Annotated in this window: 53 protein-coding genes and 1 tRNA gene (1 of these 54 running past the window's edge); 37 read left to right on the top strand and 17 right to left on the bottom strand. The window is 70.4% G+C overall.

What is annotated here, in order from left to right:
- From ACLQ21_RS01395 to trxA, 3 genes are all read right to left on the bottom strand, one after another.
- Positions 1-1,784, bottom strand: partial view of a glycoside hydrolase family 65 protein gene (locus ACLQ21_RS01395; protein WP_425660709.1) — the 5' portion only. Its footprint begins 589 nt before the window's first position; only the first 1,784 of its 2,373 coding nucleotides appear in the window; the start codon lies at positions 1,782-1,784; its stop codon lies beyond the left edge, outside the window.
- On the bottom strand, positions 1,781-2,767 hold the full coding sequence (locus ACLQ21_RS01390) for a PfkB family carbohydrate kinase (protein WP_425660707.1): 987 nt from the start codon (positions 2,765-2,767) through the stop codon (positions 1,781-1,783). Before ACLQ21_RS01390 ends, ACLQ21_RS01395 begins: the two co-directional genes overlap by 4 nt.
- Before the next feature lie 204 nt (positions 2,768-2,971).
- A complete protein-coding gene (gene trxA, locus ACLQ21_RS01385) occupies positions 2,972-3,346 on the bottom strand; it encodes a thioredoxin (protein ID WP_425660705.1) in 375 nt (124 codons plus the stop codon).
- Between the two features lie 59 nt (positions 3,347-3,405).
- Between trxA and ACLQ21_RS01380 the strand changes: the two genes are divergently transcribed.
- Genes ACLQ21_RS01380 through ACLQ21_RS01370 form a run of 3 tightly spaced genes read left to right on the top strand, consistent with a single transcriptional unit; the run spans position 3,406 to position 5,497 of the window.
- Positions 3,406-3,567 (top strand): hypothetical protein, encoded by a 162-nt coding sequence (locus tag ACLQ21_RS01380; RefSeq protein ID WP_425660704.1) that lies wholly within the window; start codon positions 3,406-3,408, stop codon positions 3,565-3,567.
- Complete coding sequence (locus ACLQ21_RS01375; protein ID WP_425660702.1) at positions 3,567-5,225, top strand: FAD-dependent oxidoreductase; 1,659 nt, start codon at positions 3,567-3,569, stop codon at positions 5,223-5,225. The genes ACLQ21_RS01380 and ACLQ21_RS01375 overlap by 1 nt, the downstream gene beginning before the upstream one ends.
- Complete coding sequence (locus tag ACLQ21_RS01370) at positions 5,222-5,497, top strand: metal-sensitive transcriptional regulator (RefSeq protein ID WP_425660700.1); 276 nt, start codon at positions 5,222-5,224, stop codon at positions 5,495-5,497. The genes ACLQ21_RS01375 and ACLQ21_RS01370 overlap by 4 nt, the downstream gene beginning before the upstream one ends.
- A gap of 61 nt (positions 5,498-5,558) precedes the next feature.
- Here ACLQ21_RS01370 and ACLQ21_RS01365 read toward each other — a convergent pair whose 3' ends face one another.
- On the bottom strand, positions 5,559-6,212 hold the full coding sequence (locus tag ACLQ21_RS01365; protein WP_425660698.1) for an isochorismatase family protein: 654 nt from the start codon (positions 6,210-6,212) through the stop codon (positions 5,559-5,561).
- 129 nt (positions 6,213-6,341) lie between these two features.
- Here ACLQ21_RS01365 and ACLQ21_RS01360 point away from each other — a divergent pair, with 129 nt between their 5' ends.
- The 3 genes from ACLQ21_RS01360 to ACLQ21_RS01350 all read left to right on the top strand — a co-directional run bounded on the left by ACLQ21_RS01360 (position 6,342) and on the right by ACLQ21_RS01350 (position 8,704).
- A complete protein-coding gene (locus tag ACLQ21_RS01360) occupies positions 6,342-7,322 on the top strand; it encodes a GlxA family transcriptional regulator (RefSeq protein ID WP_425660696.1) in 981 nt (326 codons plus the stop codon).
- Between the two features lie 130 nt (positions 7,323-7,452).
- Entirely contained in the window at positions 7,453-7,779 is a 327-nt protein-coding gene (locus ACLQ21_RS01355) for a hypothetical protein (RefSeq protein ID WP_425660694.1), read from the top strand.
- 127 nt (positions 7,780-7,906) lie between these two features.
- Entirely contained in the window at positions 7,907-8,704 is a 798-nt protein-coding gene (locus ACLQ21_RS01350) for an MBL fold metallo-hydrolase (protein WP_425660692.1), read from the top strand.
- Here the strand turns inward: ACLQ21_RS01350 and ACLQ21_RS01345 are convergent.
- Complete coding sequence (locus ACLQ21_RS01345) at positions 8,694-9,716, bottom strand: zinc-dependent alcohol dehydrogenase family protein (RefSeq protein WP_425660690.1); 1,023 nt, start codon at positions 9,714-9,716, stop codon at positions 8,694-8,696. The two genes, ACLQ21_RS01350 and ACLQ21_RS01345, sit on opposite strands and share 11 nt — an antisense overlap.
- Before the next feature lie 121 nt (positions 9,717-9,837).
- On the opposite strand from ACLQ21_RS01345, the gene ACLQ21_RS01340 reads away from it, so the two are divergent.
- The 5 genes from ACLQ21_RS01340 to ACLQ21_RS01320 all read left to right on the top strand — a co-directional run bounded on the left by ACLQ21_RS01340 (position 9,838) and on the right by ACLQ21_RS01320 (position 13,370).
- Entirely contained in the window at positions 9,838-10,713 is an 876-nt protein-coding gene (locus ACLQ21_RS01340) for a helix-turn-helix domain-containing protein (RefSeq protein ID WP_425660688.1), read from the top strand.
- A 61-nt stretch (positions 10,714-10,774) separates the two neighbouring features.
- Positions 10,775-11,509, top strand: a complete 735-nt coding sequence (locus tag ACLQ21_RS01335) for an NYN domain-containing protein (protein ID WP_425660686.1) — start codon at positions 10,775-10,777, stop codon at positions 11,507-11,509.
- 6 nt (positions 11,510-11,515) lie between these two features.
- Complete coding sequence (locus tag ACLQ21_RS01330; RefSeq protein ID WP_425660685.1) at positions 11,516-12,154, top strand: haloacid dehalogenase-like hydrolase; 639 nt, start codon at positions 11,516-11,518, stop codon at positions 12,152-12,154.
- 110 nt (positions 12,155-12,264) lie between these two features.
- Complete coding sequence (locus ACLQ21_RS01325; protein WP_425660683.1) at positions 12,265-12,444, top strand: hypothetical protein; 180 nt, start codon at positions 12,265-12,267, stop codon at positions 12,442-12,444.
- Between the two features lie 203 nt (positions 12,445-12,647).
- Positions 12,648-13,370, top strand: a complete 723-nt coding sequence (locus ACLQ21_RS01320; protein ID WP_425660681.1) for a CPBP family intramembrane glutamic endopeptidase — start codon at positions 12,648-12,650, stop codon at positions 13,368-13,370.
- Between the two features lie 30 nt (positions 13,371-13,400).
- Here the strand turns inward: ACLQ21_RS01320 and ACLQ21_RS01315 are convergent, their stop codons facing one another.
- Complete coding sequence (locus ACLQ21_RS01315) at positions 13,401-13,868, bottom strand: MarR family winged helix-turn-helix transcriptional regulator (RefSeq protein WP_425660679.1); 468 nt, start codon at positions 13,866-13,868, stop codon at positions 13,401-13,403.
- 99 nt (positions 13,869-13,967) lie between these two features.
- Between ACLQ21_RS01315 and ACLQ21_RS01310 the strand changes: the two genes are divergently transcribed.
- The 3 genes from ACLQ21_RS01310 to ACLQ21_RS01300 all read left to right on the top strand — a co-directional run bounded on the left by ACLQ21_RS01310 (position 13,968) and on the right by ACLQ21_RS01300 (position 17,053).
- Positions 13,968-14,546, top strand: coding sequence for a hypothetical protein (locus ACLQ21_RS01310; RefSeq protein WP_425660677.1), 579 nt, complete (start codon positions 13,968-13,970; stop codon positions 14,544-14,546).
- 53 nt (positions 14,547-14,599) lie between these two features.
- Positions 14,600-14,845, top strand: coding sequence for a hypothetical protein (locus tag ACLQ21_RS01305; protein WP_425660675.1), 246 nt, complete (start codon positions 14,600-14,602; stop codon positions 14,843-14,845).
- A 489-nt stretch (positions 14,846-15,334) separates the two neighbouring features.
- Positions 15,335-17,053 carry a ribonuclease J gene (locus tag ACLQ21_RS01300; protein WP_425660673.1) on the top strand — a complete coding sequence of 573 codons (1,719 nt, stop codon included), beginning with the start codon at positions 15,335-15,337 and terminating at the stop codon, positions 17,051-17,053.
- Between the two features lie 43 nt (positions 17,054-17,096).
- On the opposite strand, the gene ACLQ21_RS01295 is transcribed toward ACLQ21_RS01300, so the two are convergent.
- The 5 genes from ACLQ21_RS01295 to ACLQ21_RS01275 all read right to left on the bottom strand — a co-directional run bounded on the left by ACLQ21_RS01295 (position 17,097) and on the right by ACLQ21_RS01275 (position 20,772).
- Complete coding sequence (locus ACLQ21_RS01295) at positions 17,097-17,684, bottom strand: GNAT family N-acetyltransferase (RefSeq protein ID WP_425660671.1); 588 nt, start codon at positions 17,682-17,684, stop codon at positions 17,097-17,099.
- A 63-nt stretch (positions 17,685-17,747) separates the two neighbouring features.
- Positions 17,748-18,731: an aldo/keto reductase gene (locus ACLQ21_RS01290; protein ID WP_425660669.1), complete on the bottom strand. Its 984-nt coding sequence runs from the start codon at positions 18,729-18,731 to the stop codon at positions 17,748-17,750.
- 87 nt (positions 18,732-18,818) lie between these two features.
- Positions 18,819-19,682, bottom strand: coding sequence for a hypothetical protein (locus ACLQ21_RS01285; RefSeq protein ID WP_425660667.1), 864 nt, complete (start codon positions 19,680-19,682; stop codon positions 18,819-18,821).
- Positions 19,679-20,314 carry a SatD family protein gene (locus ACLQ21_RS01280; protein ID WP_425660665.1) on the bottom strand — a complete coding sequence of 212 codons (636 nt, stop codon included), beginning with the start codon at positions 20,312-20,314 and terminating at the stop codon, positions 19,679-19,681. Before ACLQ21_RS01280 ends, ACLQ21_RS01285 begins: the two co-directional genes overlap by 4 nt.
- Before the next feature lie 104 nt (positions 20,315-20,418).
- Positions 20,419-20,772, bottom strand: a complete 354-nt coding sequence (locus ACLQ21_RS01275) for a hypothetical protein (RefSeq protein ID WP_425660663.1) — start codon at positions 20,770-20,772, stop codon at positions 20,419-20,421.
- Between the two features lie 163 nt (positions 20,773-20,935).
- On the opposite strand from ACLQ21_RS01275, the gene ACLQ21_RS01270 reads away from it, so the two are divergent.
- The 3 genes from ACLQ21_RS01270 to ACLQ21_RS01260 all read left to right on the top strand — a co-directional run bounded on the left by ACLQ21_RS01270 (position 20,936) and on the right by ACLQ21_RS01260 (position 23,856).
- Positions 20,936-21,373: a hypothetical protein gene (locus ACLQ21_RS01270; protein WP_425660661.1), complete on the top strand. Its 438-nt coding sequence runs from the start codon at positions 20,936-20,938 to the stop codon at positions 21,371-21,373.
- Positions 21,374-21,511: 138 nt separating this feature from the next.
- Positions 21,512-22,609 carry a DNA alkylation repair protein gene (locus tag ACLQ21_RS01265; RefSeq protein WP_425660659.1) on the top strand — a complete coding sequence of 366 codons (1,098 nt, stop codon included), beginning with the start codon at positions 21,512-21,514 and terminating at the stop codon, positions 22,607-22,609.
- Positions 22,610-22,686: 77 nt separating this feature from the next.
- Positions 22,687-23,856, top strand: coding sequence for a hypothetical protein (locus tag ACLQ21_RS01260; protein ID WP_425660657.1), 1,170 nt, complete (start codon positions 22,687-22,689; stop codon positions 23,854-23,856).
- A 358-nt stretch (positions 23,857-24,214) separates the two neighbouring features.
- Here the strand turns inward: ACLQ21_RS01260 and ACLQ21_RS01255 are convergent, their stop codons facing one another.
- The 3 genes from ACLQ21_RS01255 to ACLQ21_RS01245 form a co-directional block, all read right to left on the bottom strand.
- Positions 24,215-24,745 (bottom strand): hypothetical protein, encoded by a 531-nt coding sequence (locus ACLQ21_RS01255; protein WP_425660655.1) that lies wholly within the window; start codon positions 24,743-24,745, stop codon positions 24,215-24,217.
- Positions 24,746-24,757: 12 nt separating this feature from the next.
- Positions 24,758-25,507 carry an AfsR/SARP family transcriptional regulator gene (locus tag ACLQ21_RS01250; RefSeq protein ID WP_425661393.1) on the bottom strand — a complete coding sequence of 250 codons (750 nt, stop codon included), beginning with the start codon at positions 25,505-25,507 and terminating at the stop codon, positions 24,758-24,760.
- 116 nt (positions 25,508-25,623) lie between these two features.
- Positions 25,624-26,604, bottom strand: coding sequence for a hypothetical protein (locus tag ACLQ21_RS01245; protein WP_425660653.1), 981 nt, complete (start codon positions 26,602-26,604; stop codon positions 25,624-25,626).
- 115 nt (positions 26,605-26,719) lie between these two features.
- Here ACLQ21_RS01245 and ACLQ21_RS01240 point away from each other — a divergent pair, with 115 nt between their 5' ends.
- The 12 genes from ACLQ21_RS01240 to ACLQ21_RS01185 all read left to right on the top strand — a co-directional run bounded on the left by ACLQ21_RS01240 (position 26,720) and on the right by ACLQ21_RS01185 (position 41,551).
- Positions 26,720-27,337 (top strand): Pvc16 family protein, encoded by a 618-nt coding sequence (locus ACLQ21_RS01240; protein WP_425660651.1) that lies wholly within the window; start codon positions 26,720-26,722, stop codon positions 27,335-27,337.
- Complete coding sequence (locus ACLQ21_RS01235) at positions 27,334-28,146, top strand: hypothetical protein (RefSeq protein ID WP_425660649.1); 813 nt, start codon at positions 27,334-27,336, stop codon at positions 28,144-28,146. The genes ACLQ21_RS01240 and ACLQ21_RS01235 overlap by 4 nt, the downstream gene beginning before the upstream one ends.
- A 10-nt stretch (positions 28,147-28,156) precedes the next feature.
- Positions 28,157-30,028, top strand: a complete 1,872-nt coding sequence (locus ACLQ21_RS01230) for a phage tail sheath family protein (protein WP_425660647.1) — start codon at positions 28,157-28,159, stop codon at positions 30,026-30,028.
- Between the two features lie 29 nt (positions 30,029-30,057).
- Positions 30,058-30,513 carry a phage tail protein gene (locus ACLQ21_RS01225; RefSeq protein WP_425660645.1) on the top strand — a complete coding sequence of 152 codons (456 nt, stop codon included), beginning with the start codon at positions 30,058-30,060 and terminating at the stop codon, positions 30,511-30,513.
- Positions 30,513-32,528 (top strand): phage tail sheath family protein, encoded by a 2,016-nt coding sequence (locus ACLQ21_RS01220; protein ID WP_425660643.1) that lies wholly within the window; start codon positions 30,513-30,515, stop codon positions 32,526-32,528. Before ACLQ21_RS01225 ends, ACLQ21_RS01220 begins: the two co-directional genes overlap by 1 nt.
- Entirely contained in the window at positions 32,518-33,027 is a 510-nt protein-coding gene (locus ACLQ21_RS01215) for a phage tail protein (protein WP_425660641.1), read from the top strand. The genes ACLQ21_RS01220 and ACLQ21_RS01215 overlap by 11 nt, the downstream gene beginning before the upstream one ends.
- 2 nt (positions 33,028-33,029) lie before the next feature.
- Positions 33,030-34,253, top strand: coding sequence for a hypothetical protein (locus tag ACLQ21_RS01210; protein ID WP_425660639.1), 1,224 nt, complete (start codon positions 33,030-33,032; stop codon positions 34,251-34,253).
- A gap of 40 nt (positions 34,254-34,293) precedes the next feature.
- Entirely contained in the window at positions 34,294-34,476 is a 183-nt protein-coding gene (locus ACLQ21_RS01205) for a hypothetical protein (RefSeq protein WP_425660638.1), read from the top strand.
- Entirely contained in the window at positions 34,469-35,554 is a 1,086-nt protein-coding gene (locus ACLQ21_RS01200) for a phage late control D family protein (RefSeq protein ID WP_425660636.1), read from the top strand. Before ACLQ21_RS01205 ends, ACLQ21_RS01200 begins: the two co-directional genes overlap by 8 nt.
- Positions 35,554-36,225 carry a phage baseplate assembly protein V gene (locus ACLQ21_RS01195; protein WP_425660634.1) on the top strand — a complete coding sequence of 224 codons (672 nt, stop codon included), beginning with the start codon at positions 35,554-35,556 and terminating at the stop codon, positions 36,223-36,225. The genes ACLQ21_RS01200 and ACLQ21_RS01195 overlap by 1 nt, the downstream gene beginning before the upstream one ends.
- Positions 36,226-36,320: 95 nt before the next feature.
- Positions 36,321-37,841: a hypothetical protein gene (locus ACLQ21_RS01190; protein ID WP_425660632.1), complete on the top strand. Its 1,521-nt coding sequence runs from the start codon at positions 36,321-36,323 to the stop codon at positions 37,839-37,841.
- Positions 37,838-41,551, top strand: coding sequence for an eCIS core domain-containing protein (locus tag ACLQ21_RS01185; protein ID WP_425660630.1), 3,714 nt, complete (start codon positions 37,838-37,840; stop codon positions 41,549-41,551). The genes ACLQ21_RS01190 and ACLQ21_RS01185 overlap by 4 nt, the downstream gene beginning before the upstream one ends.
- A 328-nt stretch (positions 41,552-41,879) precedes the next feature.
- Here the strand turns inward: ACLQ21_RS01185 and ACLQ21_RS01180 are convergent, their stop codons facing one another.
- A complete protein-coding gene (locus ACLQ21_RS01180; protein WP_425660628.1) occupies positions 41,880-42,737 on the bottom strand; it encodes an eCIS core domain-containing protein in 858 nt (285 codons plus the stop codon).
- 296 nt (positions 42,738-43,033) lie between these two features.
- Between ACLQ21_RS01180 and ACLQ21_RS01175 the strand changes: the two genes are divergently transcribed.
- From ACLQ21_RS01175 to ACLQ21_RS01140, 8 genes are all read left to right on the top strand, one after another.
- The gene (locus ACLQ21_RS01175) at positions 43,034-43,450 is read left to right on the top strand and encodes a GPW/gp25 family protein (protein ID WP_425660626.1); all 417 of its coding nucleotides are present in this window, start codon (positions 43,034-43,036) and stop codon (positions 43,448-43,450) included.
- A gap of 7 nt (positions 43,451-43,457) precedes the next feature.
- A complete protein-coding gene (locus ACLQ21_RS01170) occupies positions 43,458-45,596 on the top strand; it encodes a putative baseplate assembly protein (protein WP_425660624.1) in 2,139 nt (712 codons plus the stop codon).
- Positions 45,596-47,731: a phage tail protein I gene (locus tag ACLQ21_RS01165; protein ID WP_425660622.1), complete on the top strand. Its 2,136-nt coding sequence runs from the start codon at positions 45,596-45,598 to the stop codon at positions 47,729-47,731. Before ACLQ21_RS01170 ends, ACLQ21_RS01165 begins: the two co-directional genes overlap by 1 nt.
- Positions 47,728-49,263: a hypothetical protein gene (locus ACLQ21_RS01160; RefSeq protein ID WP_425660620.1), complete on the top strand. Its 1,536-nt coding sequence runs from the start codon at positions 47,728-47,730 to the stop codon at positions 49,261-49,263. Before ACLQ21_RS01165 ends, ACLQ21_RS01160 begins: the two co-directional genes overlap by 4 nt.
- A complete protein-coding gene (locus ACLQ21_RS01155) occupies positions 49,256-51,238 on the top strand; it encodes an ATP-binding protein (protein ID WP_425660618.1) in 1,983 nt (660 codons plus the stop codon). The genes ACLQ21_RS01160 and ACLQ21_RS01155 overlap by 8 nt, the downstream gene beginning before the upstream one ends.
- On the top strand, positions 51,222-52,682 hold the full coding sequence (locus ACLQ21_RS01150; protein WP_425660616.1) for a hypothetical protein: 1,461 nt from the start codon (positions 51,222-51,224) through the stop codon (positions 52,680-52,682). The genes ACLQ21_RS01155 and ACLQ21_RS01150 overlap by 17 nt, the downstream gene beginning before the upstream one ends.
- Before the next feature lie 286 nt (positions 52,683-52,968).
- Positions 52,969-54,543: a hypothetical protein gene (locus ACLQ21_RS01145; RefSeq protein ID WP_425660615.1), complete on the top strand. Its 1,575-nt coding sequence runs from the start codon at positions 52,969-52,971 to the stop codon at positions 54,541-54,543.
- 45 nt (positions 54,544-54,588) lie between these two features.
- Positions 54,589-54,852 (top strand): hypothetical protein, encoded by a 264-nt coding sequence (locus ACLQ21_RS01140; protein ID WP_425660613.1) that lies wholly within the window; start codon positions 54,589-54,591, stop codon positions 54,850-54,852.
- Positions 54,853-55,065: 213 nt separating this feature from the next.
- Here ACLQ21_RS01140 and ACLQ21_RS01135 read toward each other — a convergent pair whose 3' ends face one another.
- Both ACLQ21_RS01135 and ACLQ21_RS01130 read right to left on the bottom strand, forming a co-directional pair.
- On the bottom strand, positions 55,066-55,770 hold the full coding sequence (locus ACLQ21_RS01135; RefSeq protein WP_425660611.1) for a CHAT domain-containing protein: 705 nt from the start codon (positions 55,768-55,770) through the stop codon (positions 55,066-55,068).
- 202 nt (positions 55,771-55,972) lie between these two features.
- A tRNA-Ala gene (locus ACLQ21_RS01130) sits at positions 55,973-56,048 on the bottom strand.
- Between the last annotated feature and the right edge of the window lie 145 nt (positions 56,049-56,193).

Below are 56,193 nucleotides of genomic sequence, written 5' to 3'. Positions count from 1 at the left end.
TGCTTCACGACCTGCTTGCGGTACAGATCGAAGTACGGGAAGTGGTCGTGGAGCGGGTACCGCTCCGCGGTTGTCGCGGCGAAGTCCCAGCGCGCGAGATCGGTCCAGCCGGCTGACGGCGAGTGCACCTGCCGCTCGTCGTCGAACGGCACGTGCATCGCGGCGGCTGCGGCGACCCATCCGCCCACCTCGTCGTCATGCACGGCGAGCGCCCGCGCGACATCGGGGTGCCGCCGCGCCGCCGCCGCCGCGCCCTCGAGGTTGAGCCGCGCCATCAGGTTGGTGAAGAGGTTGTCGTCGACGAGCGCCGAGTACTCGTCGGGCCCCGTCACGCCGTCGATGTGGAACCCGCCGTCCGCGTCGCGTCGGCCGACCGACATCCACAGCCGTGCCGTCTCGACGAGGATCTCGAGCCCGGCGTCCCGTTCGAAGGCGACGTCGCCGGTCGCCCGCACGTGGTGCAGCACCGCCGCCGCGATGTCGGCGTTGAGATGCAGCGCCGCGGTGCTCGCGGGCCAGTAGCCCGAGCACTCCCGCCCGTCGATCGTGCGCCACGCGAACGCCGCGCCGGCGAAGCCCAGTGTCCTCGCGCGCTCGCGAGCGCGGTCGAGGGTCGCATGGCGCCAGCGCAGCGCCTGCGCCGCCGCCTCAGGGGCGGTCGAGGTGAGCACCGGCAGCACGAACGCCTCGAAGTCCCAGAACGTGTGACCCTCGTAGCCCGCTCCCGTGAGCCCCTTGCCGGGCACCGAGCGCAGCTCGAGCCGGGCGCCGGCCTGGAAGACGTGGAAGAGCGCGAATCGCACCGCTTGCTGGAGCCGCGGGTCGCCCTCCACCTCGACGTCGGCGCACCCCCAGTAGTCGTCGAGGCGCGCGCGCTGCGCCGCTACCAGCGCCTCCCATCCGCCGCGCAGCGCATCCGCCACCGCCGCCTCGGCGCGATCGCGCAGCGCCGAGACCGAGAGCGACGCCGACCAGGCATGGCCGACGAGCTTCACGAGCTCGACCCGCTCACCCGGTGCGAGGCGGACGCGCACGGAGGTGCGTGCGAGGTCATCGGATGCCTCCGTCATCACCACGGGCGGGGTCGCGGTCGAGGCGGTGACGAGGTGGTCCATCGAGACGGCGATGCCGAGACCGCTGCCCCGCGTGCGGTGCACGAGGGTTGCCGCGGAGCCGAGGACGAATCCGCCGGCGCCGCGCAGCGCGCCGTCGAGCGCCTGCTGCACGCGCGGATCGGGGTGCGAGGTGGGCTGCGGCACGTCGCCGACGATCTCCGACTGGATCGTCACCACGACGGGTGCGTCGACGGCCTCGACCTCGTAGCGCACGCCCGCGACTGCTCGGTGCTCGAGGGAGACGAGCCTCGTGGAGGTCACGCGCACCTCCCGGCCGGCCACCGACGTCCACTCGACGTCACGATGGAGCGTCCCTCCCCGGAGGTCGAGCCGCTGCTCGTGCCGCTGCAGCACGCCGGTCCGGATGTCGAACGGCTCGTCGTCCACCAGCAGGCGGATGACCTGGCCGTTGGGCACGTTGACGGCGCTCTGGCCCACATCCGGGTAGCCGTAGCCATCCTCCGCGTAGGGCATCGGGTGCTCCTCGAACACGCCGTTCAGGTAGCTGCCCGGGATGCCGCACGGGTCGCCCTCGTCGAGGCCGCCGCGCCACCCGATGTTGCCGTTCGAGAGCGCGAACACCGATTCGCGATGCGCGAGCCCGGATGGGTCGAATCCCCGGACGCCGATGCTCCACGGTGCGACGTCGAAGGCGAACGGGCGCGTCACGCGCCGGCCCGGTCGCCGTGCGATGCACCGCCGTCGTCGGCAAGGGCGCCCAGCTCGGGGTGCCCGCCGAGCCGCTGCACGGTCGCTGCCGCGGCGTCCGCCGCGAGCCGACCGATCTCGCGCGGTGCCAAGCCGCGCGCGAGACCGGCGACGAGCCCCGCGACGAACGCGTCGCCCGCGCCTGTGGGATCGACCACCGGGGCGTCGCCGTGCGGGTAGAGCTGCGTGCCTCCGTCCCACACGAGCAGGTCGCCGACATCCGGCACGGAGAGCGCCACGAGCGTCGGACCCTTGGCCAGCAGCTCGCGCGCAGCGCGCTCAGCGTCGTCCACGCCGTCGATCTCGGCCCCCGTGAGGATGACCGCCTCCGCAGCGTCTGCGCGCACGACGGTCGCGAGCGACAGCAGCTCGTCGCGCGGGCCTCCCTCGGTCGCGCCGTCGAGCACGATGCGGGCGCCGCCGGCGTGCGCGGCTTTCGCGGCAGCGAGCAGCGCGTCGTCCGGCTGCTGCAGCTGCAGCACCACGACGGCGGCCGCTCTCAGCTCGTCCTCCACCGCCCGGATGTCGTCGGCGGCGAGCAGGGACTCCTCCGTCACGTGCTCGAGCAGCCGACGCTCGCCTTCGCCTGCGACGAGGTCGACCAGCAGCGCCGTGGTGCCGCGGCGAGCGACGTGGCGCACGTCGATGCCCGCGTCGCTCGCCTCGCGGAGAGCGGCCTCGCCGGCGGCATCGGCGCCGAGCACGGCGACCAGCACGGCTACGACGGAGGGCTCGAGCTGCCGCAGGCCGACCGCGATGTTCGCGCCCTTGCCGCCGAGCCGCTCGATCCGGCGATCGACAGTCGCGCTCGCTCCCGCCTCCGGGATCTCGTCGACGCGGAGCACGAGGTCGCGCGCCGCGTGCCCCACGACGACCACCGAGGCGGCCCCCCGCTCGTCGGTGGATGGCTCGCTCCGGGTTCGTGCATCACCTGCGTCTGGCATGGCTCGACCCTGCCCCATCCGCATCACCGTGCGCTGAGCGCGTGCGTGCCGTCGAGCCGGACCGTTTGGCCGCTCTCGCGCCGCCTCGACGCGCACATGCCCACAGCGCCGACTCGAGTGCGAGCGCGCTGACACTGACATCCGGGGCCGGCAGCCGCTGCTCTCAGAGCGACGGGCGGACGGCTGCGGCGGCACTCCGGACGCTCACGACGGGGTGCCCTGCTCCTGCTCCGCGAGCTGCGCCCGCACCGCGTCCATGTCGAGGCCGCGCACGGCCTCGACCAGCTGCTCGAGCTGCGGAGCGGCGAGCGCTCCGGGCTGCGAGAAGACGATGATGCCGTCGCGGAAGGCCATGAGCGTCGGGATCGACGTGATCCCGAAGGCGCCGGCGAGCTCCTGCTGGTCCTCCGTGTCGATCTTGCCGAACGCGATGTCCTCGTGGGTCTGGGAGGCCTGCTCGAAGACGGGCCCGAACATGCGGCACGGGCCGCACCACGCGGCCCAGAAGTCCAGCAGCACGATCTCGTTCTGCTCGATCGTCTGCGAGAGGGTGTCCTTGGTGATCTCCATGGTCGACATGGCACCAGCATATACCCCTGGGGGTATAGTGGGAACCCATCGACCGAGGAGGAACACGCATGTGCCGATCCGTCCGCTGCTCCGTGTGCGGCAAGACCACCTGGGCTGGCTGCGGCCAGCACGTCGACGAGGTGCGCCGCGGCGTGCCGGCCGCGCAGTGGTGCCCGGGGCATGACGAGGAGCGCCCACGCGGCTTCCTCGCACGGATGCTGGGGCGCTGATGCGCGTCGTCATCGTGGGCGGTGTCGCCGCGGGCATGTCCGCCGCGACCAGGCTCCGGCGCCTGGACGAGCACGCCGAGATCGTCGTGCTCGAGCGCGGCGAGCACGTCTCGTTCGCCAACTGCGGACTGCCGTACCACGTCGGCGGCGTGATCGAGTCGCGCGACGCGCTGCTGCTGCAGAGCCCCGAGGCGCTCCACTCGCGGTTCGGCATCGACGTGCGGACGCTCGCCGAGGCGGTTCGGATCGACCGAGCCTCCCGTGTCGTCGAGGTGCGCGACCTGCGCTCCGGGCAGCTGGAGTCGCTCCCGTACGACCGGCTCGTGCTCGCGACCGGAGCGGAGGGGCTCGAGCCGCTGCCGGGCGACGGCACGCCGGTGCGCGAGCTGCGCACGATCGATGACATGGACGCGATCATCCGGGTGCTCGACGCAGCACCCGCTGGCGCGCGCGTCGTCGTCGTGGGCGGCGGCTTCATCGGGCTCGAGGCGACCGAGAACCTGGTGCGGCGCGGGCAGTCGGTCATGCTCGTCACGCGCGGCGACCGGCCGATGACCAGGCTCGATCCCGAGCTGGCAGAGCACCTGTCGGACGCGTTGGGGCGGCACGGCGTCGATCTCCGGGTGCGCACGAGCGTGAGCGCCGTCGGCGAGGGCTCTGTGGAGCTCGACGACGGCACGACGGTCGCCGCCGCGCTCGTGGTCGACGCACGAGGGGTGCGCCCGTCAACCCGCCTCGCGGAGCTTGCAGGCCTCGCGCTCGGGCCGTCCGGCGGCGTGGCGACCGACGAGCAGCACCGCACGAGCGACCCCGCGATCTTGGCCGTCGGCGACGTCGCCGAGCAGCGCGACGCGATCGACGGCACCGCGTCCCTCATGGCGCTCGCGGGCCTCGCCAACCGTGGTGGGCGCGAGGCGGCAGACGCGATCGCCGGCCGCCCCGGCACGCGGCTCGCCGCGCTCGGGACTGCCATCGTGCAGGTCTTCGACCGCACGGCGGTCATGGTGGGCTGGAACGAGACCACGGCACGCGCCAGCGGCATCGAGCCGCGCGTCATCCACACGCATCCCAGCCACCACGCCGGCTACTACCCGGGTGCCGAGCAGATGTCGATGAAGCTCGTGGTCGACCCAGCCGACGACCGGATCCTCGGCGCCCAGATCGTGGGCGGCGACGGCGTCGACCGCCGCATCGACATCATCGCGGTCGCGATGCGCGTCGGGCTGCCCGCGTCCGCGCTCACCGGGCTCGAGCTCGCATACTCGCCGCAGTTCGGCGCCGCGAAGGATCCGGTCAACACGCTCGGGATGGTCGCCGAGAACCGCGCCAGCGGGCTCGCGACCGCCGTCCAGTGGCACGAGCTCGAGGCTGCCATGGACGCCGGCGCCACGCTGGTCGACGTGCGCACCTCGCCCGAACACGAGCGGTCCTCGATCCCGGGGGCCCTGAGCATCCCGCTCGACGAGCTGCGCGGGCGGCTCGACGAGCTCTCGGGTCGCGACGTCGTCGTGCACTGCCAGGTCGGCCAGCGCGGTCATGTCGCACAGCGCATCCTGGCGCAGCACGGCATCGCTGCGCGCAACCTCGATGGCGGCTGGCTGACCTGGCAGGCTGGTGATCGCGCTCGCACGCGCGCACTCGAGATGGAGCACGCATGATCCCCACAGCAGCAACTCCCGAGGCCCAGCGGCGCATCGCCAATCGCCTGAAGCGCGCGCAGGGGCAGCTCACCGCAGTCATCGCGGAGGTGGAGCGCGGCGGGGAGTGCCGCGATGTCGTCACGCAGCTCGCGGCAGTCTCCAAGGCACTCGATCGCGCAGGGTTCGCGATCGTGGCGAGCGCCATGGAGCACTGCGTCTCGGACGACGACGAGCAGGGTCGCGACGAGCGGTTGCTCGAGCTCGAGCGGCTCTTCCTCAGCCTCAGCTGACGCCCTACGCACGCAGCACGACGCCCGCGGCAACCGAGGGCGCCGCGCGCATCGTGGGTCTTCAGGCGGCGTGCGCGCTGCGCTGGGGGGCGCGCTGCGCACCGGCCACGGCCGAGCTGCCCAGGTCGCTCTTCGCGAGCGGCGCCTGCGCGTCGAGCGCGGCGACCCACTCGTCCGTCGTCGCGACAGCGGCATAGTTCGACGACAGCAGCGTGAGGAGCGTCGTGTGCACCGTCGTGGCGTCGACAAAGCCCGCGTCGTTCGCGAGGTTGATGGCGCCCGTCGCGTCGGAGAGCACCTCGGTCGTGAAGCCGAGGCCCTCGCCCTCGACGGCGGAGGCCAGCACGCAGTTGTTCGTCATGTAGCCCAGCAGCGTCACGGTGTCGACCTGCTGCGCCCGCAGCCACTCCGCGACATCCGTCTGCGCGTAGACCGAGCCGTACTGCTTCACGACCGACTTCCAGCCCTCCTGCGCACGGTCGGCGACCTCGGCGGGCAGCTGGAACCCATCCGCCTCGGGGTCGAACACGGGCGCACCGGCACCCATCGTGTGCTGCACCGCGACGACCGGGATGCCGGCGGCGTTCGCGGCGTCGATCGCCTTCGTGATCATCGGGAGCGACTCGGCGTGCGGCGGGTACTGGATCTCGAGCGGTCCGGCGAAGTAGTCGTTCTGGACGTCGATGATGACGAGGGCGCGGCGGGGTGCGGTCATGGGGTCCTCCTGAGATCCGGCGATACTGCGGGAACGGGCAGTCGTGCAAGCCTCCCGCGGTGCCGGAACGGACACCAGTGGCACGAGTGCCGCTCTACGATGGGATCAGGCCAAGGTGAGGAGCAGGGCGTGCGCATCGCGATCCACGCATTCGACGACATCACCATGTTCCATCTCGCGGTGCCCCAGATGGTGTTCGACGAGGTCGCGCGCCAAGGCATCGCCGACTGGGCGACCGCGGTCTTCGCTGAGCGCGCCGGCCGCGTGCGGACTCGCGAGGGCCTCGTGATCGGCGGCGTGCGGGGCCTGTCGGCGGTCGACGACGCCGACGTGGTGGTGCTGCCGTCGTGGCGTGACGACGGGGGCCCGTCGAGCGCCCCGCTCCGACGGGCGCTCGTGCGCGCCCATGAGCGCGGCGCCCTCATCGTGGGACTGTGCCTCGGCGCCATCCCGCTCGCGGACGCTGGGCTGCTCGCCGGGCGCCGAGCCGTCACGCACTGGCGGGCGTTCGACATGCTCGGCGGGCGCCACCCCGACGTCGAGCTCGACGCGACCGTGCTCTACATCGACCACGGCGATGTGCTCACCTCCGCCGGCACCGCCTCGGGGCTCGACGCGTGCCTCCACATCGTGCGCGCCCGGCTGGGTGCCGATGCCGCCAATCGGGTCGCGCGCAGCCTCGTGATCGCGCCCCATCGCGAGGGCGGCCAGGCGCAGTTCATCGAGCGGCCGCTGCCCGCGGACTCCGCCGATCCGATCGCTCCCGTGCTGCAGTGGGCGCTGCAGCACCTCGATGAGCCGCTGCCGATCGATCGGCTCGCGCGACGCGCGCGGCAGAGCCGGCGCACCTTCGTGCGCGCCTTCGGGGTCGCCACGGGCACGACGCCGGCCGCGTGGATCCGCGCGCAGCGGCTCGATGCCGCTCGTCGGATGCTCGAGACCACCGACGGCTCCATCGACGAGGTCGCGGCCCGATGCGGCTTCGGCAGCGCGATCACGATGCGCCAGGCCTTCGCGGCCGCCTTCGGAACGACGCCGTCGGCATACCGCCGTCGCTTCGACGCACGCACGACGGAAGCGGTCGTCGCCGAGGATCTCCCGCGCCGGTGATGGGCGATCGCGGCGGTCCACAGCGCGCGCTGAGCGGAGCCGAAGCCGGCGCTTCGGCTTCGGCCGACGCTGGCGCGACGCTCAGCAGCACGGCCCTCCGGCACCGGACCGCCCGACATATCGTCCGAGCATGCTCACCACCGAGAAGGCCCACGCCGCATGGGTGCCCGCGCTCGTCGCGTTCGCCGCGGCTGCGCTCGGCATCTGCTTCCTGCAGCTGACCGGACCCGCCTCCGCGGTCGACAGCCTCGGCGAGGCGCTGTGGATCACCGCGTGGGCGCTCGCCGTGTGCGCCGTCGGCGCGAGCGTTGTCGCGAGCGCGCTCCTCTGGCGGCGCGGCGGTGTGGCCACCCGCTCCGGGGCCGTGAGCATCGTCCTCGTCCTGGCGACGATCGCGACGCTCGCGCTCATCTGGCTGACGTTCCCGCCCTTCGGCGCAGGAGGCGGGGCCGCTTGAGCCCTGCGGCGAGGCCTCGCCCAGGCTCGACACCCATCGGCCGGTTGCCATCGGCCGGTTGCCATCGGCCGCCGACCGGTCGTACGGTCGCGTCGACCGGTCCGGCCTCGAGGGGAAGCATCTGCCGATGCTGAAGGACATCGCCGAGGGCGTGCTCGTGCACGAGAGCGAGTTCCTGCAGAGCAACGCCGTCGTCGTCCAGGGTGCCGACGGCGTGCTGCTCGTCGACCCCGGCATCACGAGCGACGAGCTGGTGACGATCGCCGACGACCTGCGAGCGCTCGGTGAGCCGGTCGTCGCGGGCTTCTCGACGCATCCGGACTGGGACCACGTGCTGTGGCACGCGGACCTCGGCGACGCGCCCCGCTTCGACACGGCCCGGTGCGCGGCCGCCATGCGAGCGCTGCTCGCGCACGACGACTGGCGAGACCGCGTCGCCGAGGGGCTCCCGCCGGAGCACGCCAGCGAGATCCCGATGGAGCGGCTCGGCCAGATCACCGGACTTCCGGACGGCACCGCGCGCATCCCGTGGGACGGCCCGGAGGTGCGCGTCCTCGAGCACCGGGCGCACGCCGACGGCCACGCGGCGCTGCTGCTCGAGGAGCACGGCGTCCTCATCGCCGGTGACATGCTCTCCGACATCCTCATGCCGTTCCTCGACCTCGAGGCCGCAGAACCGATCGAGGACTACCTCGACGCGCTGCGGCTCTTCGAGGGCATCGCCGATGCCGTGCGCGCGGTCGTTCCCGGGCACGGCTCGGTCGGCGACGCCGAGGCGCTTCAAGCACGGATCGACCTGGACCGCGCCTACGTCGAGGCCCTCCGCGACGGCCGCGAGCCCGACGACCCGCGCGTCGGCGCATCGGCGCCGCTCGAGTGGCTGCCCGACCTGCATCGCTGGCAGGTGGAGCGCCTCAGAGTGTGAGCAGCACCTTCGTGGCGCGGCGCGCGTCCATCGCCCGGTACCCCTCGGCGGCCTGCTCGAGCGGCAGTGTGAGGTCGAACACCTTGCCGGCGTCGATCTTCCGGTCCCAGATGAGCTGGATGAGCTCCGGCAGGAAGCGACGGACCGGCGCCGGCCCGCCATGCAGGTGGACGCTCGAGAAGAAGAGCTGCATCGCGTCGAGCTCGACGCCGTGCGTCACCCCGACGAAGCCGACGTGGCCGCCGGGACGTGCCGCTCCGACCGCCTGCTCCATCGACTGCTGCGTGCCGACCGCCTCGATCACCGAGTGCGCGCCGAGCCCGTCGGTGAGCTCCTTGATCCTCGCGATGCCCTCGTCACCCCGCTCCTCGACAATGTCGGTCGCGCCGAACTCGCGAGCCAGCGCCTGTCGGTCGGCGTGGCGCGACATGGCGATGATGCGCTCCGCGCCCAGCTGCTTCGCCGCGAGGATGCCGAGCAGGCCGACCGCCCCGTCACCGACGACGGCGACCGTCTTGCCGGGGCCGGCCTCGGCGGCGACGGCCGCGAACCATCCGGTGCCCAGCACGTCGGAGGCGGCGAGCAGCGACGGGATGAGGTCGGCGTCCGGCACGCCGGGCGTCTTCACGAGCGTGCCGTCGGCGAGCGGGATGCGCACGAGCTCCGACTGCGTGCCGACGCTGCCCATCATCACCTGGTGCACGCAGCGCGACGGGTAGCCGGCGCGGCAGATCTCGCAGGTGTTGTCGGAGGCGACGAACGAGCCGACGACGAAGTCGCCCACCCGGATGTCGCGCACCTCGGAACCAACTGCCTCGACGACGCCGACGTACTCGTGCCCCATCGCCGTCGGCCCGTGCAGCTGCTCGATGCCGCGCCACGGCCACAGGTCCGAACCGCAGATGCAGACTGCGGCGGGACGGATGACGGCGTCGGTCGGCTCGACGATGACGGCATCCGGCATCTCCTCGACGCGCACGTCGCCCGGGGCGTGCATGACCACTCCTCGCATGAGGTTCCTCTCTCTCGGTGACCTCGAGTCAACCGTCGGCGCGTGGCGGGTGGGAGTCCCTGGCGAAGGGTGTACCGGCAGGGCATCCCTCGCCGCTGGATCCGGTCCTACTGTGGCTGGCATGGACAACCGAGCCGAGGTGCGCGAGTTCCTCATGTCACGGCGGGCGCGGATCTCGCCCGCTGACGTCGGCATGCCGCCCGGCTCGAACCGACGCGTCGCGGGCCTCCGTCGCGCCGAGGTCGCGATGCTCGCCGGAGTCAGCGTCGAGTACTACGCAAAGCTCGAGCGTGGCGACATCGCGGGCGCCTCCGCGTCGGTGCTCGAGTCGCTGTCGAGCGCCCTGCGCCTCGACGAGGCGGAGCGGATGCACCTGCACGACCTCGCGCGCGCGGCCGACGGCATCCCCGCATCCGGCCGTGCCCGTCGGCGGGCGACCGGTCAGCAGCACGCGCGCGCGAGCCTCCAGCAGACGCTCGACGCCATCACGGGCGGGCCCGCGTTCGTGCGCGACCGCCGGCAGAACCTGCTGGCGACGAACGCGCTCGGCAGGGCGTTCTACTCCCCCGTCATCGGCGACGGGGGTCGCGCGCCGAACCTGGCGCGGTTCCAGTTCCTCGACCCGGCCTCGCGCGACTTCTATCCCGACTGGGAGCTGTTCGCCGAGATGTGCGTCGGCATCATGCGCGCCGAGGCCGGCCGGGATCCTCACGACCGCGTGCTGCAGGATCTCGTCGGCGAGCTCGCGACGCGCAGCGAGACGTTCAGTCGGCTCTGGACGGCGCACGACGTGCGCTCCCACGGCACCGGCTCGAAGCGCTTCCATCACCCCGTGGTGGGCGATGTCACGCTGGTGTACGAGGAGCTGGCGGTGACGGCGGACGACGGCCTCCGGCTCTTCATCTACACCGCAGAACCGGGCTCGCCGTCGGCCGAGCGTCTCCAGCTGCTGGCGAACTGGTCCGGCCAGGCGGTCGAGTCCGTGCGGGGGGACTGACCCAGTCGACGCTCGCTCAAGCGGTGCTCGATCGGGCTAGGACGACTGCCATGCTTGCGGCATGACGAAGCCTCAGGATCTTCTCGCCGTCCTCGTGGACGCCGACAACGTGGCGCCGAGCCGGATCGGTGCGGTCCTCACCGAGGTCGCGCGCTTCGGCACTGCGTCGGTCAAGCGCGTCTACGGCGACTGGACGCGGCCGAACCTGGGCAGCTGGAAGCCGGTGGCGAGCGAGCACGTCATCCAGCCGATGCAGCAGTTCGCCAACACGGCCGGCAAGAACGCGACCGACAGCGCGCTGATCATCGACGCCATGGACCTGCTGTACACGCGCCGGTTCGACGGCTTCTGCATCGTCTCCTCCGACAGCGACTTCACCAGGCTCGCCTCGCGCATCCGAGAGGAGGGCGTGACGGTGTACGGATTCGGCGAGCGGCAGACGCCGGCGGCGTTCAGGAACGGGTGCGACCAGTTCACGTATCTCGATGTGCTGGACGAGCCGGTCGCCGAGAGTCCTTCGGTGCCGCCGGCGAGGGTCGCAGCCGCGCACCTGCGCGGCGACAGCAAGCTCGTGTTGGGCCTCCGCTCCAGCATTGCGTCCGGCTCGGGCGACGACGGCTGGGCCGATCTCGCGGCAGTGGGCTCGCTCATGCGCAAGCAGCAGCCGGACTTCGACTCGCGCAACTGGGGCTACGCGAAGCTCTCCGACCTCGTGCGAGCGACGGAGCTCTTCGTCGTCGAGCCGCGGCCGACCGGCGGCATGCGGGTGCGCGGCAAGCGCAAGAACGGCGATTGAGTCCGCATGCCGGACGTCGTGCTCGACCTCGATGGCGTGCTGTCGACGCGCGACACGTTCGCCACGCTCCTCGTGGCAGCCGCTCGGCGCGCACCGCTGGGGAGCGTGCGGAGCGCCCCGGAGCTGGTGCGATGGGTGCGCGCGGGGCGCGACGTGCCGCGACACGCGGCGGCCTCACGCGAGGTGGCGAGGAGCCTGCTGCGGGGCATGACGGCTCCGTCGTACGACGCGCTGGCGAGCGCGGTGGGCGAACGGCTCGGCGCGGTCGCGGCTCGCCGCTCGATGGTCGAGGTCGCCGCTCGTCAGCGCGATGCCGGCGCGCACATCGTCGTCGCCACCGGGTCGGAGCACCGGCTCGCGGAGGCCTTCCTAGCCGCTGCTGGGGTGCAGCACGATCTGCTGCTCGCCTCCACGCTCCGTTGGACGCCCACGGGTCCCGTCTTCGACCGGCACATCCGCGGTGCTGGCAAGCTCGCGGCGCTCCGCGATGCTGGCATCGACATCGAGCGGCGCCGTTTCTGGACCGACTCGTTCGACGACTTCCCGACCGCGCAGGCCGCCGCCTCGGTGGTGCTGGTCGCGCCGTCGCGCTACTCGGCCGCCCGCTTCGGGGCGTCGGGGATCGCGACGGAGCTGCTGCGCTGAGCGCACGCCGAGTCAGCACGCGGATCGAGCGAACTCCCCCATCGGCCTCCCCAGTCAGATATGCTTAGTGCACGAACCATCGACGGGGAGCGATCCCCGAGGAGATCGACTTGAACATGCAGCCGACCGACGTCGCAACCGAGGTCAAGCAGTCCCGCCCTCGTGACCCGCAGAACTTCACCCGCGGAGACGTCCTCGCGTGGAAGGTGATCGCGTACACGTCCGGCGGGATCACGGTCGCCGCATGCGTGGCGGGCATCGTCGCTCTGGTCGCGATCGTCAGCTCCTGACACCACTCGAGCAGTCGCGTTCGGGTGACCGGGTCGCCCGAAACACGTCTTGACCTCGACCGGAGTCGGGGTCCACGGTGCTTCTCGAGTCCGGCGGACACGCCACCGGACCGGTCGAGAGGAGCACAATGTCCGCCCGCGCTGGTCAGCCATCGCATCGCGGCTCCTCGCCTAGAGAGAGCGCGGCACCGACCCGGCACCTCGTGGTGTTCGCGGCGACCGCGCTGGTCTCGGGCTGGGTCCTGCTCGGCGCGGCAGTGGCCTTCACGCTTCCGCTGCCCGTGTTCGTACTCGCGGTGAACTTCCTCGGTCTGCTGCTTCCCGCCATCCTGCTCACCTGGCGCGAGGGCGGATCGGCAGCGGTGCGCCGGCTGCTGCGTGATGCCGTCCGCCTGCCCTCGCCCTGGTGGTGGCTCCCGGTGGCGGCCGTCGGCATCCCTGCCGCAGCATGGGCCCTCTCTGCCGTGCTCGGCGGCGCGCAGACGCTGACTTCGACCGTGCTCGCTGGCTTCGGCATGCAGCTGCTGAGCAGCTGGCTCATCATCAACATCTGGGAGGAGACGGCGTGGACCGGCTACTTCCAGCGTCGGGCGATGGCTCGCTGGGGCACGGTCGGCGGCAGCGTGCTCACCGCACTGCTGTTCGCCGCCATCCACTTTCCCTTGGCGTTCGCCGGCGGGAGCATCCTGATCAACATCGTCGCGCTCGTGGCGGCTGGCGTCGGTCTGCGTCTGCTGATCGCCGGCGTCGACCGGTGGACCGGCGGCAGCATCCTCACCATCGGCCTGCTGCATGGATCCTTCAACGCGACCTCCGGCCTGATCGACCCGTCCTTCGACTCGGTGCGGCTGGGCGTCACCCTCGCCGCGGGCGTCGCCGCTGCCGTGATGCTGCGGCGGAGGCGCGATCACCGAATCGCAGCGTGAGCCGCCTCGACCCTGACGCGACTCGAGCCGTTACTGAGCTGACTGGCGATCCACGGCCGAGATCAGCCGGGTCATCAGCCGGTGGAGCTGCTCGAGCTCCTCACGATCGAGTCCCAGACGATCGGCCATCGTGCCCGGCACCGCCAGCGCCTGCTCGCGGAGCGCGACGCCTCGCGGTGTGAGCGTGATGTCGAGCGTGCGCACATCATCCGCTCGTCGCGCCCGCTCGACCAGCCCTGCGGCTTCGAGCCGCTTCACCAGCGGGGAGAGGGTCGCAGGCTCCAGCCGCAGCTGGTCGCTGAGCTGGCGGAGCGACAGCGGCCGGGACCCCCACAGCGCGAGCATCACGAGGTACTGCGGGTGCGAGAGGCCCAAGGGCTCGAGCACCGGGCGATAGGCGCCCACGACGCTCCGCGATGCGACCGACAGCGCGAAGCACACCTGCCGCTCGAGCGCGAGATCGTCTCGCTCGTCCACGTGCGTGTCGTCCAAGGCCATCCCGCAATTCTAGGCGTTCGCAAGGCGTCACCATGGGGCGCCCCACCAGTTCAGGTGCAGGGGTGCGCCGTTGGCCGTCGACGACATACGGTGACGGGCATGAGCGAGCGGACGTTGCGCGTGCTCATGCACGCACGAGTGACGCTCTCATGCGAGCTCGTCTTCGCCCGGCTCGAGAAGCGCACGCGACTGGAATCGATCGCCAGCGTGCTGCCTGAGCAGCTGGCCGCCGTCGCGCGCGCCGAGCTCGACGTGGAAGGCGACGCAGGTGCTCGCGCTGTGGGCCAGGAGCCGAGCGGGGAGCGCGAGCTGATGGAGGCGACCGACGCCGTCGCCGCGCGCATCCGAGCCGGCGTCGACGAAGTGCAGTGGCCGACACTGGAGGATGGATTCGACTTCATCTCCACGCCGGACGTCGCAGCAGCCGTCTACGGCTTCCTCGCCAGCTGCGTCGAACCGCTCGAGGACCTCGTGCTCCTGCACGCGCGTCGCGACCGTGATGCACGTACCGTGCGGCGCATCCTGTCGCCTCGTCCGTTCTTCGATCCGGACGCGTTCACCGCACTCGCGGGGCTGCTCAACCTCGTCTCTGCGGCGCAGACCGCGCTGGACGACGCGCAGCGCGCGTATGACGCAGCCGTGCGCGCTGACGCGAGCGAGCGCGAAACCGATACCTGAGAGTTGGCAGAAGGCGTCTACCCCGACGCACCGAACGCGACTACGGTGCCTGCATGAACGAGGCTCGATCAGCGGTCAGGACCTACACCGACGCCGACGTCGACACGATCCTCGCCGATCTCAACGCGCCCGTCCCAGGTCACGAGGACCTGCACGCGTGGTCCGACCGGTCCGGCATCCCGTGCAAGCGCGTCGTTGCCACCGCGGACCTCACCTACGTTCGGTTGGCTGGTCAGGACCGCGCGGGCGGCTACATCGTCCTGATGCTGCTCGACGGCACCTGGGAGCGGGTGATCTGAGGCCTACTGATCCATGAGCGGGTGCGGAGGGACTGCTCGATCCGGTTCATCCTCGGGCCGACCGGCGTACCACTCATGGAACTCAGAGCACTGTCCCACCTCATCGAACCGCAGGAACCAGATGTTGTCGCACGCGGCCGAAGCCGGCCCGCTCACGCATCGGCCCGCGGATGGCACGAATCCGATCCCGGCTGACCGATCCCATGCGGCGTTGGAGGCTCTCGTCGACGTGTCGATCGCCACTGTGGGCGGCGCCTCCGGCATGCACGGCGCATGCGCCTAGACTGGCCGAGGGAGAATGCCGCCAGGATCCGCCCTGTTCGGGACCGCGACGGTCGCCGCGGGTCACTGGCCGGTCGCTCCGCCCACGAACTGGGCGAGCGAGCCTCGCCCGTTCAACCTCCGCCCAATCGCGGAGTCCCGACTTCCGCCATGTGCGCTCGGAGCATCGCGCTCCCCCAGTGCACCACCACATCTTCGAAAGCACCCATGAGAAACACGAGAAGCTCGAGAACCACCAAGCCCGCACGCCACCACCTGGAGCTCCCCGCTCCGGCGCCACTCAAGAAGGGTGCGCTTCGGGTCACACCCCTTGGCGGACTCGGCGAGATCGGCCGCAACATGACGGTCTTCGAGCACGAGGGGAAGCTCCTCATCGTCGACTGCGGCGTGCTCTTCCCCGAGGAGAACCAGCCCGGCATCGACGTGATCCTGCCCGACTTCTCGGCGATCCGATCCCGGTTGGCCGACGTCGTGGGCATCGTCCTCACCCACGGCCACGAGGACCACATCGGCGGCGTGCCCTACCTGCTGCGCGAGCGCGCCGACATTCCCATCATCGCCTCGAAGCTGACGCTCGCGTTCATCACCGCGAAGCTCGAGGAGCACCGCATCAAGCCGAAGACGCGCCAGGTCGTCGAGGGCGATCGGATCGATGCCGGCCCCTTCGACCTCGAGTTCCTCGCCGTCAGCCACTCGATCCCCGACGGCCTCGCGGTCGCCATCCGCACGGCGGCTGGGCTCGTGCTCCATACCGGCGACTTCAAGATGGACCAGTTCCCGCTCGACAGGCGCACGACCGACCTCCCCGGATTCGCCCGGCTGGGCGACGAGGGCGTGGACCTGTTCCTCGTCGACTCGACGAACGCCGAAGTGCCCGGCTTCATGATCGCCGAGGAGGACCTGGCTCCCGCGATCGATCAGGTGTTCCGCACCGCGCCGCGGCGAATCGTCGTCTCGAGCTTCGCCAGCCATGTGCACCGCATCCAGCAGATCCTCGACGCCGCGGAGCGCCATGGCCGCAAGGTCGCCTTCGTCGGCCGGTCGATGGTCCGCAACATGGGCATCGCCGCCGACCTCGGCTACCTCCGCATCCCCGACGGCGTCGTCGTCGAGATGAAGACCCTCGAGAAGCTGCCGGCGACCGACATCGTCCTCATCTGCACCGGATCCCAGGGCGAGCCGATGGCGGCGCTGTCGCGCATGGCCAACAAGGACCACGTCATCGACATCGGCCCGGGCGACACCGTCCTGCTCGCCAGCTCGCTCATCCCGGGCAACGAGAACGCCATCTACCGCATCATCAACGCCTTCACGCGCTGGGGCGCGAACGTCGTGCACAAGGGCAACGCGAAGGTCCATGTCTCGGGTCACGCCAGCGCCGGGGAGCTCGCGTACTGCTACAACATCCTCCGACCGACCGCCGTGCTGCCCGTGCACGGCGAATGGCGCCACCTCACGGCCAACGCCGCGATCGCGATGCGGACCGGCATCGATGAGAAGCAGGTCTTCGTCATCGAGGACGGCGTCTCGATCGACCTCGTGGCCGGGCGCTCCCGCGTCAGCGGTCGTGTCGCCGCCGATCACATCCTCGTCGACGGCACGACGATGGGCGTCGCCACCGAGGCCGCGCTCACCGATCGCCGTGTGCTCGCCGAGGAGGGGGCCATCACCGTGCTCGCGATCATGGAGCACAGCTCGGGCAGGCTCACGGAGCCGCTGGAGTTCTTCAGCCGCGGCTTCGTCGAGGAGGCCGGCTGGGAGAAGACGGCGACCAAGGCGATCGAGGATGCGCTGCGGACCGCTTCCAACGCATCCTCGCGCGGCCGTGACGACGTCGAGACTCTGATCACGCGCACGCTGGGCCAGTGGCTGGCTCGTCGTCACCGTCGCAACCCGGTGATCACGACCATCGTCGTGGAGGAGTGAGCCGTCGCACCTGAGGCGCTGCGGCGACGACCGCTCCTGGGCGTCAGCCGCTGACTGCCGGCACCGTCTTCCGCATCACCGTCTTGCTCTTGCCGATGTGGCGCTCGAACGTGAACCCGGCCTGCTCGAACATGGCTCTCGTCCCGTTGTGGAGGAACGACGACGAGGTCCGCTTGCCTTCCGCGAGCTCGTTGGGGAACGAGACGACCTCGCCGCCGCCCGCTTGCGCGATCAGCTCGAGCGCGCCGTCCAGCGCCTCTCGTGCGACGCCTGAGCGGCGGTGGTCGCGATCGACGAAGAAGCACGTGATGCGCCAGGGCGCAGGCTTCGTCTCGCCCGCGTCGTACTGCTTGCGGTGGTAGATGTTCGGCAGCTCGAGCGGGTTGCCGTACTGACACCACGCGATGGCGTCGTCGCCGTCGAAGACGAGGGCCGCGTGCGCGACACCCTCGGCGATGAGCCGCTGCTTGAACGTCGGCCCGTCGTGCGCGTTCTTCACCGTCTGCTCGGTGTCGCCGTGGAAGTACGAGCAGTAGCACCCGCCCCAGACGCCGTTGTGCTTCTGTGCGAGCGCGAGCCACGCGGGGAAGGTGTCGGGCGTGAGCGGCTTAATGACGTGCGTCGTCGTCATCGCCCGCTCGCCCGCCCCAGGTGTCCGTCCACGGGCGCCACGGTACCGCGATGGCCGTGCTGGCTACCAGCGGTCTGCGACGTGCGGCGCGACGAGCTCTTCGTACACCGACTCGACGCCGGCGCGGACGCTCCGCGACAGCGGCGGCAGTGCGGCCGCAGCGGCATTGCTTCGCGCCTGCTCGACGGTCCGCGCTCCCGGGATCACGGTGCTGACGCCCGGCTGGTCGATGATCCACCGCAGCGCGAACTGCGCCATGGCCGCTCCCGCGGGCACGAGCGGTGCAAGCCGGCGGACGGCCTCGAGACCCGTATCGAACGGAACGCCTGAGAACGTCTCGCCGACGTCGAACGCCTCACCCTGCCGGTTGTAGGTGCGGTGGTCGTCCTCGGCGAAGGTCGTGCGCTCGTCGTACTTGCCCGACAGCAGACCGCTCGCGAGCGGCACCCGCACGATGATGCCGACGTTCGCTTCCACCGCTGCGGGCAGCACCGTCTCGAGTGGCGCGAGCCTGAGCATGTTGAGGATCAGCTGAACCGATCCGACGTTCGGGCGGGCGATCGCGGCGAGCGCCTCCGCACGCGTCTCCACGCTGACGCCGTAGCCGGCGACGCGCCCCTCGTCGACGAGCACGTCGAGCGCGTCGAACACCGCGTCGCTCTCGTAGACGGCGCTCGGCGGGCAGTGGAGCTGCACGAGGTCGAGGCGTTCGACTCCGAGGTTCTCGCGGGAGCGGTCCGTCCATGCCCGCAGGTTCTCGAGCGTGTAGTTCTCAGGCACCTGCGGCATCCGCCGACCGGCCTTCGTCGCCACCACGAGGTCACCGTCGCCGAGCTCACGCAGGAACGTGCCGATGAACCGCTCGCTTCGCCCGTCGCCATAGACGTCGGCGGTGTCGAAGAAGCGCACGCCCGCCTCGTACGCCGCGCGCAGCACGGCGAGCGCGTCCTCCTCGCGAACCTCGCCCCAGTCGGCGCCCAGCTGCCAGGTGCCGAGGCCGATCACCGATACGCGGTGCCCCGTCCGTCCGAGCGTGCGCTGCTCCATGGCATCCCTCTTCCTTCGACCCGTGCGTCGATCGTCATCAGTATGGGCCTAGCGCCCGGAGGCACACTGGCTGCGGGGCAGCCGAGGTCAACCCGGACGAACGACGACGGTCAACACAGCGAGGCTCGCAAGGAGGAAGCTGCAGAGCGTCCCGACGAGGAACTCCTCGGCCTTCGTCCCTCCTGCACGATCCGCGGAGATCTCGGGGAACCTGACGACGCCCTTCGCGGCCACGAGTCCCGCGATCACCACCGGCATGCCCGCGAGCAGCGAGGCGAACACGAGCGCCCGCTCGAGCGGCCCGACGATGCGGCCGCCGCGGAACCCGCTGCTGACGTTCACGGAATCGGGCTTGCGCACCACCGCGAGCTCCCGGCCCCGCCTGAGCAGCTGCCACGACTCCTGCTCGGCCGGCGCGGGAGCGTCGCGCTCGTCGGTGCCGCGGGCCGCGCTGACCACCGCTCGCACGAGCGCGTTGCTCGTCGGACCGAGGAAGAGCAGCGCCGCGGCGGCGATGACGAGGACGCTCGGCGAGATCGTCGTCGCGAGCTGCCCCTCGGCAAGCAGCCGCGCCACCGGAGACCGCTCGGAGACGCCGGAGGTGTCGAGCAGCACCGCGAGTGCGATCGCGACGATCGTCAGCGCGAAGCCGGTCGTCGCGGCAAGTCGTGACCGAGATGCCAAGAGGGCCGATGCGGCGGCCGCGATCGCGACCGCTCCCGCCGCCGAAGCCCACGGCATGCCGGTCGCGAGCACGAACGCCACCGCCGATATGAGCCACGCGGCGCAGATCGCGACCCAGTCCTTCGCGGACAGCGGCGCGGACGCTGCCGCGGATCCCGCCGTGGCGACCGCCGACCCGTCATCAGACCGATGCGCGGACGCGAGCATCCGCATCCCCAGAACCAGATGTCCGGCTCCCATCACGAACATGATGGCTGCTGCAGTCATGACCGCTCCTCGTCGAGCTGCCGCAGCATCTCGACGAGCGACGCAGCACCGGACCTGTGCCAGCTCTGGGAGACGGCGGACTGGCGGATGCCCTCGGTCTCGGCCGTGCGCGCTTGCGGCACGTCCTCGAGGCCGGCGAGCGCGATCCGCTTGTCGCGAGCCCGCATCCCACCGAGGATGTGGTCGCGCAGCAGCAGCAGCCCACGGATGGCCTTCTCCTCGGCCCCTCCGTCGTGGACGAATCCCGTCCTGGCGCGACTGCGACCGGATCGCTGCGCCTGCCTCACATGATCGATGGCCGCTCGAGCGTTCCACCAGGCACTGCCGTCCCTGATCGGGGCAGGTCCGCTCGCATCCACGATCCGGTCATCGCCGACGCCGACGCCGAAGCGCAGCTCCAGCCCTTCGGGCAACGAAAGGCACACGATGGTCGTCGAGCGGATGGCCTGAGCGGAGCTTCGGAAGATGGACTGGAACTCGTCGCCGACCGTCGCGTAGGCCGGCGTTGCTGGACGAACTCGCTCTTCTGCGCGCCGGAACGCCTGGAGCACCTGCTCCTGCGCCGCATCTCTGTCTGCGAGCGCTCGAGATGCGATGATGTCGGCGATCATCGCGACAGACTCGCGTGCCATGCGATCAGCGTACAACTGATATGTGCTGATCATCAGCCATGGACTTATATACGCCGAGTATCACTCTCGTGAGGCGGGGCGCGGGACGGGCGTGCGTTGCGGCATCACCGACCCTCAAGCGGCACAGGCGATGTCCTCGCGGGCAGCAGCGGAATGTCCTGCATCGAGTCCGGCGTGAACGGCACGCGCTTGCGCCATTCGCTGAAGTAGGCATGGGCCATGGCCAGCTGCTTCCAGGGCCCCCGGTCGCCGAAGGCGGTGAGCACGTCGTCGAGGGTGGCTTCGTCGGTCACGGTCGCGATCGCCACCTCGCTGACGGTCGCCGAATCGAGCCCGGGATACATCTTCGCCGTGTCCTCGGGCGGCTCCCCATTGGCCCGGAAGTACTCCTGCCGCCAGAGATCGAACGGCCCCCCGATCTGGCAGCCACTCACGTCGTCGACCCAGTACTTCGCCACTGCCGCTCCTCGCTGTAGAGCCCGGGCGGCTCTCTTGGCACGAGTCTGCGTCGCCCCACTGACACGGGTCGCACGGCCCACGAAGGCCACTCATCCGCTGGGATGAGCCCGATCCATCGCGCGAGCGACGCGGTGCAGCAACGGCCCACGGTCGAATGTAGGCATGAAGCAACGTCACACTCCCACCACCGCGCTGGCGGCGGCCGCACTCGCTGTCGCGACCCTGACCGGCTGCACGAGCATCACCGACGTCGTCGAGCAGGTGCACAGCGAGTCGTTCGACACCCGCGCCGACGCCGCGACCGGATGGGTCGGCGTGCCGATGCCTGACTGGCTGCCCGGCGACGCCACCGACATCCGCACGACCGCGACGACCAACGAGAGCAACGCGGTCATCGCGTACAGCGGGGGCGACCCGAGCGGGTGCTCGGAAGGGACACGCTCCACCTTGCCCTTCGACGGGCGCTACGGCGGCTTCGCGGATGCCGGCGAGCTCCCCGAGGAAGTGCTCCGGTGCGGACCGTACGAGGTGCACGCGACGTCTGAAGGATGGCTGGCGTGGTTCAACGCCACTGAAGTCGGGCAGACGCCCGTCTCCTGAGCGGTTCGGTCGGAAGAGCCTCGACGGGTCGCCACCATCACGACAACGACCCGGCCGCGATCGACGAAGCCGCATGATGGTGGAGGTGCGAGGACCCGTCCGGCACCGACGCGGATCGGAGGTCGGCACATGGGCGTGATGGACGAATTGCTCGATGCCGCTGTCGTCGCACGACTCGGGCGTGTGCTCTGTCAGCTGGGCGTTGAGCCCGACAACGTCAGGCACGCGTCGCGCGCGGTCGACGGCCGGAAGCTCCGACGGCGGGTCGATGTCGTGCGGGATGCGCTGCTCACCGACCTCCCGTCCGACTACGACGGGACGGCCGCGATCGTGCGCGCCGCATTCGAGGACGAGTCGTTCACCGGCTGGATGCTGTGGCCCGTCTCCGAGGCCGTCGTCGCCCGCGCTCTCGCCTCGGGACACGATCGCGACTTCGACGACGCCATGGACGTGCTGGCCCTGCTCACGACTCGATTCACCAGCGAGTTCGCGATCCGCGCCATGCTCGACGCGCGCCTCGCGCGGGCGCTCGAGATCGCGAGGCGATGGACGGGCGACGACGACGCGAATGTCCGACGCCTCGCGAGCGAAGGCACCCGCCCGCACATGCAGTGGGGCAAGGGGGTGCCCGCCCTGCGCCGACAGCCCGGCATCACGAGGCCGATCGTCGACGCGCTCTACCGCGACGAGGCCGAGCTCGTCCGTCGCTCCGTCGCCAACCACGTCAACGACCTGAGCCGTGACGACCCTGATCTCGCGGCGGAGATCGTGGCGGGCTGGCTGGAGCAGCCCGATGGGAACAGCCCGCGCGTCGCGCGGCACGCGCTCCGGACGCTCGTCAAGCAAGGCCATCCGAAGGCTCTCGAGCTCCTGGGCTACACCGGCGCGCAGTTCGACGTGGATGGACCAGTCATCGTCCCGCGGGAGGTCCCGCTGGGTGGTGCGGTCCACTTCACCGCGCGCATCACCAACACCGGGCCTGAGACCGCACGGGCGGTGATCGACTTCGTGCTGCACTTCCAGAAGCTCCGCGGCTCCCTCGCCCCGAAGGTCTTCAAGATCGCCACGCGCACGATCGCACCGGGCGAGACCGTCGACATCGCGAAGTCCTACTCCTTCCGGCCCAGGACGACCCGCACGTTCCATCTCGGCGAGCACGTGATCGAACTGCAGGTCAACGGGCGCGCATCTGGGCGTGCCGCTTTCCGGCTCGTCGCGCTCGAGGAGATGCCGTGAACGACAGAGCCTCCGATAGCCTGCTGGCGCCTCGTGCGATCGCCGACGGACCACGCCCTAGCACCACGGAGCAACCGATGACGTTGGTCGAGCAGCGCCCGCCGTTTCGACCTCGACGCCCGCGTCAGCGCACGGCTCGCACCGCGATCATCATTGCCGGCGCGCTCGCCGGCGCGCTCGCGCTCACCGCGTGCGTCGGACATCCGCAGCTCCAGCTGCACACCTACCCGAGCCCGGCGCCTGTCGTGCCGGCGACCCCCACGGCAGTCGCACTGCCGCTGCCCGATGCCGAGGCGGTCGCGCTCGCAGACCGCATGTTCCTCACCGCAGACAGCCGCACGATGTTCTACGAGACCCAGCCGACGCTCGCGGACGCCGAGGAGATCGAGACGGCGTGCGCCGATGCGAGAGATGCGGATGCAGACGACCGGTTCACGGGCGGATGCTTCATCGGTACCCGGCACCGCGACGCGGATCGCATCTTCATCTTCCGCCCGGGTGACGAGCGGCTCGTGGAGTCGATGGTCACCGTCGCGGCGCACGAGCTGCTCCATGCCGCCTACGCGCGGCTCAGCACGCTGGAGCGGGCGACAGTGGACGACCTCGTCGCGGAGGCCGCAGCCCGCGTGCCCGCCGACGACCCGGTGCACGAGCAGATCGAGTGGTCGACCCGCGGTGACGCGACGCAGCGCGCCACCGAGCAGTTCGCCTACCTGGGCTCCCAGGTCGCGCTGCCAAGCGGCTTCCCGGCTCAGCTCGAGGACGTCTACGCGCGGTTCTTCACCGACCGCACGGCGCTGGTCGATACGCACCGCCGCGCCATCACCGTCGTCCAGGACACGATCGCAGCTGCGGATGCGGCCTTCGCAAGCGCTGCGGCGCAGGAGTCGCAGAACGCACACGATCGCGCGCAGCTCGACGCCGATCGGCGTGGCTACGAGACCGCGCTCGCGACGTACAGCACCGATGTGGAGCGGTTCAACGCCATGCCGGTCGAGGAGCGGTCGCGCTGGCAGGCCACGCTGCAGCCCGCCGGCGCCGAGCCCGTCACGATGAGCTGGGAGGCATCGCTGACCTACCGGCACGACGAGCTCGAGCGATTCCGCAGCGATCTCGAAGCACGCGCCCCCACGCTGTCTGGGGCGGAGGCGACCGCCGCAGGCCTGCGCGCGGATGCGGAGCAGCGTCACGCCGACGCGATCGCCCTCGTGCGCGCAGCCAACCCGAACGCCGTCATCCAGGAGTGACGTCCGACCGCGCGATGCGAATGCGAGCACAGCGTGGGAACCCCTCCCACCGCTGCCTCCTCTGATGCCCGTCCCGCCATCCAGCGTCGACGCGCTGCCGGGCGTGTACGGCTGACGCGCGACAGGGCGTGGTCGAGCGGTGATGCCTGTCGCTCGCTACTTCGTTGATGGTGATCGACGGCGCGCGGGGGCCCGTGCCCGCTGCATGCGCGAGCGATCGGGGCTCACAATGCGCTTCGCGCGGCTCATCGAGGAAGGGGACGCGGTCTGCGTTCGCTCATCCTGATGGGCAGCATGCCGAGCTCGGCTCCGTGAGCCCAGTCCGCCTCCGCCACCCCGCCGAGCCGCCCGCTCGCGCTCAGTGGCGGTCGATCTTCGCGAGGCGGGCGAGCCAATGATTCTCGATCCGACGCTGCATCCAACGTGTCGTGTCCACTTCAGACTCGGAGGTCGCAGGGGCCCGAGCGTACCGCTGCATCGCTTCTTGAAGCTGCACGCGCTTCTGCTCGTCCCGGAGCTCCGCTGCGTCGCCGTCGAACAGCCATTCGGCCATCGAGTCCATGTTCGCGATCTCGTGCGCCTGTCCCCTGTTCCCGCCGTGCATCAGCAGATAGAGGAGCTGCGCGTAGACCAGCGCATCGATGGCGGACCGGTACCGATGCCAACGACCGGCTCGTCCGCCCTTCACCGCCGCTCCCCTCAGGACGTGCAGCGCCGCGATGCCCGCGGTCCGGTGCTGCGACCCACCTACCAGGTGCGACAGCGCGGACATGACCAGCTCGTCCTCCCGCTGGGTCCGGCTGGTGGACGTGGTGACGACCACGGTCGCGATCACCCCAACGAGCGCTCCGGTTAGGCCGATCAATGGCGCGGTGAGAAGCGGATCCACCGGTGACGGCTCTCACATGGCCCGAGGCAGTACGGACGCCTGCAGCCACACCTGGAATGCACGGCTCGGCTCCACGCCGAGCTCCCGGCGAGCGATGTCGCGGTAGCGCACGAACGTGCGCCGCGCTTCGATGCAGTTGCCCTCCGCGAAGTGAGCTTCGGCGAGCACACGATGAGCACTCTCCCTGAGTGGCTCGACGGCCACGGCGCTCATCGCCGCGTCGATCGCCTCCCCGTAGCGCTCGGAGGCGCGAAGCACCCGACTCAGGACCTCGAGCGCGTGCAGCATCCGTTGGCGGATCCGCTCCCGCTCGAAGATGACCCACTCGTCATACCAACCCGGCAGCAGTTCCGCGACCGTGGTGGTCCACTCCGGTACGTGCATGTCGATCTCGGTCGCGGTCCCAGCGATGAGCCTGTCTGCCCACTCGCAGAGGGCATCAAGATCGGTGATCGTCCGCTCGCGCAGGAAGACGCTCATCTTGTCGGACTCAAGGACGTCGATGCCGGAGCCTCGCAGCCGCCAGAGTGCCGACCGGAGATTGCCCGACGCGCGATCGTCGGAACCATCCGGCCAGAGTGATCCGGCCGCGTGCCGACGATCGACTCGGCCCCGCTGCAGAGCGACGAACGCCAGCAGGCGTTTGCAGCCTTCGGGAACGACGTAGAGCCGGCCGTCCTGCCACACGGAAGGATTGCCGAGCAGGACGACCACGTCTGCGGATGCCTGGTGAGGTTCCGTAAATGCGACGCTCGTGACCATCACCGGACCCCTCCTACCATCATGCCGGAGACTTCACCGGTACGGACAGTAGAGAACTTGCGTCACGAGGACGTCACCGCTGCGGCATAAATCCGTCGCGGTCGGCATTGCAGCATTTAGTCGCCCGCCGACTCGACCTGGCCGTGGTGCTTGCCACAACCGCAGTCGTCCGGGTGCTCCTCCTCCAGTCCTTCTGGCTGGTCGATGCCGCAGGGCTTGTCGGAGCTGCAGAGCCGGTCGTAGACCACGAGGATCTCCGCCACGGGACCGCCGATGAGCGCCCGGCACCACTCCTGCTCGGACTCCTTCGCGCAGGCCCGCATCGCCTGGACGGCGATCAGCAGCGAGACCGCATCGACGCCTGCTGACCACGTGTTCAGCGCATGGCAAAGGCAGTCGACATATGCGGTCGTGTCGTCGAACCCGTTCCAGACATGTGCCAGCTTCCGCTTGGCGATGAGCGCCGACGCGTACTGCTTCTTGAGGTCGACCTTCGCTGCATCGTCGGCGAGGGCCGCCTGGATCGCGTCGAGGTCTCTCTTGACGTCGTCAACGCGCGCTGACAGGGCCGCCGGCTCACCGGCGAGCGTCTCGAAGCATGCCTTCGCCTTGGCGATCTCATCCTTGTAGCGCTCGATGCGGCGCCCGAGCTTGCGGTCGCCGTTCTCACCTTCAGGCGGTGGCTCGTGATCGAACTGCACGTCGCGAGCGCAGCATCCCCCCGGCCCCTCGCAGCAGTCGAGCTGTACGCAGACCTCCGCGAACGCGTCATCGAGACAGCGCACGACGCGGTCCTGCTCGATGAGGCACTTGATGCTCGCCATCAGGTGCTTGACCTGGTGCTTCATGTCCTGCACCTTGAGAACGGCCTCGTGCCGCTTCTCGCGATAGCCGACCCGCGCTTGATCGTACGTCTTCTTAGCGTCGTCCAGTGCCTGCTCGTGCCCCTTCGAGTACTCGAGCTGGGCGGTGAGACCCTTGTCCCGGCATCGGCGCTGGTCGATCGTCGACGACGCGTCGCAGCCTCCCGCCGGTGGAGACGGACGACAGTCGCGCTGCTCGTCGGAATCAGGCTTGACCAGACCTTCGGTGTTCATGGGTGCTCCCTTCGGCTGACGGCACACCGAGTCTCGGCATGGTGCTGTCACGGAGCCGTCGCGGAGCACCGGCCCTGCGACGCCGTGGTGACGCCCTCGCCCGCACGATGACGGCATGGCGGGTTTCCAGGCGCTCGAAGCGGCGGGGCTGAGCATCGTCGCGTTGCTCAACCGGCGCTTCGCCGAGCGCGACGGAGGCGCCGGGCTCGCCGCCATGCTCGCGAACACGAGCCAGCTCAAGACCATGGCCCTCAACAACGGCCAGCTCATCCAGCAGCCGTCCATCTCGGTCTTCTGCTACCGCGTGAGCGTCGACCATGAGACCCGCCCGGGTTGGTCCGCGGTCGCAAACCGCGACGGCGTTCCGCGCATCCCGCTCCGTCTCCATCTCCTCATCGGCGCATTCGCAGCGTCCGTCGAGGAGGAGCTGCTGTGGCTGGGGCTCACCGCCCAGATCCTCGAGGGCGAGAGCATCCTGACCGGGCCCCTTCTGCTGCCGGTCACGCTCCCGGCCGGCGGGACGGTGAATCCGTGGCGCTCGGGCGACATGATCCAAGTCGTCACAGACGATCTCGCGGTCGACTCCATGAGCGAGGCGTTCCAGTCCCTCAACACCGACTACCGTCTGCAGCTGCCCTACGTCGTGCGCGTCATCTGCATCGACGGCGCGCCTGAGCGAGTGGGCGGACCGGTCGCCACGGTGGCCGCTCGAGCTGACCGGATGCCCGCATGAGCCCCGACACGATCGAGACGAGCGTCGGCACGATGCCGGTGCTCCACCGACTCGCGCTGGGAGTGCTGCTGCGCGACGCCGTCGACGACTCGACCGCGCGGGGCCGGCTGCGCGTCGGGTGGGAGGCGACCGGCCGTCTCCTCCCGCACCGATCCAGCGCAGATTGGCCCTGCATCGACCTCGAGCCCGTCGGAGGAGCCCGGTTCCGACTCCGGGCGACCCCGCGCCGCCCCCAGCAGCTGACGCTGCGGATCGACGACCCGAGCCGGCGGTATGTTCCCCGCCGGCTCGGAGTCACCCTGTGGTCGAATGCGGAGCTGAGCGACCCCGTGCCCGCGAACGCGATCGCGACCGCTTCGCGCACCGTGCCCGTGTGGCTTTTCCCGGGCGCGGCGTACCCGCTACCGCGCGGCAGCACGGCGATCCGCGGGCGCGTCGTCCGCCAGGGCAGGGCAGTGCCCTGGGCGCGCGTGCGCGCGCTCGGCACCACCGGCGCGACCTTGGGAACCTCCCACGGCGACGATCGCGGGGAGTTCCTGCTGCACATCACGGACCTCGCGCAGAACCCGGTGCAGAGCACGGTCGGTGCTCGCCTGCTCGTACGCGGACCGGTCGGGACGCCGGCGCTCCCGCCCGTCGAGACCGCGATCCGTCCCGCGAACCCGCCCGGCCCCGGCGACCTCGACAACGCCCTCCTGCGCGGCGCCGCGCCGCCCGTCGGTCACCTGCCGAGCACCCTGCCACCGCCGCTGTTCACCGTCGACGTCGGCCAGGAGCAGGTCGTCGGCGACATCCCGTTCGACCTGTGAGGAGATCCCCGTGCCCGAGTACCTGACCCCAGGCGTCTACGTCGAGGAGACGAGCTTCCGCTCGCGCTCGATCGAGGGCGTCGCGACGTCCACCCTAGGGATGACGGGCCTCACGCGCTACGGCCCGGTGCCCTACTTCCTCACGCCTCCCGGCTGGGGCTCGCCGCTCGTCATGGTGCCGAGCCCCACGCTCGTCACCAGCTTCACGGAGTTCGAGCGCGCGTTCGGAGGGCTGGCCGACGTCGGCAACGACGCGCTGCCGGATCGGCGGAACTACCTCGCGTATGCCGCGCGCGCGTACTTCGCGAACGGGGGACGGCGGCTCTACGTGGCCAGGGCGTTCCCATTCGCGAAGGATGCGGGTGGCCTGGTCACGCTCGCGGGCAACTTCTCGGCTCTTCCCGTCGGCCCGCCGCCGGGGGCGACGTTCCGATCGCGATGGCCGGGCGCCGCGGGCGCCGAGTTCGCCATCCAGGTGAGCTTCCAGCGGAGCAAGAACATCCTCGTGGGCACTGACCTGAAGGGCGTCCAGCCGGGAGCCGCCGTGGAAGCCTTCCCGAGCGCCGCGGCGATCCCGAAGGACGGCGCGGGCGACGTCTCGCCCACCGCCGCCAACGTCTCGATCGTCGGCCGTGCGGCAGACGGCTCACTCGGCCTGCTCGACGCGGGCGGCAACGTCGTGGCGCCCGGCGGCGGCGCACTGACCCATCTCACCGTGACGGTGCAGGTCCGGTGGGGCGGCCAGCGGCTCGACGCCTATCCGGGGCTCGAGCTCGGAAGCGCCCATCCCCGTTCGATCGCGAACGTCCTGCAGGCGGAGGATCCAGCCGACGAGCTCTCGCTCGTCTGGTTCGACACCGGGAGCACGCCGCCGGCGTCGCTGCCGATCGGGCCGCTGATCGACGGGCTCAAGGCCCTCTCGGAGTGGACAATGATGACCGGCGCGACGGAAGGGGACGTCGTCCGACCTGCGGACATCGAAGGCGAAGAGACGGATCCCGACGACCCGAAGCGCGCGGCATACGGACTCGGGGCGCTCGCCGAGCAGGAGGACATCGCGATCGTCGCCCTCCCGGATGCCGTCCGCTTCTCGCTCGCCGATCAGATCACCGTGACCAACAGCCTGATCAGCCACTGCGAGGCTCCGCGCGCATACCGCATCGCCATCGTCGACCCCCCGAAGGACAGCTCGATCTCGCAGGTCCGGGCGTTCCGGTCGCAGTTCGACACCACGTACGCGGCGCTGTACTACCCCTGGATGGACATCCTCGATCCGACGGCCCGTCCTGACCCCGGAGCTCCGCAGCCGATCGTCCAGCTTCCACCGAGCGGCTTCACCGCCGGCATCTACGCCCGCAGCGACATCGCACGCGGCGTGCACAAGGCGCCGGCGAACGAGGTCGTCCTCGGCATCACCGGATTCCGACAGAACGTGACCTTCGATCGGCAGTCGGTGCTCAATCCCGAAGGCATCAACGCGCTGCGCTTCTTTGAGGGTCGGGCGAACCGGGTCTGGGGCGCGCGGACGATGAGCTCGGACCCCGAGTGGAAGTACGTCAACGTGCGGAGGCTGTTCCTCTTCCTCGAGCACTCCATCGAACGCTCCACCCAGTGGGCAGTCTTCGAACCCAACAACGAGCGACTCTGGGCGTCCGTCCGGCAATCCGTGGAGGACTTCCTCGTCACGGTGTGGCGCACGGGCGCCCTGATGGGCACGAAGCCCGAAGATGCGTTCTTCGTGCGCTGCGACCGCACGACGATGACCCAGAACGACCTCGACAACGGTCGGATGATCTGCCTCATCGGTGTGGCGCCCACCTACCCGGCGGAGTTCGTCATCTTCCGCATCGGGCAGTGGACCGCCGACTCCCAGCAGAGCTGACGGACGACGACGCGAAAGGCAGGTGACCCATGGCAACGCGCGACAACCCGTACGGCGCCTTCAACTTCATCGTGAAGCTGGGCGACCAAGGGGGTGAAGACCAGATCGTCGGTGGATTCTCCGACCTGAGCGGGCTCGGCAACGAGATCAAGTACTCCGAGTACCGAAACGGGAACGACCCTGAGAACCACGTGCGCAAGGTCCCGAACATCAACTCGACGGATGACGTGACGCTCAAGCGCGGACTCATCGGTGATCCACGGCTCTTCACCTGGCTGAAGGCGCAGCGAGAGGGCACGCTCGACCCGCGGACCGTCACGATCACGCTCATGGACGAAGGGCGGCGAGACGTCTGCTCCTGGACGCTGCGCCGCGCGCAGCCGAAGAAGTGGGTCGGTCCCACGCTCGCCGGCAAGGGCGGCGGCGAAGTGGCGATGGAGGAGCTGCACCTCGTCGCCGAGCGGATCGACTTCGCGTCGCTGTGATGCTGACGATCACCGCTCGCACGCCGGGGCATCCGGGGGTGTTCATCGCGCCCCCGCGGCCGACGCCGGCTCTGCGGCCGGAGCGGCTCGACATCACGGGTTTCGTCGGCGTCGCGCTGCGCGGGCCCGTCGACGAGCCCGTGCGGATCGAGCGGTGGTCGGAGTACGAGCGCCTGTTCGGCGGATTCGAACCGGCGCCCGGGGGTCCGCTCCGGATGCTGCCATATGCCGTGTCGACGTTCTTCCGGCAAGGCGGGCAGGTGGCGTACGTCGTCCGAGTCGCGCCCCACGGCGTCGACGGCGCCACGGGGCTCGACGCGACGACCCGGATCCGGCTGAACCTGTCGGGCGACGAAGGGGATCCCCTGCTCGCTGCTGCAGACGAGGGCGAGTGGGCGAATCGACTCGTCGTGACGCTGCTCTACCGCGTGGACCAGCGGGTGACGGCGGAGGTCGTCGACGACGGCGCCCTCCTGCTCCCGCCCGGCACCCAGGTTCCGGTGGGGTCGCTCCTGCGTGTGAGCGCGCCCGGCACCGACGTCGAGGCGTCGATGCGTTGGGTCGGATCCGTCGACGAGCGGCTTCCGCGCGGCTCACCGCAACAGGCGCGGCTGACCGATCCCCTGCCGCTGGCGTCCGGGACGCGGGTGCGGGTGGAGACGGTGACCGGCGCCCTCCAGATTGATGACCGTTCGCGACCGAATGCCGGCGGCGAGCTCATCGCAGGGTTGGGGCTCCGGCCCGAGCACCCGCGATGGATCCAGCGGCTGCTGGCCCAGGGAGGGGCTGCGCGCAGCGGACAGGATGCCGCGCCACCCCGGCACCTCGTCACGCCGATCGGCGACTGGGCGAACGCAGACTTCACGCCTGGACCGGCCCTCGCTCCCGTCGACGGGAAGCAAGCCGGCGCAGGCTGGGACCGATCTCACCTCATCGACGAACGATCGTTCTTCGACCCCGGCTTCGTCGACTTCCACACGATCGACGAAGATCTGGCCCCCGGCGATGCGAACCCTCACATCGGCGTGGATCGCATCGCGCGCGTCCGCGAGATCGGGCTGCTGTGCGTGCCGGACATCGCGTGGACCGAGTACGCCCCGGCATCCGAGCCTCCCACGCATCGCCCCCTGCGACCGCTCCCCTGCCGTTGCCGAACCTGCGCACCGGAGGAACCGGAGCCGACCTTCCACGTCGTCGGCACCACGGGCGGCGGGCTCGACCCGCGGAATGCGGGCGATCTGCGCAAGCTCGCCGACCGCCAGGAACGCGTCGTCGAGCTCGCTCGCGCCTGCGGACGCTTCGTCGCTCTCCTCGATGTGCCCGACCGCCTCTCCCTCGCGCAGATCGCCGAGTGGCGATCACGCTTCGACTCGAGCCACGCCGCCGCGTATCACCCCTGGCTCTCCGTCGCGGATCCTGGAGACGGTCACGCCGTGCCCATCCCGCCATCCTCCTTCGCCGCAGGCATCATCGCGTCGCGCGAGCTCCGTCTGGGCCTTCCGTGGGGGCCGGCGAACGAGCTCGCGTCTGCGGCCGTGCGAGCGGAAGCGGCGGTGACGGATGCCGCGCACGACCGGCTCCACGAATTGGGGATCAACGTCTACCGCGTGGAGCGGGACGGGTTCCGGCTGACAGCCGCGCGAACCCTCTCGACGGACCCCGACTACCGGCAGCTGTCGGTCCGCCGCCTCATGACGATGCTGTGCCTGACGCTGCAGCGGCAGTGCGCCGATCTCGCCTTCGAGCCGAACACGCCCGAGCTCCGAGAGCGCCTCCGGCAGATGATCACGACGCTGCTGCGCGGTCTCGCGCGGCAAGGCGCGTTCGCCGGGCGCACGGAGGCGGACTCGTTCTTCGTGCGCTGCGGCGACGACGTCAACCCGCCCTCCTCGCAAGCGCTCGGCCGCCTCGTCGCCGAGATCGGCGTCGCGCCCGCGGTGCCGCTCGAATACATCCTCGTTCGGATCGCCCGCGATCCCGACGGCTCCCTCACGGTGGTGCCCGATGGCCGATGAGTATCTCCTCCCGGCCTTCGCCTTCCAGGTCACCCTGAGCCGGGCGACGGATCGCCCCGCCTCCCGCCAGGATGCCAACCCCGCCGTCATCGGCGGCGTGACGGCCGGCTTCGCGGAGTGCACCGGGCTCGAGCTCGAGGCCGACATCAAGGAACACCTCGAGGGCGGGCGGAACGACGGCATCATCCGACGCGTGGGACGGGTGAAGCTGTCGCCGATCGTGCTGAAGCGCGGGATGTTCTCGGCCGATCCGACCTCACGCGCCAATGCCGACCTCTGGATGTGGCTCACCCGCATGGTCAGCGGCGAGTTCCCCGTCACGCGCTACAACGGTCGGATCGAGATCCTCGCCCGAGCGAGCGAGACGCCCCTTGCCACCTGGACGTTCGATCGGGGCCTTCCGCAGAAGGTCACCGGCCCGAGCCTCAACGCAAAGACAGGCGAGATCGGGATCGAAGAGCTCCACATCGTCCATGAGGGACTTCGGATGGAGGCGTGAGGATGACCAAGCTCGAGCCCGCGGTGCTCACGCGGCTGAAGGACGGGCCCGCCTCGGGCAAGAAGGGCCCGTCGACATACGTCGTCGACGAGCGCGGCGAGAAGCCTGAGTTCGAGGTCCAGTTCAACCCGACGAGCCTGAAGATCTCACGATCGAACAACATCGACAAGGGCGGCTCGACGACGAACACGCAGAAGCGCCAGGCGTTCTCGGCGCAGCCGGCGACCCTCTCGTTCGATCTCGAGTTCGACACCGCCGAAGAAGCGGACTCCAGCGGGAAGCCCAAGGACGTGCGGGAGTACACCCGCATCGTGCGTCAGTTCACCGAGCCGACGCGCGAGAAGCCCAAGGACCCGCCTCCCGCGATCCGGTTCCAATGGGGCTCCTTCATGTTCCAGGGGATCGTGACGCAGCTCACCGAGGATCTCGACTACTTCGCCCCGGACGGCACTCCCCTTCGCGCCAAGGTGTCGGTCACGATCACGGAGCAGAGACCGGAGTGGGATGCCAAAGCGGTCGGCAGCGGCGCACGCGACGCCGCGAGGGCCGCTCGGCCTGAACGAACGTCCAACGGCGGGACCGGAGCCCCGAGCGCACCGTCCGGCAACGGCCCGGGGACACCGCCGTCGCCGAATCCGCTCTCGACAGCGCTGGCACAGGCCGGCGAGAGCGTGCAACAGCTCCTCACCCGGCTGAATGCAGATCCCGCCACGTGGCGGTCCGCGATGGCGGGGCTCGACAGTCCCCTCTCGCTCAGCGCCGGGACGCAGGTCCAGCTCGGCGCGACGGCATCCGCATCCGCGGGCCTCGGAGCCGTTAACGGTGTCGACGCCGGGGCCGGCCTCTCGGCGTCGGCGGGATTCAGCGCGGGCGCAGCCGTCACGGCATCCGGAGGCGTGGATGCCGGCACCGCCCGCGCCGCGCTCGGCATCGACGCGAGCGCGAGCGCGAGCCTGGGCCGCGGCGGGACGGCCGAGGCCGCAGCCGGGTTCGTGCTGGCCGAGGCGGGGGGAATCGCCCGGGCGAGCGCCCGCGCCGGCGCCGATGCCGCGTTCGCTGCGCAGGCGAGCGCGCGGGCATCCTTCGAGGTCCCTGCCGTGAGTGCGTCGGCACAGGCGCATGCTCGCGCATCCGCGGCGGCCGACACGCGCAGCCTCACCTACGGGCGGGGTGTGCCCCTCCGCGCCCGCGTCTCCGGTGACGCTGCGGCGACGCTCGGGGAGTGAGACTGCGGACACCACTGCCGGAGAGGTGACTGCGATGTCTGTGCATGTCGGCGAGATCCGCACCGAACTCGCGGCGACGCGCGGATCATCCCCCGACGCGCCGGATGCCGCCGGCGAAGGCGTCCCGCCGTACCCGGGCATCCGCGAGGACGAATGGCGCGGCATCCAGTCGCACGTCCTTCGGCTGCGCGACCGTGTCTGCGCGGAGGGATTCGATGACTGAGGCGCTGCTCGCGCTCGCGTCGCCGGTGTTCACCGTCGCGCGAGCGGCCGTCGGCGCGCTCGCCCGGGATTGCGTGCGGCTCGTGATCGACGAGGGGGTCGAGGGGCTCCGCACCCTCGAAGCGCAGTTCGTCGCGAGCGGGATCGGGGCACCCGGCCCGCCAGGGCCCATGCTCCACGTCGACGGCAGCGAGTTCGACTTCGGGACCGAGATCGAGGTCGCGCTCGGCGGCGAAGGCAACCAGCACGTCGCGTTCGACGGAGCGGTCTCCGGCATCGAGGTCGTGCTCGGAGACAGCGAGCCGCCTCGGGTCGTCCTGCTCGCGGAGGATCGTCTCATGCGGCTGCGGATGACGCGCCGGATGCGCACCTACACGGACGTGACGGATGCCGACGTCGTGCGCCAGATCGCACAGGAGCACGCCCTGGATGCGGACATCGCCGCCGACGGACCGCGCTACGACGTTCTCCAGCAGGTGAATCAGAGCGACCTAGCGTTCCTGCGGGAGCGCGCGCGGCTGCTGCAGACCGACATCTGGTGCCACGGGCGGACGATCCACCTGAGCGAGCGCCCGTCACGACGCGGCGCGAAGATCACGCTCACCCACGGCGCCGACCTCCTGAGCTGCCGCATCTCGGCGGATCTCGCCCATCAGCGCACGGATGTCGCGGTGAGCGGATACGACGCGCGAGCCAAAGCCGTGATCGACGAGCGCGCCGGATCGAGCACGATCGAGGCCGAGGCATCCCGGGGCCGCACCGGGCCGGAGGTGCTCGAGCGGGCGCTGGGCAGCAGTGCCAGCATCCGTGTCCGGGACGTCCCGCTGACGACCGCCGAAGCCTCCGCGTGGGCGCGAGCGGAGATGCTCCGCCGCGCACGGCGCTTCGTGACCGCCCGTGGTCTCACGAGGGGCACGCCCGAGCTCACGGTCGGGAGCCAGTTGCGCCTTGAGCTGGTCAGCGCCCCGTTCGACGGCGACGGCTACTACGTCACGCGCGTGACGCACACCTACGACAACGTCCGCGGGCTCCGGACCTCCTTCGAGGCGGAGCGCGCGACCCTGAACGAGGCGGCGTGATGGGACTGCCCGAGCATGCAGACGGGCAAGGCGCCCGGTTCTTCGGCGTCTATCCGGCACTCGTCACGAAGATCACCGACGATCCCGCACGTCTGGGTCGCGTGCAGGTGAAGTACCCGTCGCTCGGCACCGACGGCGACCGGGACGTGCGGGGCTGGGCGACGCTGTGCTCGCCGTACGCCGATAAGGATCAGGGCCTGCAGATCATGCCCGAGGTCGACAGCGAGGTCATCGTCGCGTTCGAGGCCGGCGACTTCCGCCGCGGTTACATCGTCGGGGCCGCGTGGAATGGCAAGGCGGGCCAGCCCGAGTCGCCTGCTGCACCGAACAACATTCGGCTGCTGCGGACGCGCGAGGACAGCCGCCTGGAGTTCGACGACACCGCAGGGTCGCCGAAGATAAGCCTGACGACCAAGAGCGGCCACGAGGTGATCCTCGATGAGGGCCGACAGGAGATCACGATCACGCACATCAACGGGTGCACAATCAGCCTGAACGCAGCGGGTGGCATCGACATCACGGCCAACAGCGTCGTGAAGGTGACAGCCCCATCACTCACTGTGAACGCACCGACGTCGACGTTCAGCGGGATCGTGAGCTGTCAGACGCTCGTCGCGAGCGTCGCGGTCTCGTCGCCGATGTATAGCCCGGGAGTGGGGAACATCTGGTGAGCGGCGCCGGCTTCGTCATGCGCTCTCCCTGGTACCACCGGGTCAGGGAGAACATCGATCTGCGATCGCCGCTCGCGCGACGACCGCGAATCCAGATGTACGACAGCTCCGATTTCGTGGAGCGGCTGCTCACGGATCCGGCCGACAGCCTCGTGTTCGGCGAGGATGACGTCTGGACGTACCCCGTCCCCGTGACGCCCCATGTGACGGATGACACGCGGCTCCGCCTCGCGACCTCGAGGCTCGTCACGACGAACCTCCGCAAGCTCTATCAGCCGCTGCACGAGCGGTTCTACGTCGTCGTCGTCGAGGTGTTGTGCGACGTACCCGGCCTGCCCCGCGCCGGGTACCACGACGAGATCACCGTCGGCTTCCGCATGCGTCGGCTGCACACGTCGCTCACGAGGAAGGGACGTCCGGCTCGACGCGTGGCCGCGAAGCTGGTCGCGGACCTCGCCAAGGAGCAGGGTCTCGGGGTGTCCGTCCCCGCGAGCTCCGACGTCCGCGACGTGTGGTGGGCGAACGAAGCGTGGCGACGAAAGTTCAAGGAGGACAACGCGGCTGATCTCGCCGACATCGAGTGCCACACCGACGTGCAGCAATGGCTCCTGTCCCCCAAGGGCGGCCGGTGGCGGACGATCTGCGACGATCTCGATGCCGTGCGCGAGGATGAGCACGAGGAGATCATCCGGATGACGCGGCTGCCCGTTCGCGGGAAGGATGCCGAGTGCGCCGAGGATGCCGGGCCCAAGGGTCCCGAGTCCCGCTCGCTGTGGTTCGGGGTCATCCCCACGTATTCGGGCGAGCACTGGCTCGCGCCGCAGCCGGGAGGTCGGGAGCCCCTGATCGAGCGGAAGCTCGACGACCACGCCATCTACGAGATCGAGTGCGTCGTCGAGGAGGCCCGCGAGGGATGCCCGCCCCTCACCTGGGTTAGCGCCCCGACTGAGCCGTTCCGTCTGGCGGATCCGATGGATCCGGCTGGCACCAAGAACCGCACGGTGACGATCACCCTGCCCGACTTCCGCCGCCTCGCGGCACGGGCAGGCGAGAAGCAAGGACCCGGTGGGGTTCGCATCGTGACACCGCCCGACTCGCAGATGAAGTTCAACCCGTTCGACGGGGTGCCGAAACCCGGTCAGGGACGGATCGGAGCGGGCGCCGCCGTCTGCACGTTCGCGATCGAGCTCTTCTTCATCGTCGCGTTCTTCCTGTTCCTCATGTTCCTGCCGATCGTCGTCCTGCTCTTCCAGCTCTGGTGGATGCTCGCGCTGCGCTTCTGCATCCCGCCGAGGGTGGGGTTCGCAGCGGTCGCGGACTTCCTCGCGACAGGCAAAGTCATGGCCGACGTCGGCGCGGACCCCTCGCTCGCCGCGGAGCTGAACATCGCGCTGGGCCTCGACTTGACCGAGGTGCCGCCCGTCCCAGGCAACAAGGACTGGGCGACCGAGCTCGCGAGCGCGAAGGATCCCGGCAACAACCTCGTCTTCAACGACTCGAACATGTCGCACGCCCTCGTCGTCGGCACGGATCCAACGGATACTGTGCAGCCCGCGGCGCTCCCGGTCGAGGTGAGCCCGGATGATCCGCTGTGCCGGGTCCCGGCCCCGCGATGAGCATCGCGCCGAGCGCCGACGCCGCCGTGCGTGCGCAACGCATCAGCACTTCTGCCGAGCCGCCGGGTGATGCGCGGCGGTCGCGCGCGACACGGGATGACGGGCCGTCGCATGGGCCCGCCGAGCGAGCCGCGACATCCATCGCCGACGAGCTCGCTCGCGTCGTGCCGGCGCTCGAGTCCGCACCCGTGGCGACAGGATCGGCGGGCGGCGGCGCGCCCGCCGCCCCGTCCGAATCGCGCGGATCGATGGCGCCGCTTGCGGACGGTCACGTGCCCGCACACATTGCCTCGGTCGTGGCAGGCGGCGGCGCTCCACTGCCGGTCAGCGTACGAGCCCCGTATGAAGTCGCACTCGGCGTGCCGCTGACCCACGTACGCGTACACACCGGCTCGGCGGCAGAGCGGTCGGCGCGGCGGATCGGCGCCGACGCGTACACGGCGGGGTCGCACATCGTCTTCGGCGCCGACCGTTGGGATCCTTCCGGAGGCGCGGGCCGGAACCTCCTAGGACACGAGCTGGTGCACACGCTGCAGTCGCCGCCGCGCGTAAGGCGCCGGCCAGACCCAAAGGCCGCCGCCCAGCTTCCCGACCCGGTCGCCGCAACCGGGGCGCTGCCCGGATACGGCTTCTTCCCCGCTGGTCCCGACTTCACGGGGATGCCGGGCCTCGCGGATGTCCGCAGAGTTCTCGTGGACACGGCTGCGGCCGAGGCGGCGACTCTCGACGCGAGCACCGTGCGGGAGCATGTCGCCGCCGGCGGCGACATGCCGTACTACGCGTTCGCGCACCCGACGCTCGGCGTCATCGCGCGCGCAGGCACCGCCCTCGCCGGGCACGAAGGCAGCGGGCGACGAGCCTTCTACGGCGTGTACGTGTTCGCCGATGAGTCGGAGGCCCTTCGGCTACGCCCCGTCGGGGGCACCGGAGAGCACCGGTCGCCCGTGGGCCTCGTCGGCGAGATGGCGGACGTCCCCGTACTGGGGTACGCCGAACTGCAGGCGCGGCTGTCACTCCTGGATCGGAGGCTCGCGGCGATGGACGAGCGCTACGCCAAGAGCGCGAGTCCACTCGTCATAGCGATCGCCGTCGCGCGCAAACAGGTCACCGACCGACAGCGAAGCCTCGTTTCCGACCGGGACACCGCGCTGCGCGTGCAGACGGCGCTCGAGCTCATCGACTGGATCGACCAGGACCTTGCGTTGATGGACCGCCACCGCGAGCAGCTGCTCAAGGAGAACAAGCCAGTTCGAGCCCTCGACTCGCTTTACGCCGACTACGCCGCCGTGCTGCAGCGACTGCTGGACGCGAAGGCGATGGACGAATTCGAGCGGACTCAGAAGCAGGCCGAGCGGCTGCCAGCGCGCGAAGCAATCGACACGCTGCGCAAGGCCGGGCGCTTCACGCTTCCCGGGGGCGACCTGCTCCCCGATTCCGAAGTGATCGAGGCGTGGGCCGATGATCTGCGCGCGCGCGTCGACGCGGTCTATGACCGCCGCGATCGAGGAACGGACGTCTTCTGCGAAGCCGCCTTCCTTGAGCTGGCTATCCGCGGTTTGCAGCTCTACACGCAACGCCTCGCCATCTGGGTGCAGTTCTTCAATGCGCGACCGGGCGTGCTCGACACGCCCCTGGTCGGCGCGATGAATCGGCTTCGCGACCGAGTGCACGCGATCAAGGACGCATACGACACCGGCGACGTCAACCTCCTGCGCCAGCGCGTCGAGTCGATGGAGAAGGATCCCGCGATAGCGGACTTCTACCGCGCCCTCCCGGCCGCGATGCAGGTGACACAGCTCATCGCGCGCGTCGGGATCACCGCCCTCGCGGCTCTCGCCTCAGGCGGCGTCGGAGGCCTCCTGGCTCGCGGCACCATGACCGCGGCGCGAGGATTGACCCTGCGCACCGCGGCCGCCTTCGTCGGCCGGGCAGCCCTCGAAGCCGTCGTATTCACGGGTGTGAACGCGGCCGCGTCAGCGGCGTTCCTCGGCGACCAGGTGAGCCTCGGGAGTCTCCTGCGGGACTTCGCGTGGAATCTCGGGCTGTTCATGGTCCTGAAGGGTGTCGGCGGCGCGACGGGCCGGGCCGTGCGGGCGCTCGAGATCGAGGCCCTAGCGATGCCGGTCAACGTCTCGGTGAGCTTCCCGTTCGCACACGGCTGGGGAATCCTGCGGTTCCGTGTCGAGAACAACCGCTGGCCGACGACGGAGGAACTCGACCGCATGACGGCAGAGTCGCTCGTGATGCTCGGGGCCATCGCCGTCGGGTCCGCCGGGGTTCAGCGCTGGGTCAAAGCGCACGCGAAGTCGAAGAGCCTGAGCCTCATTCGCGCCGAGTACGGATGGCGGCTCGATGCTCTCGAGTCGATACGCGCCGACCTCGGCGCCAAGATCCGCGCAGCCGAGGTCGCCGGGAAGGGCAACGACGCTGCCGAGTTGCAGAAGGCCAAGGATGCCGCGGCCACGCTCGAGGCATCATTCCGCGAGGTGCTCGAGCGTGCGATCAAGGACAAGCGCCTCGACATGAAGGCGCTGCGGGCCGAGTTGAACGCGATGCGCGAGCAGGCGCCGGACATCGCGGCACGCCTCATCGAAGACGTGCTTGGCGTCCCGACGGACGCGCAGGTGCGCCGCGCCGCGCCCGCGAGCTACACGTACGGCTATGGAAAGACCTCCGCTGTCGAGGATGCCCTCGCGGCGAGCGGCTACAAGGTCACCAAGGCCGCTGGCAAGGGCGGTCTCAAGACCATCACGGCGACAGCGCCCGACAGGCCCGTCCTGACCTTCCAAGAGCGCAGCGCGGCGCTTGACTTCGACACGGGACTCTTCGACGTGCGCAAGCTCATGATCGACCTCAGGGTGACCACCCCCGCGGCGCAGAAGATGATATGGCGGATCCTGCAGAGCGCAGGCATGAGCCAGGACCCGGTCAGCGCAGTCGGCAAGGCGCGAGCACGCATCAAGGAACTCCTCCGCAAGGCTGAAAAGAGCGCCAACGAGACGGATGCCATGCTCGCCGCGATGCACGAGCGGGGCATGCTCGGCTCAGGTGCAAAGCCCGAGCTGCTCAAAGCCGGGCAATCGCTGCGGGACGCGGGGGTGCTGAAGTCCGCGGAGTGGGCGGATGCGCGCGACGTCGCCAATCAGCGCGGCGTCGTCGGCGAGTGGCTCGCCCGCGAGGCTGTCCCTGCAGCCGCGGGTGAGAGCGTGCTGCGCCGTGTCACGGTCACAGGAGACCTCTTCGAAGATGCGGCGGGAAAGGTGCCGGTGAAGGATGCCGCGGGCGCGGCTCGCGTCGGCACGACCGTCGCCGAGACCGACCTGCTATACGTGAGATCTACTGCTGGCGGGTTCGAAGCCGAGACCGTGATCAACGTCAAGGCGAGCGGCGAGAAGGGCATGGCAGCCTCGGCGAAGCAGCAGAATGCGAACTTCGAAGCCGTCCTGCGCGCCAAGCCCGGCGACATCATCGCGATCGCTTCAGGCAAGACGGTGCGGTTCGCCCGCGTTACGGCGATCACGGCACTGGACGGCACGACGGCGGTGGACCTCACGGGCAGACTGAAGCCAGCCGGCACGCTTCGTCTCGAGACGGTCGGCCCCGCGAAGTCGAGCGGCTTCACTCGACAGCTCTCGCAGGGCAAGAGCACACTGACCGAGCTCACTGAGCTGCTCGCGGAGATGGCCCTCATCGAGGCTGGGCTCTACTGATGACCACCAGCACTGGGCGGCCTAAGGGTCACGGCCCCCTTGTATGCCTGCCTCCACCTTCATGAGCCCAATCACGCGGTGGTGGTTCAGGTGCTGACCGCGTGCTCGTCGTGCTTCTGGCTCACCGCTCCATGGCGTCCCGCCGGTGGCGAATCGGCCCCATCACTGCGCGGGGTGGGTCCGCACCGCGGAGCTTAGACGCGCTCGCCTGCATCGTCGGCCGACAACGCTGCACCGTCATATGGCCGTCGCCCGGCGAAGGAGCAGGAGACGTGACGTCCATGTCGGATGTGACACTGCCCGACGTCGAGAGGTGCTGGCGGCCCCTCTACGGCCCCTTGTACGACACCTTCACCTTGGTCAGCCCGATGACGCTGTGGTAGTTCAGCTGCTTGATGGCGTCCTCGTTGTTCCAGTCGACGTGGACGCAGCCGTGCGAAGTGACGTCGAGCGGGCCCGCATGGAGAGCTTCGCCTTTGTTGTAGAACACGGCGAAGCTCATGTTCGCGGCGCGGAAGCCCGACGAATCCTTCTTCGTGTACCGGCTGTTCGGACCCTCCCTGTCCGACCACTTGAAGTCGACGCCGGGGGTACCCGAAGCGCTGCCGCTGTTGTAGCCGAAGCCCTCGATGCGATGGACGGTGAAGGAGCCGGGATCCGACTTCATACCTGCCGACCCGCCCGAGATCGACAGCACGAATCCCGGCAGCTTCACCGCATTGGCGTAGTAGCTCACGGTGGCGGTTCCCGTCGAGAACACTGCGCCATCGACGTCGGTCTGGCTTCCCGTGAACTCGACCTCGACGAGCTGGATCCAGGGCTTCGTCTCCCTGTCGGCCTTGGGATCGAACGGCCGCTCGACGAGCGCCTTCGTGTCGCGCTCACCGTAGGCGAACGAGCCTCGCGGGCGATAGCGCTGCACGAGGCTGGAGGCCCCCGCGCCGGAGCCGGCGACGACGTGCGCGAGCTCGTGCGCCAGGAGGTGCCGCCGGTAGGGCGTCGCCGGCCTCGACCCTCCCAGCACCACGTGCCTACCGACGCTGTAGGCGGCGGCGTCCACATCGCGTGCAGACTGCGCGGCCGCAGCTCCATCGTGGATGCGGACGCCGCCCAGGCTCGCGCCGAATCGCGACTCCCACTCGAGGCGTTCCACGGAGGCGAGCGGGCGACCGGGCTCGCGCACCACGTCATGGACGGATGCCGGGGCCGTCTCGCTCGCGGGCGATGGAACGCCGCTGATCGACCGCGCCAGTCCGCCGGCTTCGACCGCGCCGCCGGCCTCGTGCGCCGCGCGCTCCGCGGCTCCCTCGCGGTCATCGAGCAGGAGGGAGGAACGGGTCGCGGGGCGATGCTGCACCCGCACGGAGCTGCGAGGCATGCAGTCAGGCTAGACCGGTCGCGTCGCCCCGGCAATGGCCGACGCCACCCATCCCCCACGCGCCCCGCGACGCGCCCGTGACGCCCGCGCGCCACGATCGAGCCATGGTCGACGTGGTGGATCAGTGGACGGGCACCGGCATCCGGCTCCCGTTCCTCCCCGAGGCCGAAGAGCGCACCGAGAAGCCTACTGAGCGCAAGCTCTGGTGGCTCGGCGGGATGGATCTGATCCGGCAGTCGGTGACGACGATCCTCGACACCGAGCCGGGTGAGCGGATCATGCTGCCCGGGTTCGGGTGCGGGCTCCGGCGGTACCTCATGGCCCCGAACAACCTCACGACCCGCACGGCGATGGCAGCCGACATCCGCTCGGCCCTCGAGACCTGGGAGCCGCGCATCCAGCTCAGCGAGGTCACCGTCACCGAGGGCGAGGACCCGTACCTCGTATGGGTCGACATCGCGTACGTCCGGCGGGCCGATCTGCGGCCCGACAACCTCGTCTACCCCTTCTACCTGAGGTGAGACGCCGATGGCACTGATCGGGCCAATCCTCGACAACCGCACGCAGGATCAGCTGCGCGAGGAGCTCGTGCGCCGCATCCCGGCGTACTCGCCCGAGTGGACGAACCACAACGAGAGCGATCCGGGGATCGTCCTGCTTGAGCTGTTCGCACACCTGGGCGAGTCGCTCCTGTACCGCTTCAACCAGATTCCCGAGACCACGCGGATCGAGTTCCTGCGTCTCCTCGGCGTGCAGCCGCGCCCCGCACGGCCGGCGAGCGTTCTGCTCTCCGCCGTCACCGAGGAGCCGGCCGGGGTCCAGGTGCTCAAGGAGTCTCCCACGAGCGCGGGCAGGGTGTCGTTCCAGACGCTCGACGAGCTGTACGTCTGGCCGCTCGAAGCCATCGCTGCGGGCAAGACTTCGACCGACGAGGGCGCGGACGACAGCAAGGCCGACGCAGTGAGCCGGGTCGCGCTGCAGCAGGGCGAGCAGGCCGCGTTCTATCGCACCGCGCTCACGTCGCTCGACCCGAACGCCCCCGAGGCGCAGACGATCGATGTGAGCAAGCAGATGGATGCCGCGCTGTGGGTCGCGCTCCTGGCACGCGAGACGACGGACACTGCGGCGCTGGCTGGGAAGACGCTCTTCCTCGGGATCGCCTTCGACGAGCGATTCGAGACACCGCCGGTGCTCGAGAAGCTGGAGCAGCGCGAGAGGAACCAGTTCCGCGCGGGTGCGCTGACGGAGGATCCTCCCGCGACCCTCTGGGAGCTGTGGTCGGGGCCGGGTTCCGCACTGGTTCCGATCGCCGTGCTGGGCGACACGACGCACGGGATGGTCACGACCGGTGTCGTGAGACTGGAGCTCCCCGTCCTGCCGCGACTGCGCAGCCTCGGCGACGGCGGCAAGGACAGCCCGCCGCCCATCGACGACGAGGAGATCCGCGACAAGGTCGTCGCCTGGCTCCGGGTGTCCCGGCCAGCTTCGAACGACATCGGCGACGCGATCGATCGCGTGCGGTGGGTCGGCGCGAACTGCGTCACCGCCGAGCAGTCAATCACGCCTCCTCCCGAGCTGCTCGGCACCGGAACGGGAGACTTCGATCAGCGGTTCGCGCTCACTCACCCGCACGTACTGCCGGAGACGGTCCGACTCCAGGTGGAGGAGTCCGACGGCTGGACCGAGTGGATCGAGGTCGAGAACTTCGCTCGCAGCAGGATCGACGACCGCCATTTCGCCGTCGACCACGAGCACGGCGCGGTCGTCTTCGGGCGGGCACGCGTTCCGCAGCTCGGCGAGCGGATCCGCGTGCCGTCCTATCGCTACAGCGAGGGCGCGGCGGGCAACGTGCCGCCGGGGACGGTGACATCGCTTCCGTCGCACCCGGCCGTGACGGTGACCAATCCGTTGCCCGCCCGCGGTGGGGCGGATGCCGCTTCCCTCACTGACGCGCTGGCCGCGATCCCCGCCGAGGTGCATCGCCGCGATCGTGCCGTCGCCCCCGACGACTACCGGGACCTCGTCATGGAGCTGAGCGAGATCGCGCGTGCCGAAGTCCTGCCGACCTTCCACCCCGACACCCCGGACGTCGCCGCCGCCGGCGTCACGACGGTCGTGGTGCTCCCCAACGAGGACATCCGCAATCCGGCCGCGCCGCTGCCCGACCTCGACCTGCTGCGGCGGACAGCGCGCTTCCTCGAACCGCGCCGGCTCGTCACCGCCGAGCTGTACGTGATCCCGCCGGAGTACGTGCAGGTCGCCGTGTCGATCGGCGTGCAGGTGCGACGCGGCTACCAGGTAGACGCGGTGCGGCGATGGGTCGAGACGATCGTGCGGCAGTACCTCGGCGCGGTGCCGCCGAAGGGCCCCGACGGCGCCGGCTGGCCGCTCGGGCGGACCGTGCGGGCCGCCGAGCTCGAGGCGGTCGCGGTGCAGGTCGAGGGTGTCGAGTACGCGGTCGGCACGCGCCTCGCTCTCGTCATCGCCGCCACCGACACGGCGCCGCGCTCCATCGTGGAGCAGGAGACGATCCCGCTGCGGTCGTGGCAGCTCCCGGAGGTCGTCGCGATCGACGTCGCCCGCGGTGAGCCGACGGAACCCGGCGCGTCGCGCGGCCCCGAGCCCGGACCGCAGGTGCCCGTTCCGCTGCCCCCGGAGGTCTGCTGATGTACGGGGACCGCGGGATCGCTCTGCTGGCCGACGAGGACCAGTGGGCCCGGTGCGCCCACGAGCAGACCGTGCTGCTGCCCGGTGGCGGCGTAGGCCTCGACTGGACACCCCAGCCCATGAGGCCGCGATGGGATGCCGTCGACGAGCGCTGCGATCCTCCCCGGGCGGCAGCCGCCGGGTGCGCGGCCGGCCTCGCCCATGATCGCTGGTGCCGCGCCTGGCGCTCCCACCCGCTCGCCGGCACGGTCGACGTTACGACCAGTGCGGATGCTCCGACGACGAGCTGTCCCGGAGGGCTCCGGCATCCCACCGGCGTCGCGGTCGACGGCCTCGACCGCCTCTACGTCACCGAAGCGGCCGGCCGAGCCCTCATGATCGCGGATCTGTGGTCGGGGCGTGTCATCCGCCGCGTCGCAACACGCGGTCGGCCGGTGGACGTGGTCGCCGAGACGGGCGAGCCCGGTGCGGTCGTCGTCACCGCGTCTCCGCATCGCATCGTGAGGATCGACGGCGGCTCGCGGCCGTGCGCCAGGTCAGAGCCACTGGTCGCACCCTGCGGGCACCCCGACCTCGCCCCGGCTCGGATCGCACTGCTGTCGGGCCGGGTGGTCGTGCTGTGGCGCGGCGACACCGCCATCCTGGCCGACGAGGCGGGTCGGGAACTCCTCGAGGAGCCGAGCGCGACCGACATCGCAGGGACGCCGCAGGGGCTGCTCGTCGTGGCGCGTGGACCGGACGAATCCTTCCACCGCTTCTGGGAGCGGGGCGGCGCGTTCGTGGACGGCGAGCCGGTCGCTGCCGCCGACTACGACGGCGGCGCCGTCACGATCGATCCGCGGGGACGCATCGTCTACACGACGCCGACCGGCACGCGCTCGACGCAGGGCTCGACGGCGCGTCACGCCCGCCGCGGCGTCGTAACGTCGTACCGGCTCGACAGCGGCACGTACCGCACGCGGTGGGGCCGCATCTTCGTGGATGCATGCCTGCCGACGGGCACGGGCCTGGTGGTCCGGACCCTCGCGACGGACGAGGACGAAGTCGACGACCCGCTACCGGCCGCCGAGCCGGCGCGCGGCGCGCTTCGCCCCCGGCTTCCTGAGGCCACCCCTCCCCTGCCGCCGAAGGGGAGCATGACCGACGCGCCGGCGACCCGGGTCGTCGCCCGGGCCGGACCGCTGACGCCGGGCACATCCGGCTCGATCACGATGGGTTCGGAGTGGACGACGTACGAGACAGGCGTCGCCGCCCCGCCCGGTCGTTACCTGTGGGTGCGCCTCGAGCTCACCGGCACGGAGCGCACGTCGCCGCGCGTGCGCGCGATGCGGATCGAGCGTCCCGGGCACGCCCTGCTGTCGGCCCTGCCGCGCATGTACTCGAGCGACGACGCGCAGGGCGACTTCCTGCACCGCTACCTCGCCCCCGCGGAGGGCCTGCTGCACGACCTCGACACGGCCGCTGCCGAGCGAAGGATCCTCGTCGACCCGCGGACGACACCGGATGAGTTCCTCCCCTGGCTCGCGACATTCGCGGGCGTCGTCCTGGACCTGCGCTGGCCCGACGAGGCGCGCAGGGCGCTGGTCGCGGAGGCGTTTGCGCTCTTCGCACGCCGCGGAACCGCCGGGATGCTCGAGCGGATGCTGCGCCTCTACCTCGGCAGGGACGCACGCATCGTCGAGCGGTGGCGCCTGCGTGGGCTCGGCGGGGCGTTCCTCGGGTTCGAGCCCGCCGGGCTGTACTCGCCGACTGTCTCGGGCACCGCTCGACAGTTCGGGATGCTCGGACACTTCACGATCGGCGGTGAGGTCGCGGACTCCAGCTCGTACTCGAGGCTTGCTCATCGCTTCACCGTGCTCATTCCGGGATCTTTGACGGCAGAGCAGCGAGAGGTCGTGAGCGACCTCGTCCTCGCTCACAAGCCCAGCCACACGCTCGGTGAGATCTGCGAGGTGGGCAGCGGGATGCCGGTCGGGCGGCTCCGCCTGGGGCTGACGGCGTTCGTCGCACCGCCACCAGGCCGCTCGACGAGCGTCATCGGTCGCGCACGCCTCGGCAGGGGCGGCACGCTCGGGACTCGCGACACCGGATCTCGGCTCAGCGAGACACGACTCGGGGCGGTGCGAGTCGGATGAACGAGCTGCGCATCGAGCGGATGACAGCCGCCGTCGCCGACTGGCCGGACCCGGGAGAAGTCCTCGGGATGCTGCGTCACGTCGCCGAGAGCCGGCTCGACGACGCGCTGCGTCAGCAGCCCCTGCCGGACGGCGAGTGGTGCGTGCGGCGCCTCGACATCTCGGTCGAGCTCGACCCGGAACGCCCCTTCAGCGCGCTCGAGACGGGCTGGGCCGACCGCATCGTCGCGGCGTTGCGCCTGTCTCTCCTCGACGGATCGAGCGACGTCGTGCAATTCGTCCGTCCGGAGGATGCCGTCGACGACCTCTTCACGGGCCTCGTCGCGCATCGGCACGCACATGCCTGGGCTTGGCATCAGCTGGGCCTGATCGAGCCCGGCGACCCCGTCCCCGAGGAGGATGCGCGCGGGCTGCTGCTCGCCGTGCTCCACCGCATGCGCCACGAGTCAGTCGGCGCACTCGCGCGGCTCGTCGCCGGAGCCGGCGTCGCACCCGTGCACCGCCTCCTCGGCGCTCAGGGCTGGCGCCAGGCCGCGGTCATCGCATCGCGGGATGCCGGTGCCACATTGTCGACGCTGTCGGACGCGGGGACGCATGCCACCGAGCCGCCTGTCTCGCCCTCCTCGAGCGGCGGCCTTCGCGGAGACCTCGTCGACGGACCTGCCGTCGCGGCGCTCGGCGCTCGGATCGCGGCATCCGGATCCTTCGCTCGCGCCTTCCGCAGCTGCGGGCTCCGGGTCGACGGCGAAACGCTCGCGGCCTGGGCGGTCCTCGCGACGGCCGAGGTCGACCCGACGGTGCTCCGACGCTCCGACGAGTCGGTGCGGGAACTCACGCGCATCGTCGCCGCGCTCCTCACGCCGGAGCCGCGGCCCGGCATGCCTTCGGCAGCGCGATCGACGGCGCCCTCGGCCGCCGCCGCCGGCGCCGTGAGCGGCGAGGCGAGGACCGCGCACGATCGACCGCACGGCACGGATGCCTTGACGGATACCGACACCTCGACGGGCGCCGACCGCGACCCGGTCACCGAGACCCAGCCCGCCCTGGCGGAGCTCCGCACGGCCTGGGGCGGTCTGCTCTTCCTTCTCAACACGGCGGACCTGGCCGGCATCCCCGAGGCCCTCGATCGGCCGCCGTTCGACGCGCGTCCGTCGGGCTGGGTGCTGCACCGCATCGCACGGCTGCTCGTGCCTGCAGCGGCCGACGACCCGGCGGTCCTCGCTTTCGGGGGCCTGGATGCCCCGCCCGACGACGAGCCCGATGCGTTCGAGCGGCGCGCACTCGAGGGGTGTGCCGCTCGGTGGGGTCGTCGCACGGCCCGCCTGCTCCGCGCGACCGGCACCGACGGGGGTCGCTCGGAGCTCGTTCATCGCGTCGCGAAGCGCGACGCGGCCGTCGACCGCGAGCCGGGGTGGATCGAGATCTGTCTGTCGCTGGCGGACGTGGACCGCGACATCCGCCGGGCGGGGCTGGACGTCGATCCCGGGTGGCTCGCCTGGCTCGGACGAGTCGTGAGGTTCCGCTATGAGTGACCTCGCGTACCTCGCTCGTCCCGGCGCCGACGCCGTCAGCACCGACCTCTCGGCGCGGGCCGCGGGCATCGCACGTCGGGTCGCCGCCGTCGTGCAGGAGCACTGCACCCCCGAGTCAGGGGCACTCGACACGGTGGCCTTCCTGCAAGCCTGGTCGGAATCGGTGGAGTCCGCGGCCTTCGATCCCCCTCCCCTCGCCAGCCCGCTGCAGCGCATCGAGCGCGTGTTTGACCTAGTCGAGGACGAGATCGACCTCGTGCTTCTGGCGGGGATGGCAGAGGAGCACGAGGGTCTCGCCGCGACCTTCCGATCCCTGCACCCGACGGGCGAGCCGCGACCGACGGCGGGCCTGGGCGCGCTGCTGCTCGGCGGCGGACCGCGGGACCGGGCCCGCGTGCGCGGGCTGCTCTCGTCGGGCCGCGCCGTGGAGCACGGACTTCTGCGCCTTGAGGGGACAGCGCCCTTCTTCGAGCGGTCGCTCGTGCTCACCGAAGAGCTGTGGCCGGCGCTGCACGGCTGCGACGCATGGCCCGCCGGACTCGCACGGGCGACCACTGTCGGAGCACCCGCCGGAATGGCGTCCTGGCTCGATCTGCCGGACGTTCGCGCGAGCGTCGCGGCGATCCGCAGGGACGCCTCCTCCACCATCGCCGTGCTGCACGAAGACGCTTACGTCGGCGCCGCGCGCTGCGAAGCGATCGCCGAGGCGGCCGGGCGCAACCTCGTCGCAGCGAGGCTCGCACCGGACGACGACCGCGGCATCCGGCTGCTGGTCGCACACGCGGTCGCACGCGACGCGATGCCGATGATCATCGTCCCCGGCGCAGCACAGCAGGCAGCACCCCTCTCCATCGGCGACTTCCCCGGTCCCGTTCTCGTCACCGCCCCGCCCGGATCGCTGCTCGCTCCCCCGAACCGGGCGCTGCTCCATGTGGATGCTGGGCCGGTGCCGGTGGCCGCAGTCCGGGACGCGTGGGCTGCCGCGCTCCCCGGCGCAAGCTCGAAAGCCGCCGCGCTGGCGGCCCGGCATCCCCTCGATCCCGCCATCACGGCGCAGCTCGCACTCGACCTCGCGGTCGCGGCGATGGACCCGGCCCCCGCTGACGTGTCCCGGTTCGTCCGGCGGCGCGCGGGCATCAATTTGCCGTCGGGAGCCCGGCTGCTCGTGCCGAACGTAAACTGGTCGCACATCGTGCTCCCCGCCGAAGCGCTCGATCAGCTGCACGCGTCGGTCGCCCGGATCGAGCAGCAGGGGACGGTGCTCGAAGACTGGCGGATGAGCGAGCACTCGCAGGCCACGCGCGGCGTGCGGATGCTGTTCACCGGACTGCCCGGCACGGGCAAGTCGCTCGCAGCGGCGGTCCTCGCCACCGCCATGGGCACCGATCTCATGGTCGTGGACGTCGCTCGGCTCGTGTCGAAGTGGCTCGGCGAGACAGAGAAGAACCTGTCCGCGACGTTCGAGGCAGCAGAGGGAACCCGGGCGGTGCTCCTGCTCGACGAGGCCGACGCACTCTTCGGCACGCGCACCGAGATCTCGGACGCCCACGACCGCTACGCCAACCTCGAGACCGCGTACCTGCTGCAGCGGATCGAGCAGTTCGAGGGACTCGTCGTGCTGACGAGCAACCTCCGACGGAACATCGATCCCGCCTTCACCCGGCGGCTCGACTTCGTCATCGACTTCCCGCTGCCGGATGCAGCCGCTCGCATCGCACTATGGAAGCGGTCGCTGCCGGCCGACCTCGGCGGCGTGCTCGGGGCGGACATCGATCTCGAGAGCCTCGCGCAGCTCTACCCCGTTCCCGGCGGATGGATTCGCAATGCGGCGGTCGCCGCCGCCTTCGCGGCCGCCGCGAGCGGCGAGCCCATCACGCAGCGCCGACTCATCGACGCCGTGCACCGGGAGTACCTGAAGTCCTCGACCCCGTTCCCCGGGGAGCCACCAAGGAGAAGCGATGACCACGATCGATGAGCGGAGTGGTCCGGCTCGCGCACACGACGTCTCCAACCCGTCGGCGCTGCTGCCACTGTGGCCCTGGAACGCGCTGAGACCCGCGAGCGGGATGCTCCTCGACAGCGACGACTTCGAGGTGATGCTCGGCAATCCGCGGGCCAAGCACATGCTGCACAATGCGTGGCTGCATGGCCGCGGCGTGGTCTGGGGGCTGCCCGTCAGCGTGAGCGGTGAATGGGATCTGCGGGTCTCGCCTGGTCTCGCGGTCGACGGCGTCGGTCGGGAGCTGCACCTGGAGGCGCAGCGGTGCATCTCGTTCAGGGACATCCTCGAAGCGGACCACGACGCGACGTGCGCGACGCGCGAGGTCGAGCTCTGCCTCGTGCTGAGCTTCGACGCCTGCCTCGACCGTCCTGTGCCGGCACTGGCCGACCCGTGCGACGTAACGAGGGAGAGCCAGGAGTACTCGCGCGTCGACGAGCGTGCGCGCCTGAGCCTGGTCCGTGGGCATCCGCGCCTCCCTCACACCTTCCGCCGCGTGCGCGTGCTCCTCGGGCTCGACCGTGTCGTCTCGGACGACGAAGCCGCTCGGGAGGCGCTCTCCGCGCGCAACGAAGTGCTCGCCGTCCCGGCGCACGCTCGCGCTGCCGTCCTGCTCCGGTGGTACCGCTGCCTCGCCGCTCGAGACGCAGCCGACCTGGCGCCGTCCGGCGACGACTGCGACGCGGAGCTCTTCCCCGTCACCGACGCCGATGCCGGCGTCGTACTCGCATGCATCCGGATGACCGTGAAGGATCAGGCCGGATGCCCGGAGATCGTCGGTGACCCGGAGATCGACGACTGCTGTCGGCCCACGATCATCCCCACGACGGTGATCCAGGACCTGGTCTGCGGGCTCGCACCCGCGACGATCGGTGCGGGTGACACGACGATCGGCGAGGGGCCGCAAGCGGTGCCGGGGAGCATCGAGTGGAGCGCGGAGGGGACCCGGCTCTCGTTCCGGGTCACCGCCGATCTCTTGCCCGCGACGCTCTCGCGGGACGCCGTCAAGGTCAGCTCGCTGTCCGATTCGGGCTGGATCGTGGAAGACCTCGAACGCCGCCCTCGCTACGACGAGCAGCACCAGCGCGTGATCGTCCATCTCGCGGAACGCGTGGCGAACCCGCTCATCCGAGTCGTCATCGCTGGTACGGGGGCGACCCCCGTCTACGGCGCCGACCCGCGCGTGCCCCTCGCGGGAGTAGTGGGCGACGACCCGGGCACGACCGGGCAAGGTCGCGACGCGGTCCTCACCGCAGGGAACCCCCGCTTCGAGCCGAGCGCCAGCGACGGGGCACCGCCAGCCGCAGAACACCACGACGAGGCGTCCGCCGTGATCCCGGAAGGGACACCCGCGCACGACGAGGGCACGGCATCCGCCGGCCAGCAGGGAGCTGAGTACCGTGACGACGACGAACAGTGACTGCGGCTGCAACGACGGCGGTGCCGTCGTCGAGCCTGCGGCGGCACAGAAGCCGAGGGGCCGCACCGTGTTCATCCCCCGCGATGACGTCACCGCGACCGATCGACCCGCGCCCTCGACGCGGGGCGGCTTGGGTACGACGGTCCTGACGGGGTTCCGCGGCCTCAACCCGCAGGACGGGCTGTTCCTGCGCGGCGAGCACCTCGCGGCGATCCAGGACTACGCCCGCGCACTCACCTCCGCGCTCGCGACGGCGAGTGGCACCGGTGTCGTGCACGGCCTCGGTGTGTGGATCGACGACGACGAGCTCGTGGTCTCGCCGGGCCTCGCCATCAGCCCGCGAGGGCGGGTCCTGCTGCTCCGCAGGGTGCTGCGGATCCCGCTCGACGCTTCGCATCTGCCGGCCCTTCCCGTCGACGGATACTGGAAGGTTGAAATCCACTGGGCCTGGGACACATCGGGGTCCGCCCCCGCCTACGGCGATCTCTGCGGCGACGGATGCGCGGACGGCAGTTCCACGATCCGACCATGGCGTGACGAAGGGGTAGAGGTGCGGATCGAGCCAGAGGCCCTGCGGGGCTTCGACGCGGTGCCTGATGCGCGGCTGCGGGCCAACTGGCTCTCGTCGGCGTACTTCGAGAGGGAACGCGTCAACGGCGGTCCATGGCTGGTCCCCGGCACGCCCGGCGCGCCGATCCCCCCGCTCAGATCGCGGGACTGGGTGGAGCCGACACCCGCGCCCGACGAGCGCGGGGTACCGCTCGCGATCCTCTATGGCGAAAAGGGATCAGACGACACCGGCTATCGCGTTCAGATGTGGACCGCGCGGCGACTGGCCGATGGGGCCGCCGCCCACGCGACGTGGCAGAGCCGTCTCGGCATGCGTCGGTGGTCGGTCTTCCTCGCGCAGATCCTGCAGTTCGAGGCCGAGCTCATCGAGGCGACGGGGGTCGATTCGTCCGACCGCGGCGTCCTCGGCGACATCGGCCCGCTACATGACTCGCACCGGATGGCGAAGACGCTGCTCGATGCGCTGCAGCACTTCGACGCCCAGGTCGGCCCTCGCGACCCGTTGCGGAACCAAGCCAGGTTCCGTGACCTCGAGCAAGCGCTGATCGCGTCCGAGCGCGATCCCCTCGTGCAGCCCGGCGGGCCTCCGCTCGCCGAGGAGTATGGGTTCGGCGAGCTCCCGGCGGCGGGCTACATCTCGATGGACGAGCACGGGGAGGACGTCCGGGGCGCGGCCGAGGCCTTCTTCGGCGCGGCCGCCGACCTGAGGGTCAGGCGGCTGCGCGCCGATCAGGTCGCCGACGAGGTGCTCGCAGCGCAGCATCGCGATCGCATCCCCTTGCGGCCGATCGGCGAGCCGCTGCCGCAGGTCGACATCCTGGTTCCCGTCGTGCCGGCGGACAAGGTGTCCGTCAAGACGCCCTCATACGGCTGGGTGGCGTTCGTGCGGCGCGGCCCCGAACCGGAGCTGCCTGACGTGGTCGACGAGGAGATTACCCATGTCGATGTCTCACTCTTCATCGACAACGAGTTCACGACCGACTTCTCGACGAGCCGGTTGGACGACATCGAGAAGGCGACCCTCAAGGAGCCGATCGGCCGACAGACGTACCCGTTCGGCCGGTGGGAGTATCCGGGTAGCGAGGTGGCAGCGACGACGCGGGATCGGCTCATCCACTTCCGACCGGTCGCCATACTCGCATTCGCGGACGGGGATGCCCCGCTCGCCGCATCGCGGGCTGGGCTCTTCTGGATGTCGCTGGACTCCGGATCGGCAGACCTGCCGATCTACGCGTTCGGCGACCGCAGTCGTCACGCGATTGTCATCGTCGTCGAGGTCGTGCTGCTGTGAGTGATGCAACAACACTTCGGCGGGCGCCACGACCGGGAGGGCGGCATGAGCGCTGAAGCCATGTTCGGCGTGTGCACGCTGCGCGTCGAGGTGCAGCCCGAGCATCTGCTGATCACCATCACGACGAGCCGGGCGCTCGACGCGAGCGCACAGCGCTTCTTCGTCTCCCGCCCAAAGCGCGTGGCGACGACGCGTGAAGCGCTCGAGCTGACAGAGGATTTCCTCCACTCGTTCGGAATGTGGCAGGAGAGCACGAGCGGCTCCCCGCCACGCGCACCGCGTCCCGGCGCCTACCAAGAGCGGCGATAGGCGGGTTCGCCGGTGCGCGGCGCGGCAAGAGTCGAAAGCGGCTAAGCGCCATGGGGCAGGGCTCGTCGCACATTGCCAGGGCGCAGCCAGCCGCCGCTCGTGGACCGGAGGGCGCCAGAGCCGCCGCCAGTGGCGCCAAGACCTCGACGACGCCGTCATGCCGCGCTACGGAAGATGTGGGCGAATCCTGCGGCGCGAATCTAGGCGTTCGAGTCACTGTATCCGCGCACTGCTCGCGCGTCCGTAATGCTGAAAAGCTGCCCAGGCCCGGGGATCAGTGAACTTCTGGGCCATGCTACTTTGTGCGCGGCGGAACGCTTGCGTTTCATCGCCCGTCGAGGTCAACGCCGAATAGAAGCACTTCATGAACTCCGTGGTGCTCTGGTCTTCAACCTTCCAGAGCGTCAGGATGACAGCATCTGCACCCGCGGCGAGGAAAGCAGCGCTCAACCCGAGCACCCCCTGTCCCCGCCGGACCTGGCCGATCCCGGTGTCGCAGGCCGACCGCACGGCGAGGCGTGTTCCGTCCAGCCGCAGTTCTGCCACTTCGCGACCCGTGAGTATCCCCTTGCCGTACTTAGTGCCAATCTCCTTGCCTGACGCGACGTCGTCGGCGCCTGCCAGGATCAGCCCTGAATCAAGCAGCGCATCCCGGGGAATTCGTGCGCTCCCCCACGTCCAGGATCCGATGGCGTTCAATGACGAAAGGCCATAGGCGTGAGTCGCTATATGAAGAACATCCGGCCCTCGGCACGCAGCCAACGCACTCTTGTTTGCATCGTCCCCGGTGATCACCCCCACGCACAGCAAGTCCGCGACGAGCCAGACTTCCTCCGCGTGCACCGAGAAGCGGTGGCCACGCAAAGAGGTCGATTCGCACGAAGCTCGCTCCGCTTGCTGGGGGTGGTCGATCGTCACGCTAACTGCATAGACGGTGCGAAGCGGCACCAGCGGCGCAAGGTTGGGAGCAGCCGGTGCAACGCGGTGCAACGTGGTGCCACGAGGAGCCAGCCCAATCGGCCGTTACGGCGTGTCGCGGCGTAAGTTGGCTGCTACTCCGTCCCCTCAGGCAGGTTCGGAAGTCGGTCAGACGCGAAAACCCCCGGCTGACCGGGGGTTTTGGTGGATCTGGGGGGACTCGAACCCCCGACCCCCTGCATGCCATGCAGGTGCGCTACCAGCTGCGCCACAGACCCTCTGCTGCTCTCGGAGCAACCCCACTACTGTACAACACCCGTCGACCGGAAGTCACATCGGCCGGGCGGCGAACCAGTTGAGGGTTGGGGGGCGCCGGGCAATCCACACTGGCCGCCCCCCGCCACCCCGGGGGGGGGGCGCGCC

This window comes from Agrococcus sp. DT81.2, assembly GCF_049844935.1.
GTDB lineage: Bacteria > Actinomycetota > Actinomycetes > Actinomycetales > Microbacteriaceae > Agrococcus.
This window is presented reverse-complemented; position numbering and strand designations above follow the sequence as displayed.

Coding starts and splice junctions, on each gene's coding strand:
- ACLQ21_RS01155 (WP_425660618.1), top strand. CDS start 49,256: ATGAGTGACCTCGCGTACCTCGCTCGTCCCGGCGCCGACGCCGTCAGC.
- ACLQ21_RS01165 (WP_425660622.1), top strand. CDS start 45,596: ATGTACGGGGACCGCGGGATCGCTCTGCTGGCCGACGAGGACCAGTGG.
- ACLQ21_RS01195 (WP_425660634.1), top strand. CDS start 35,554: ATGGGACTGCCCGAGCATGCAGACGGGCAAGGCGCCCGGTTCTTCGGC.
- ACLQ21_RS01140 (WP_425660613.1), top strand. CDS start 54,589: ATGAGCGCTGAAGCCATGTTCGGCGTGTGCACGCTGCGCGTCGAGGTG.
- ACLQ21_RS01160 (WP_425660620.1), top strand. CDS start 47,728: ATGAACGAGCTGCGCATCGAGCGGATGACAGCCGCCGTCGCCGACTGG.
- ACLQ21_RS01375 (WP_425660702.1), top strand. CDS start 3,567: ATGCGCGTCGTCATCGTGGGCGGTGTCGCCGCGGGCATGTCCGCCGCG.
- ACLQ21_RS01175 (WP_425660626.1), top strand. CDS start 43,034: ATGGTCGACGTGGTGGATCAGTGGACGGGCACCGGCATCCGGCTCCCG.
- ACLQ21_RS01390 (WP_425660707.1), bottom strand. CDS start 2,767: ATGCCAGACGCAGGTGATGCACGAACCCGGAGCGAGCCATCCACCGAC.
- ACLQ21_RS01215 (WP_425660641.1), top strand. CDS start 32,518: ATGGCCGATGAGTATCTCCTCCCGGCCTTCGCCTTCCAGGTCACCCTG.
- ACLQ21_RS01210 (WP_425660639.1), top strand. CDS start 33,030: ATGACCAAGCTCGAGCCCGCGGTGCTCACGCGGCTGAAGGACGGGCCC.
- ACLQ21_RS01335 (WP_425660686.1), top strand. CDS start 10,775: ATGACGAAGCCTCAGGATCTTCTCGCCGTCCTCGTGGACGCCGACAAC.
- ACLQ21_RS01270 (WP_425660661.1), top strand. CDS start 20,936: ATGAAGCAACGTCACACTCCCACCACCGCGCTGGCGGCGGCCGCACTC.
- ACLQ21_RS01220 (WP_425660643.1), top strand. CDS start 30,513: ATGCTGACGATCACCGCTCGCACGCCGGGGCATCCGGGGGTGTTCATC.
- ACLQ21_RS01245 (WP_425660653.1), bottom strand. CDS start 26,604: ATGAACACCGAAGGTCTGGTCAAGCCTGATTCCGACGAGCAGCGCGAC.
- ACLQ21_RS01260 (WP_425660657.1), top strand. CDS start 22,687: ATGACGTTGGTCGAGCAGCGCCCGCCGTTTCGACCTCGACGCCCGCGT.
- ACLQ21_RS01370 (WP_425660700.1), top strand. CDS start 5,222: ATGATCCCCACAGCAGCAACTCCCGAGGCCCAGCGGCGCATCGCCAAT.
- ACLQ21_RS01315 (WP_425660679.1), bottom strand. CDS start 13,868: ATGGCCTTGGACGACACGCACGTGGACGAGCGAGACGATCTCGCGCTC.
- ACLQ21_RS01185 (WP_425660630.1), top strand. CDS start 37,838: ATGAGCATCGCGCCGAGCGCCGACGCCGCCGTGCGTGCGCAACGCATC.
- ACLQ21_RS01225 (WP_425660645.1), top strand. CDS start 30,058: ATGGCAACGCGCGACAACCCGTACGGCGCCTTCAACTTCATCGTGAAG.
- ACLQ21_RS01355 (WP_425660694.1), top strand. CDS start 7,453: ATGCTCACCACCGAGAAGGCCCACGCCGCATGGGTGCCCGCGCTCGTC.
- ACLQ21_RS01200 (WP_425660636.1), top strand. CDS start 34,469: ATGACTGAGGCGCTGCTCGCGCTCGCGTCGCCGGTGTTCACCGTCGCG.
- ACLQ21_RS01285 (WP_425660667.1), bottom strand. CDS start 19,682: ATGACTGCAGCAGCCATCATGTTCGTGATGGGAGCCGGACATCTGGTT.
- ACLQ21_RS01150 (WP_425660616.1), top strand. CDS start 51,222: ATGACCACGATCGATGAGCGGAGTGGTCCGGCTCGCGCACACGACGTC.
- ACLQ21_RS01250 (WP_425661393.1), bottom strand. CDS start 25,507: ATGGTCACGAGCGTCGCATTTACGGAACCTCACCAGGCATCCGCAGAC.
- ACLQ21_RS01290 (WP_425660669.1), bottom strand. CDS start 18,731: ATGGAGCAGCGCACGCTCGGACGGACGGGGCACCGCGTATCGGTGATC.
- ACLQ21_RS01305 (WP_425660675.1), top strand. CDS start 14,600: ATGAACGAGGCTCGATCAGCGGTCAGGACCTACACCGACGCCGACGTC.
- ACLQ21_RS01170 (WP_425660624.1), top strand. CDS start 43,458: ATGGCACTGATCGGGCCAATCCTCGACAACCGCACGCAGGATCAGCTG.
- ACLQ21_RS01295 (WP_425660671.1), bottom strand. CDS start 17,684: ATGACGACGACGCACGTCATTAAGCCGCTCACGCCCGACACCTTCCCC.
- ACLQ21_RS01300 (WP_425660673.1), top strand. CDS start 15,335: ATGAGAAACACGAGAAGCTCGAGAACCACCAAGCCCGCACGCCACCAC.
- trxA (WP_425660705.1), bottom strand. CDS start 3,346: ATGTCGACCATGGAGATCACCAAGGACACCCTCTCGCAGACGATCGAG.
- ACLQ21_RS01265 (WP_425660659.1), top strand. CDS start 21,512: ATGGACGAATTGCTCGATGCCGCTGTCGTCGCACGACTCGGGCGTGTG.
- ACLQ21_RS01240 (WP_425660651.1), top strand. CDS start 26,720: ATGGCGGGTTTCCAGGCGCTCGAAGCGGCGGGGCTGAGCATCGTCGCG.
- ACLQ21_RS01345 (WP_425660690.1), bottom strand. CDS start 9,716: ATGCGAGGAGTGGTCATGCACGCCCCGGGCGACGTGCGCGTCGAGGAG.
- ACLQ21_RS01310 (WP_425660677.1), top strand. CDS start 13,968: ATGAGCGAGCGGACGTTGCGCGTGCTCATGCACGCACGAGTGACGCTC.
- ACLQ21_RS01235 (WP_425660649.1), top strand. CDS start 27,334: ATGAGCCCCGACACGATCGAGACGAGCGTCGGCACGATGCCGGTGCTC.
- ACLQ21_RS01365 (WP_425660698.1), bottom strand. CDS start 6,212: ATGACCGCACCCCGCCGCGCCCTCGTCATCATCGACGTCCAGAACGAC.
- ACLQ21_RS01340 (WP_425660688.1), top strand. CDS start 9,838: ATGGACAACCGAGCCGAGGTGCGCGAGTTCCTCATGTCACGGCGGGCG.
- ACLQ21_RS01380 (WP_425660704.1), top strand. CDS start 3,406: ATGTGCCGATCCGTCCGCTGCTCCGTGTGCGGCAAGACCACCTGGGCT.
- ACLQ21_RS01280 (WP_425660665.1), bottom strand. CDS start 20,314: ATGGCACGCGAGTCTGTCGCGATGATCGCCGACATCATCGCATCTCGA.
- ACLQ21_RS01350 (WP_425660692.1), top strand. CDS start 7,907: ATGCTGAAGGACATCGCCGAGGGCGTGCTCGTGCACGAGAGCGAGTTC.
- ACLQ21_RS01190 (WP_425660632.1), top strand. CDS start 36,321: ATGTACGACAGCTCCGATTTCGTGGAGCGGCTGCTCACGGATCCGGCC.
- ACLQ21_RS01330 (WP_425660685.1), top strand. CDS start 11,516: ATGCCGGACGTCGTGCTCGACCTCGATGGCGTGCTGTCGACGCGCGAC.